The organism is Erythrobacter sp. SN021, assembly GCF_021864455.1.
This window is the reverse complement of record NZ_JAKKUW010000005.1, coordinates 168753-220828: the sequence shown is the minus strand read 5'-3', so window position 1 is coordinate 220828 and position 52076 is coordinate 168753. Positions and strand designations below refer to the sequence as shown.

At 62.9% G+C, this 52076-nt stretch carries 74 protein-coding genes (2 of these 74 cut by a window edge); 42 read left to right on the top strand and 32 right to left on the bottom strand.

The genetic code is table 11. The annotated features are described in order from the left end of the window. From thiC to L5849_RS12665, 4 genes are all read left to right on the top strand, one after another. Nucleotides 1-881 carry the 3' portion of a phosphomethylpyrimidine synthase ThiC gene (thiC, locus tag L5849_RS12680; protein WP_236925875.1) on the top strand. Its footprint begins 1021 nt before the window's first position, so the window shows 881 of its 1902 coding nt (coding positions 1022-1902); its start codon lies off the left edge, out of view; its stop codon occupies nt 879-881. A gap of 15 nt (nt 882-896) precedes the next feature. Beyond that, nucleotides 897-2315: a hypothetical protein gene (locus L5849_RS12675; protein WP_236925874.1), complete on the top strand. Its 1419-nt coding sequence runs from the start codon at nt 897-899 to the stop codon at nt 2313-2315. 49 nt (nt 2316-2364) lie between these two features. Continuing rightward, nucleotides 2365-2592 carry an AbrB/MazE/SpoVT family DNA-binding domain-containing protein gene (locus tag L5849_RS12670; RefSeq protein WP_236925872.1) on the top strand — a complete coding sequence of 76 codons (228 nt, stop codon included), beginning with the start codon at nt 2365-2367 and terminating at the stop codon, nt 2590-2592. Nucleotides 2593-2719: 127 nt separating this feature from the next. Further along, nucleotides 2720-3115, top strand: a complete 396-nt coding sequence (locus L5849_RS12665) for a type II toxin-antitoxin system death-on-curing family toxin (RefSeq protein WP_236925871.1) — start codon at nt 2720-2722, stop codon at nt 3113-3115. Here L5849_RS12665 and L5849_RS12660 read toward each other — a convergent pair. Then, complete coding sequence (locus L5849_RS12660; RefSeq protein WP_236925909.1) at nt 3112-3267, bottom strand: hypothetical protein; 156 nt, start codon at nt 3265-3267, stop codon at nt 3112-3114. The genes L5849_RS12665 and L5849_RS12660 overlap by 4 nt on opposite strands. A gap of 156 nt (nt 3268-3423) precedes the next feature. Between L5849_RS12660 and L5849_RS12655 the strand changes: the two genes are divergently transcribed. Then, entirely contained in the window at nt 3424-3603 is a 180-nt protein-coding gene (locus L5849_RS12655) for a hypothetical protein (protein ID WP_236925870.1), read from the top strand. A 5-nt stretch (nt 3604-3608) separates the two neighbouring features. Here the strand turns inward: L5849_RS12655 and L5849_RS15965 are convergent, their stop codons facing one another. Together L5849_RS15965 and L5849_RS12650 are read right to left on the bottom strand one after the other, a co-directional pair. Further along, nucleotides 3609-3740 (bottom strand): hypothetical protein, encoded by a 132-nt coding sequence (locus L5849_RS15965; RefSeq protein ID WP_255704424.1) that lies wholly within the window; start codon nt 3738-3740, stop codon nt 3609-3611. A gap of 96 nt (nt 3741-3836) precedes the next feature. Next, nucleotides 3837-4310, bottom strand: coding sequence for a YaiI/YqxD family protein (locus tag L5849_RS12650; protein ID WP_236925868.1), 474 nt, complete (start codon nt 4308-4310; stop codon nt 3837-3839). Between the two features lie 98 nt (nt 4311-4408). Here L5849_RS12650 and L5849_RS12645 point away from each other — a divergent pair, with 98 nt between their 5' ends. The 4 genes from L5849_RS12645 to L5849_RS12630 all read left to right on the top strand — a co-directional run bounded on the left by L5849_RS12645 (nt 4409) and on the right by L5849_RS12630 (nt 6455). Then, entirely contained in the window at nt 4409-4753 is a 345-nt protein-coding gene (locus L5849_RS12645; protein WP_236925867.1) for an HPF/RaiA family ribosome-associated protein, read from the top strand. A gap of 297 nt (nt 4754-5050) precedes the next feature. Then, entirely contained in the window at nt 5051-5263 is a 213-nt protein-coding gene (locus tag L5849_RS12640) for a cold-shock protein (protein WP_115415178.1), read from the top strand. Nucleotides 5264-5340: 77 nt separating this feature from the next. Then, a complete protein-coding gene (locus L5849_RS12635; RefSeq protein WP_115415177.1) occupies nt 5341-5556 on the top strand; it encodes a hypothetical protein in 216 nt (71 codons plus the stop codon). Between the two features lie 317 nt (nt 5557-5873). Then, a complete protein-coding gene (locus L5849_RS12630; RefSeq protein ID WP_115415176.1) occupies nt 5874-6455 on the top strand; it encodes a fasciclin domain-containing protein in 582 nt (193 codons plus the stop codon). A gap of 101 nt (nt 6456-6556) precedes the next feature. On the opposite strand, the gene L5849_RS12625 is transcribed toward L5849_RS12630, so the two are convergent. Then, nucleotides 6557-7129 (bottom strand): hypothetical protein, encoded by a 573-nt coding sequence (locus L5849_RS12625; RefSeq protein WP_236925865.1) that lies wholly within the window; start codon nt 7127-7129, stop codon nt 6557-6559. A 186-nt stretch (nt 7130-7315) separates the two neighbouring features. On the opposite strand from L5849_RS12625, the gene L5849_RS12620 reads away from it, so the two are divergent. From L5849_RS12620 to L5849_RS12605, 4 genes are all read left to right on the top strand, one after another. After that, nucleotides 7316-7720, top strand: coding sequence for a GFA family protein (locus tag L5849_RS12620; RefSeq protein ID WP_115415174.1), 405 nt, complete (start codon nt 7316-7318; stop codon nt 7718-7720). A gap of 13 nt (nt 7721-7733) precedes the next feature. Continuing rightward, the gene (locus L5849_RS12615; RefSeq protein WP_115415173.1) at nt 7734-8651 is read left to right on the top strand and encodes an alpha/beta hydrolase; all 918 of its coding nucleotides are present in this window, start codon (nt 7734-7736) and stop codon (nt 8649-8651) included. Continuing rightward, complete coding sequence (locus L5849_RS12610) at nt 8648-9082, top strand: COG3650 family protein (protein WP_236925864.1); 435 nt, start codon at nt 8648-8650, stop codon at nt 9080-9082. Before L5849_RS12615 ends, L5849_RS12610 begins: the two co-directional genes overlap by 4 nt. Before the next feature lie 118 nt (nt 9083-9200). Then, the gene (locus L5849_RS12605; RefSeq protein ID WP_236925863.1) at nt 9201-9644 is read left to right on the top strand and encodes a DUF3429 domain-containing protein; all 444 of its coding nucleotides are present in this window, start codon (nt 9201-9203) and stop codon (nt 9642-9644) included. On the opposite strand, the gene L5849_RS12600 is transcribed toward L5849_RS12605, so the two are convergent. Then, a complete protein-coding gene (locus tag L5849_RS12600; RefSeq protein ID WP_115415171.1) occupies nt 9641-9979 on the bottom strand; it encodes a DUF962 domain-containing protein in 339 nt (112 codons plus the stop codon). The two genes, L5849_RS12605 and L5849_RS12600, sit on opposite strands and share 4 nt — an antisense overlap. Then, the gene (locus L5849_RS12595) at nt 9976-11406 is read right to left on the bottom strand and encodes a S41 family peptidase (RefSeq protein WP_236925862.1); all 1431 of its coding nucleotides are present in this window, start codon (nt 11404-11406) and stop codon (nt 9976-9978) included. Before L5849_RS12595 ends, L5849_RS12600 begins: the two co-directional genes overlap by 4 nt. Nucleotides 11407-11626: 220 nt before the next feature. Here L5849_RS12595 and L5849_RS12590 point away from each other — a divergent pair, with 220 nt between their 5' ends. Both L5849_RS12590 and L5849_RS12585 read left to right on the top strand, forming a co-directional pair. After that, entirely contained in the window at nt 11627-12211 is a 585-nt protein-coding gene (locus L5849_RS12590; RefSeq protein WP_236925861.1) for a YbhB/YbcL family Raf kinase inhibitor-like protein, read from the top strand. A gap of 25 nt (nt 12212-12236) precedes the next feature. After that, entirely contained in the window at nt 12237-12488 is a 252-nt protein-coding gene (locus L5849_RS12585; protein ID WP_115415168.1) for an SWIB/MDM2 domain-containing protein, read from the top strand. Nucleotides 12489-12495: 7 nt separating this feature from the next. Here L5849_RS12585 and L5849_RS12580 read toward each other — a convergent pair whose 3' ends face one another. The 3 genes from L5849_RS12580 to L5849_RS12570 are packed head-to-tail and all read right to left on the bottom strand — an operon-like array spanning nt 12496 to nt 13615. Further along, a complete protein-coding gene (locus L5849_RS12580) occupies nt 12496-12894 on the bottom strand; it encodes a DoxX family protein (protein ID WP_236925860.1) in 399 nt (132 codons plus the stop codon). Beyond that, nucleotides 12891-13328, bottom strand: coding sequence for a cupin domain-containing protein (locus tag L5849_RS12575; RefSeq protein ID WP_236925858.1), 438 nt, complete (start codon nt 13326-13328; stop codon nt 12891-12893). The genes L5849_RS12580 and L5849_RS12575 overlap by 4 nt, the downstream gene beginning before the upstream one ends. Continuing rightward, the gene (locus L5849_RS12570; protein WP_236925856.1) at nt 13325-13615 is read right to left on the bottom strand and encodes a DUF427 domain-containing protein; all 291 of its coding nucleotides are present in this window, start codon (nt 13613-13615) and stop codon (nt 13325-13327) included. Before L5849_RS12570 ends, L5849_RS12575 begins: the two co-directional genes overlap by 4 nt. A 68-nt stretch (nt 13616-13683) precedes the next feature. On the opposite strand from L5849_RS12570, the gene L5849_RS12565 reads away from it, so the two are divergent. Continuing rightward, on the top strand, nt 13684-14961 hold the full coding sequence (locus L5849_RS12565) for a dipeptidase (protein WP_236925855.1): 1278 nt from the start codon (nt 13684-13686) through the stop codon (nt 14959-14961). A 3-nt stretch (nt 14962-14964) separates the two neighbouring features. Here the strand turns inward: L5849_RS12565 and L5849_RS12560 are convergent, their stop codons facing one another. The 10 genes from L5849_RS12560 to L5849_RS12515 all read right to left on the bottom strand — a co-directional run bounded on the left by L5849_RS12560 (nt 14965) and on the right by L5849_RS12515 (nt 23176). Beyond that, nucleotides 14965-15450 carry a potassium channel family protein gene (locus tag L5849_RS12560; protein ID WP_115415163.1) on the bottom strand — a complete coding sequence of 162 codons (486 nt, stop codon included), beginning with the start codon at nt 15448-15450 and terminating at the stop codon, nt 14965-14967. 112 nt (nt 15451-15562) lie between these two features. Further along, the gene (locus L5849_RS12555; protein WP_236925854.1) at nt 15563-15754 is read right to left on the bottom strand and encodes a DUF3008 family protein; all 192 of its coding nucleotides are present in this window, start codon (nt 15752-15754) and stop codon (nt 15563-15565) included. A 3-nt stretch (nt 15755-15757) separates the two neighbouring features. Beyond that, on the bottom strand, nt 15758-15985 hold the full coding sequence (locus tag L5849_RS12550) for a DUF2945 domain-containing protein (RefSeq protein WP_236925853.1): 228 nt from the start codon (nt 15983-15985) through the stop codon (nt 15758-15760). Nucleotides 15986-16007: 22 nt separating this feature from the next. Beyond that, the gene (locus L5849_RS12545) at nt 16008-16337 is read right to left on the bottom strand and encodes a hypothetical protein (protein WP_236925852.1); all 330 of its coding nucleotides are present in this window, start codon (nt 16335-16337) and stop codon (nt 16008-16010) included. Between the two features lie 80 nt (nt 16338-16417). Beyond that, nucleotides 16418-17242, bottom strand: a complete 825-nt coding sequence (gene dapD / locus L5849_RS12540) for a 2,3,4,5-tetrahydropyridine-2,6-dicarboxylate N-succinyltransferase (RefSeq protein ID WP_115417693.1) — start codon at nt 17240-17242, stop codon at nt 16418-16420. 49 nt (nt 17243-17291) lie between these two features. Beyond that, nucleotides 17292-18368 (bottom strand): phosphotransferase family protein, encoded by a 1077-nt coding sequence (locus L5849_RS12535; RefSeq protein WP_236925851.1) that lies wholly within the window; start codon nt 18366-18368, stop codon nt 17292-17294. Next, on the bottom strand, nt 18368-19456 hold the full coding sequence (locus tag L5849_RS12530; RefSeq protein ID WP_236925850.1) for a Zn-dependent alcohol dehydrogenase: 1089 nt from the start codon (nt 19454-19456) through the stop codon (nt 18368-18370). Before L5849_RS12530 ends, L5849_RS12535 begins: the two co-directional genes overlap by 1 nt. After that, entirely contained in the window at nt 19456-20790 is a 1335-nt protein-coding gene (locus L5849_RS12525) for an acyl-CoA dehydrogenase family protein (RefSeq protein WP_236925849.1), read from the bottom strand. Before L5849_RS12525 ends, L5849_RS12530 begins: the two co-directional genes overlap by 1 nt. Nucleotides 20791-20864: 74 nt before the next feature. Continuing rightward, a complete protein-coding gene (locus L5849_RS12520) occupies nt 20865-22301 on the bottom strand; it encodes an MFS transporter (protein WP_115415157.1) in 1437 nt (478 codons plus the stop codon). Continuing rightward, on the bottom strand, nt 22301-23176 hold the full coding sequence (locus L5849_RS12515; protein ID WP_236925848.1) for an SDR family NAD(P)-dependent oxidoreductase: 876 nt from the start codon (nt 23174-23176) through the stop codon (nt 22301-22303). The genes L5849_RS12520 and L5849_RS12515 overlap by 1 nt, the downstream gene beginning before the upstream one ends. Before the next feature lie 178 nt (nt 23177-23354). Between L5849_RS12515 and L5849_RS12510 the strand changes: the two genes are divergently transcribed. From L5849_RS12510 to L5849_RS12500, 3 genes are all read left to right on the top strand, one after another. After that, on the top strand, nt 23355-24539 hold the full coding sequence (locus L5849_RS12510; RefSeq protein ID WP_236925847.1) for an acyl-CoA dehydrogenase family protein: 1185 nt from the start codon (nt 23355-23357) through the stop codon (nt 24537-24539). A 3-nt stretch (nt 24540-24542) separates the two neighbouring features. Next, nucleotides 24543-25682, top strand: a complete 1140-nt coding sequence (locus tag L5849_RS12505) for an acyl-CoA dehydrogenase family protein (RefSeq protein ID WP_236925846.1) — start codon at nt 24543-24545, stop codon at nt 25680-25682. 117 nt (nt 25683-25799) lie between these two features. Continuing rightward, a complete protein-coding gene (locus L5849_RS12500) occupies nt 25800-26597 on the top strand; it encodes an SDR family NAD(P)-dependent oxidoreductase (RefSeq protein WP_236925845.1) in 798 nt (265 codons plus the stop codon). Nucleotides 26598-26619: 22 nt separating this feature from the next. Here the strand turns inward: L5849_RS12500 and L5849_RS12495 are convergent, their stop codons facing one another. From L5849_RS12495 to L5849_RS12480, 4 genes are all read right to left on the bottom strand, one after another. Continuing rightward, nucleotides 26620-27597: a GGDEF domain-containing protein gene (locus L5849_RS12495; RefSeq protein ID WP_236925844.1), complete on the bottom strand. Its 978-nt coding sequence runs from the start codon at nt 27595-27597 to the stop codon at nt 26620-26622. Nucleotides 27598-27712: 115 nt separating this feature from the next. After that, nucleotides 27713-28360, bottom strand: coding sequence for a guanylate kinase (gene gmk, locus L5849_RS12490; protein WP_115415151.1), 648 nt, complete (start codon nt 28358-28360; stop codon nt 27713-27715). 55 nt (nt 28361-28415) lie between these two features. Continuing rightward, nucleotides 28416-28865 (bottom strand): hypothetical protein, encoded by a 450-nt coding sequence (locus tag L5849_RS12485; RefSeq protein WP_236925843.1) that lies wholly within the window; start codon nt 28863-28865, stop codon nt 28416-28418. Nucleotides 28866-28900: 35 nt separating this feature from the next. After that, nucleotides 28901-29404, bottom strand: a complete 504-nt coding sequence (locus tag L5849_RS12480) for an SspB family protein (protein ID WP_115415149.1) — start codon at nt 29402-29404, stop codon at nt 28901-28903. Between the two features lie 113 nt (nt 29405-29517). On the opposite strand from L5849_RS12480, the gene hisB reads away from it, so the two are divergent. The 10 genes from hisB to L5849_RS12435 all read left to right on the top strand — a co-directional run bounded on the left by hisB (nt 29518) and on the right by L5849_RS12435 (nt 34556). Further along, complete coding sequence (hisB, locus tag L5849_RS12475) at nt 29518-30111, top strand: imidazoleglycerol-phosphate dehydratase HisB (protein WP_115415148.1); 594 nt, start codon at nt 29518-29520, stop codon at nt 30109-30111. Continuing rightward, the gene (locus tag L5849_RS15960) at nt 30104-30235 is read left to right on the top strand and encodes a hypothetical protein (RefSeq protein ID WP_255704423.1); all 132 of its coding nucleotides are present in this window, start codon (nt 30104-30106) and stop codon (nt 30233-30235) included. Before hisB ends, L5849_RS15960 begins: the two co-directional genes overlap by 8 nt. Then, entirely contained in the window at nt 30228-30854 is a 627-nt protein-coding gene (gene hisH, locus L5849_RS12470) for an imidazole glycerol phosphate synthase subunit HisH (RefSeq protein ID WP_115415147.1), read from the top strand. The genes L5849_RS15960 and hisH overlap by 8 nt, the downstream gene beginning before the upstream one ends. A 34-nt stretch (nt 30855-30888) precedes the next feature. Then, entirely contained in the window at nt 30889-31617 is a 729-nt protein-coding gene (gene hisA, locus L5849_RS12465; RefSeq protein ID WP_236925842.1) for a 1-(5-phosphoribosyl)-5-[(5-phosphoribosylamino)methylideneamino]imidazole-4-carboxamide isomerase, read from the top strand. Further along, on the top strand, nt 31614-32384 hold the full coding sequence (gene hisF / locus L5849_RS12460) for an imidazole glycerol phosphate synthase subunit HisF (protein WP_236925841.1): 771 nt from the start codon (nt 31614-31616) through the stop codon (nt 32382-32384). Before hisA ends, hisF begins: the two co-directional genes overlap by 4 nt. A 77-nt stretch (nt 32385-32461) precedes the next feature. Beyond that, nucleotides 32462-32623, top strand: a complete 162-nt coding sequence (locus L5849_RS12455; RefSeq protein WP_162814791.1) for a hypothetical protein — start codon at nt 32462-32464, stop codon at nt 32621-32623. A gap of 33 nt (nt 32624-32656) precedes the next feature. After that, nucleotides 32657-32971: a phosphoribosyl-ATP diphosphatase gene (locus L5849_RS12450; RefSeq protein WP_236925840.1), complete on the top strand. Its 315-nt coding sequence runs from the start codon at nt 32657-32659 to the stop codon at nt 32969-32971. Continuing rightward, nucleotides 32971-33354, top strand: a complete 384-nt coding sequence (locus L5849_RS12445) for a histidine triad nucleotide-binding protein (protein ID WP_236925839.1) — start codon at nt 32971-32973, stop codon at nt 33352-33354. Before L5849_RS12450 ends, L5849_RS12445 begins: the two co-directional genes overlap by 1 nt. A 211-nt stretch (nt 33355-33565) precedes the next feature. Further along, nucleotides 33566-33691 carry a type B 50S ribosomal protein L36 gene (gene ykgO / locus L5849_RS12440; protein ID WP_050599643.1) on the top strand — a complete coding sequence of 42 codons (126 nt, stop codon included), beginning with the start codon at nt 33566-33568 and terminating at the stop codon, nt 33689-33691. Between the two features lie 259 nt (nt 33692-33950). Further along, a complete protein-coding gene (locus L5849_RS12435; RefSeq protein WP_368735739.1) occupies nt 33951-34556 on the top strand; it encodes an HAD family hydrolase in 606 nt (201 codons plus the stop codon). Nucleotides 34557-34628: 72 nt separating this feature from the next. On the opposite strand, the gene L5849_RS12430 is transcribed toward L5849_RS12435, so the two are convergent. Next, nucleotides 34629-34973 (bottom strand): hypothetical protein, encoded by a 345-nt coding sequence (locus L5849_RS12430; protein WP_115415141.1) that lies wholly within the window; start codon nt 34971-34973, stop codon nt 34629-34631. A 185-nt stretch (nt 34974-35158) separates the two neighbouring features. On the opposite strand from L5849_RS12430, the gene L5849_RS12425 reads away from it, so the two are divergent. After that, nucleotides 35159-35713: a helix-turn-helix domain-containing protein gene (locus L5849_RS12425; protein WP_115415140.1), complete on the top strand. Its 555-nt coding sequence runs from the start codon at nt 35159-35161 to the stop codon at nt 35711-35713. A gap of 7 nt (nt 35714-35720) precedes the next feature. On the opposite strand, the gene L5849_RS12420 is transcribed toward L5849_RS12425, so the two are convergent. Continuing rightward, the gene (locus L5849_RS12420; RefSeq protein ID WP_236925837.1) at nt 35721-36176 is read right to left on the bottom strand and encodes a hypothetical protein; all 456 of its coding nucleotides are present in this window, start codon (nt 36174-36176) and stop codon (nt 35721-35723) included. Further along, on the bottom strand, nt 36166-36597 hold the full coding sequence (locus tag L5849_RS12415; RefSeq protein ID WP_236925836.1) for a hypothetical protein: 432 nt from the start codon (nt 36595-36597) through the stop codon (nt 36166-36168). Before L5849_RS12415 ends, L5849_RS12420 begins: the two co-directional genes overlap by 11 nt. A gap of 163 nt (nt 36598-36760) precedes the next feature. Between L5849_RS12415 and L5849_RS12410 the strand changes: the two genes are divergently transcribed. Next, nucleotides 36761-37111, top strand: a complete 351-nt coding sequence (locus tag L5849_RS12410; RefSeq protein ID WP_234041486.1) for a hypothetical protein — start codon at nt 36761-36763, stop codon at nt 37109-37111. Nucleotides 37112-37362: 251 nt separating this feature from the next. Here L5849_RS12410 and L5849_RS12405 read toward each other — a convergent pair whose 3' ends face one another. Next, nucleotides 37363-38316, bottom strand: coding sequence for a DUF4238 domain-containing protein (locus tag L5849_RS12405; protein ID WP_236925835.1), 954 nt, complete (start codon nt 38314-38316; stop codon nt 37363-37365). 202 nt (nt 38317-38518) lie between these two features. Next, nucleotides 38519-40027, bottom strand: a complete 1509-nt coding sequence (locus tag L5849_RS12400; protein WP_236925908.1) for a YifB family Mg chelatase-like AAA ATPase — start codon at nt 40025-40027, stop codon at nt 38519-38521. A 159-nt stretch (nt 40028-40186) separates the two neighbouring features. Between L5849_RS12400 and L5849_RS12395 the strand changes: the two genes are divergently transcribed. From L5849_RS12395 to yihA, 6 genes are all read left to right on the top strand, one after another. Beyond that, nucleotides 40187-41077 (top strand): alpha/beta hydrolase, encoded by an 891-nt coding sequence (locus tag L5849_RS12395; protein ID WP_115415136.1) that lies wholly within the window; start codon nt 40187-40189, stop codon nt 41075-41077. Nucleotides 41078-41217: 140 nt separating this feature from the next. Then, a complete protein-coding gene (gene rpmH, locus L5849_RS12390; protein ID WP_006833929.1) occupies nt 41218-41352 on the top strand; it encodes a 50S ribosomal protein L34 in 135 nt (44 codons plus the stop codon). Between the two features lie 87 nt (nt 41353-41439). Further along, entirely contained in the window at nt 41440-41823 is a 384-nt protein-coding gene (gene rnpA, locus L5849_RS12385; RefSeq protein ID WP_236925834.1) for a ribonuclease P protein component, read from the top strand. Next, nucleotides 41820-42029: a membrane protein insertion efficiency factor YidD gene (gene yidD / locus L5849_RS12380; protein ID WP_115415134.1), complete on the top strand. Its 210-nt coding sequence runs from the start codon at nt 41820-41822 to the stop codon at nt 42027-42029. Before rnpA ends, yidD begins: the two co-directional genes overlap by 4 nt. A gap of 67 nt (nt 42030-42096) precedes the next feature. Then, nucleotides 42097-43878: a membrane protein insertase YidC gene (gene yidC / locus L5849_RS12375; RefSeq protein WP_236925833.1), complete on the top strand. Its 1782-nt coding sequence runs from the start codon at nt 42097-42099 to the stop codon at nt 43876-43878. After that, complete coding sequence (gene yihA, locus L5849_RS12370) at nt 43875-44528, top strand: ribosome biogenesis GTP-binding protein YihA/YsxC (RefSeq protein ID WP_236925832.1); 654 nt, start codon at nt 43875-43877, stop codon at nt 44526-44528. The genes yidC and yihA overlap by 4 nt, the downstream gene beginning before the upstream one ends. Nucleotides 44529-45054: 526 nt before the next feature. On the opposite strand, the gene L5849_RS12365 is transcribed toward yihA, so the two are convergent. Continuing rightward, nucleotides 45055-45474 (bottom strand): VOC family protein, encoded by a 420-nt coding sequence (locus L5849_RS12365; RefSeq protein ID WP_236925831.1) that lies wholly within the window; start codon nt 45472-45474, stop codon nt 45055-45057. A gap of 386 nt (nt 45475-45860) precedes the next feature. Between L5849_RS12365 and L5849_RS12360 the strand changes: the two genes are divergently transcribed. Then, nucleotides 45861-46523 (top strand): glutathione S-transferase family protein, encoded by a 663-nt coding sequence (locus L5849_RS12360; protein WP_236925830.1) that lies wholly within the window; start codon nt 45861-45863, stop codon nt 46521-46523. Next, nucleotides 46490-47416, top strand: a complete 927-nt coding sequence (locus tag L5849_RS12355; RefSeq protein WP_236925829.1) for a S1/P1 nuclease — start codon at nt 46490-46492, stop codon at nt 47414-47416. Before L5849_RS12360 ends, L5849_RS12355 begins: the two co-directional genes overlap by 34 nt. Nucleotides 47417-47421: 5 nt before the next feature. Here the strand turns inward: L5849_RS12355 and L5849_RS12350 are convergent, their stop codons facing one another. Then, complete coding sequence (locus L5849_RS12350) at nt 47422-47889, bottom strand: cupin domain-containing protein (RefSeq protein ID WP_236925828.1); 468 nt, start codon at nt 47887-47889, stop codon at nt 47422-47424. 29 nt (nt 47890-47918) lie between these two features. Here L5849_RS12350 and dapE point away from each other — a divergent pair, with 29 nt between their 5' ends. The 3 genes from dapE to L5849_RS12335 all read left to right on the top strand — a co-directional run bounded on the left by dapE (nt 47919) and on the right by L5849_RS12335 (nt 50782). Then, nucleotides 47919-49055 carry a succinyl-diaminopimelate desuccinylase gene (dapE, locus tag L5849_RS12345; protein WP_236925827.1) on the top strand — a complete coding sequence of 379 codons (1137 nt, stop codon included), beginning with the start codon at nt 47919-47921 and terminating at the stop codon, nt 49053-49055. A gap of 181 nt (nt 49056-49236) precedes the next feature. Further along, on the top strand, nt 49237-50475 hold the full coding sequence (locus L5849_RS12340) for a dicarboxylate/amino acid:cation symporter (RefSeq protein ID WP_236925826.1): 1239 nt from the start codon (nt 49237-49239) through the stop codon (nt 50473-50475). Between the two features lie 16 nt (nt 50476-50491). Further along, nucleotides 50492-50782 (top strand): 1-deoxy-D-xylulose-5-phosphate synthase, encoded by a 291-nt coding sequence (locus L5849_RS12335; RefSeq protein WP_236925825.1) that lies wholly within the window; start codon nt 50492-50494, stop codon nt 50780-50782. Here the strand turns inward: L5849_RS12335 and nth are convergent. Both nth and L5849_RS12325 read right to left on the bottom strand, forming a co-directional pair. After that, nucleotides 50779-51429, bottom strand: a complete 651-nt coding sequence (gene nth / locus L5849_RS12330) for an endonuclease III (protein WP_236925824.1) — start codon at nt 51427-51429, stop codon at nt 50779-50781. The genes L5849_RS12335 and nth overlap by 4 nt on opposite strands. Then, nucleotides 51426-52076, bottom strand: partial view of a hypothetical protein gene (locus L5849_RS12325; RefSeq protein ID WP_236925823.1) — the 3' portion only. It continues 42 nt past the right edge of the window; the window shows 651 of its 693 coding nt (coding positions 43-693); its start codon lies off the right edge, out of view; it ends in the stop codon at nt 51426-51428. The genes nth and L5849_RS12325 overlap by 4 nt, the downstream gene beginning before the upstream one ends.

The window sequence follows — 52076 nt, the reverse complement described above, 5'->3', positions numbered from 1 at the left end:
TCATGGCGAAATGGTGCCTCGCGCATCACAAGGAGAGCTTCCTCTACGAACGCTTCGACGAGATCACCGAGATCATGAAGGCCTATGACATCGCCTATTCGCTGGGCGACGGCCTGCGCCCCGGCTCCATCGCCGACGCCAATGACGAAGCGCAGTTCGCCGAGCTCTACACGCTGGGCGAGCTGACCAAGCGCGCCTGGGCAGAGGACGTGCAGGTGATGATCGAAGGCCCCGGCCACGTGCCGATGCACAAGATCAAGGAGAATATGGACAAGCAGCTCGAGGCCTGCGGCGAAGCGCCGTTCTACACGCTCGGGCCGCTCGTCACCGATATCGCGCCGGGCTACGACCACATCACCAGTGGTATCGGCGCGGCGCAGATCGGCTGGTACGGCACGGCGATGCTCTGCTACGTCACACCCAAGGAACACCTCGGCCTGCCCGACCGCGACGATGTGAAAGTGGGCGTGGTGACCTACAAGCTCGCCGCCCACGCAGCCGATCTCGCCAAGGGCCACCCGGCCGCCAAGGTCCGCGACGATGCGCTGTCGAAAGCCCGCTTCGAATTCCGCTGGCGCGACCAATTCAACCTGTCGCTCGACCCCGACACGGCCGAGCAATATCACGACCAGACGCTGCCTGCGGAAGGCGCCAAGACCGCCCACTTCTGCTCCATGTGCGGCCCGAAATTCTGCTCGATGAAGATCACGCAGGAAGTGCGCGAGTTCGCGGCGAAGCAGAATTCGGACAGCTATCTGGCGACCGAGAACTTGCGTGCCGATACCTCAGCCGAAGAGGCCGAGGAAGCGCAGAAGGGCATGGAGGAGATGAGCGAGGTTTACCGCGAGAAGGGGGAGAAGCTGTACTTGCGGGAGGGGTGACTAGGACAATCTCTATTGGAACAGATAAGTGAAAGTCGCTTCAATGCCCTAGCTGGATACGCCCGGCAGCCAATGGCTCGCGTCATGGCGCGAGAAGTTGAATTCTATGAAGTAGACAGCGGTCGCATAGTCGGAATGATCATCGAAGATCGAACCGACAATGATTTTGGCGGCACGGTGTTTGCGAGAGATGCTGTCCATAGATATCGCTGCGTGCGAGTTACAGAGTTCGGGCAGACTTTAGACGCTGCCCGTGCATCACTCGCTATCGAGATGGAAGTTGCTAAGCAGGCACCGCCCGAAGAGCATTTTCAAGACGATGAACCAAATAAGCCCATCGATTTTTTCACACCCGTCTACGATCATTCCCAGTTGAGTCCGAGCTTTCGTCGGCTGATAAGCGAAGAGAATTTGTCGCCTGCACTCGGCGTAATCGAGCCTATGATGCGCTGGCACCGAGATGTAGACGGAAATTTTGTCGAGCAGTTCCAAACGGCGGGGTTCGATCAACGAATCTGGGAGCTGTATCTCTTCGCAGTTTTCAATGAGCTAGATTTCGAAATCGACACGACCGTTCACGTTCCAGACTTCATAGCCAAGAGTCTTTTTGGTTCAATGGCAGTTGAAGCGGCCACCGTCGGGCCGACTAGAACAGGTAGTGAGATAATTCCGCCTCCACCGACCGATACCGAGGAGGAGAAACAGCAATACTTGCGTCATTACATGCCCATCAAATTTGGCAGCGTTCTGTACTCCAAAATGAAGAAAAAATACTGGGAGCATGAGCGCGTGCAATCCCTGCCATTTTTGATTGCCATTCACGATTTCTCCAGTCCCCAATCGATGGTCCACACGCGTTCTGCATTGGAGAGTTATTTATTTGGCTTCGAGCATAGCTTCGAAAAATCAAACGACGGTACGCTCAGAATTCTGCCCAAAAAGATTAAAGAACATCGCTGGGGTGAAAAGGTAATTCCTTCCGGCTTCTTCGATTTACCGGATACAGAGAACGTGTCGGGGATCATCTTTAGCAACAACGGAACGGTAAGTAAATTCAATAGGATGGGCATCCTTAATGGATTCGGGTCCGGTAGGGTCGTGTCAATTCGGTCCGGCACAAAGGTAAATCATGACCCGAATACGACTTTGCCTCAAGTGTTCCGCGTCTTAGTCAACGCAGCTGGGTACGAGGAGTCCTGGGTTGAAGGGCTTTCTGTTCTTCATAATCCCAATGCCAAAATCCCCTTAAATCCTGGCTTGATTCCCGGTGCTGCGCATCTTTTTCTTAGGGCGGACGGCAACGTCGAGAGCTTTACCCCGGAGTTTTTTCCGTTCGGCTCGATCACCCAGAATTTCGCGCCTTTAGACGTCGCTGAGGTCTTGCGGGAATTTGAGAATGGTACTCATTTTGTATGGACACCGAGAGAAGATTGAGGCGAAGCTTTGGTTTGCGAACCGCAGAACTCGACGTTATAACACCCGTATGAACAAGCCGCTCAAGATCACCAAGATCGGCAATTCCGCCGGGATCGTCCTGCCCAAGGAGGTGCTGGCGCGCCTGCGCGTAGGGCTGGGGGATCAGCTGTATCTCACCGAGGGGCCGGACGGGGTCAGGCTTACCGCGCATGATCCGGACTTTGCCGAAGACATGGAACTGGCCGAGGAAATCATGCGCGAGGATCGCAACATCCTTCGCGCGCTGGCGAAATGATTGCTGTCTACCCTCCCCTCCCCGCGGGGAGGGGATCGAGGGGTGGGGGCTTGGCGGTTCAGGTGCGGTGCGACCACGCAATGCCGTACACCCACCCCCGACCCCTCCCTCAAGGGAGGGGATAAGCTTGACCAACCGCACCGAACCGCGCTGGGTGGGCGAGCCGACCGCGCTTGCGCTGCACGACCGGCAACTGGCCGAGCACGGCGGTCCTTCGGGCATTCGCGATGCGGGAATGCTCGGATCCGCATTGGCGCGCGCCGTCAACCAGAGGTCCTATGGCGAGGACGATCTCTGCGCGCTGGCGGCGGCCTATGCCTTCGGTCTCACGCGCAACCACCCCTTTGCCGACGGCAACAAGCGCACTGCCTGGGTCACCGCTAGGCTGTTCCTGCGCAAAAACGGGCTGAGCCTGTCATTCGAAGAACTGGACGCCATCCGCACGGTCGAGCGCCTTGCGGCCGACGAATTGTCCGAAGACGAACTCGCCGACTGGTTCCGCCAGCACCTCGTTTCCGCCTAGCGCACCCTCACCAGCACCCGGTCCAGCGCCTGCAGGAAGTTCGACCGTGCAGGTGGCCTTTGGCCGTCTCCGCCTGCGGCTCCGACTCCCGCCTTGCTGAACGGCGGCGGGCCTCCGCCCATTCCGTCCATTCCGGCGCGCAGGTCTTCCATGATCGCGCGGGTGGCCCGAATGCTTTGGGGGCGCTGCCGATGCTGGCGGAGTCGAAATCGCCGACGGGTTCCGACACCATCCCTCTTGACGGGCTGCGCGGTTCCACCGAGCGCGACTGCGCTAGCCAGCGCGCTCGAACGCGCCCATAGCGGCGCATGGCCGATCTCTATCGCAAGAACCTCGAATCCGAACGCCGCCAGCTGTGGGCGACCTGCCGCCTCAAGGGATTGAAGCGCGATACGCCCGAGCGCTTGCGGATTGTCGAGATCGACCGGCTGCTGGCGGAGCACAAGGCAAAGAAGCAACAGCCGCCGGTCGAGCGCGGGGAGGGCTGAGGCCCCTAGCTGTTACGCATATTCTCCAGCCCCTTGACGCTGCCGGGCTTGGTGCTGGGGTTTGAGGCGTTGGTCTTGGGTTTTTCCTGCTTGGGTTTGCGGTTCTCGCGGCTCTTCTTCTGCTGGCCCTTGGCCATGGTCTCTTCCAATCGGGGCGGAATGCCCCGGCCCCTCTATGGGCCGATTGCAGGGAATAGATAGCGAAACCGGCGGGCGCACCTGCCTGACCGGCTTCAGCCGCGTGCGATCCTCACCAGCACCCGGTCCAGCGCCTGCAGGAACTTCGACCGGTCCGCCTTGCTGAACGGCGGCGGGCCGCCTCCCACTCCGTCCATCCCGGCGCGCAGGTCTTCCATGATTGCGCGGGTGGCGATGGCGCTGCCGATGCTGGCGGCGTCGAATTCGCGGCCGTCGTGTTTCAGGACGCGCGCACCCGCCTTGAGGCAGCGTTCGGCGAGCAGTATGTCTGCGGTCACCACCACGCTGCGCGCGTCCGCATTCTCTGCAATCCAGTCGTCGGCAGCATCGAATCTGTCCGACACCAGCACGCGCCTGACCCGTTCGCTCATCGGCACGCGGAAGGGGCTGTTGCTGACCACGCGGACATGCGCCCCGTGCCGTTCGGCGACGCGGTAGATTTCGTCCTTCACCGGGCAGGCATCGGCATCGACGAGGATGGTGGGCGGCGTTGGGGCGGACAGGCTCATGAAAAGCGCTCTAACCCCGTGCGATTGTGCTGGAAAGTGCAGCACGAAGGCCCATATCGGAAAGCGGACGGGATAAAGAGAATAAGAGGAAGTCACACATGCAGATCCAGTTCAATTCCGACAGCAGCGTCATGGGCACGGAAAACGTTGCCGAACGCATCGAGGCGTCCGTGCGCGACAAGCTGGCGCGGTTCGAGGATCGGCTGACGCGGCTCGAAATTCATGTTCGCGACGAGAATGGCGCAAAGGGCGGGGCCGACGACAAGGCCTGCACCATCGAGGCGCGGCCCAGCGGCGGGCGGGCGATCGGCGTGACCGAACATGCCTCCACTGTCGATGATGCCGCGCGCAAGGCCGCCGCCACGCTCGCCCAGCGGCTCGACCGGCATTTTGGCAAGAGCGAGAAGCATAGGCACGACGCGCGTCCCGACAAGGTGATGTAGGAACCGTTCCTTGCGACTGGAGCCGAGCCCGCCATGGCGGGTTCGCCGTTTCGCGCCGCTTCATCGGGAAGCCGGTAATAGAGTTAGGTATTTCGGCAGGGGCGTGGTAGAGCATCCCTGCTGACGTCGAAATTTGCGACGGACTTCGGATTTTGACGACGCCGCTTGCCCGCTTGCCATGCATTCGGGGCCCCGGCGAAAACCAGACGACGACTTCCTTTCTTCGGACGACCTTACGCACGACCGTTCCGCATGTTGCGGCACGGCAACTCCTCGCGTTCTTGAAAGGAACGACACATGAGCAAGACCGGTACAGTCAAATTCTTCAACTCCGACAAAGGCTATGGCTTCATCCAGCCCGATGACGGTTCGGACGACAGCTTCGTCCACATCAGCGCCGTGCAGGCCGCTGGCATGACCACGCTCGATAAGGAGCAGCGGCTCAACTACGAAGTCGAAACGGGCCGCAACGGCAAGGCCAGCGCGGTGAACCTGTCGAGCGCAGACTGATCGCACGCGTCGCGCGCCGTTCCGGCTTTGGCCGGCGGCGCGCGGCATACCCTCGGAACGCTCGAAAGGGGCACGTCATGAGCCAGACCTACGATTTTTACGCTGCACGTGCTCGCGAAGCGCGCGCCGCGGCCGAGGAGGCCACGCTCGACAATGTGCGCCAACGCGAAATGCGCGCCGCCGCCACCTGGACCGAACTGGCCGATCAGGCACGGCGGGTAGCCGAAGGCCGGGCCAAGGTGGAACGCGAAAAAGCCGCCGCGCGCGATGCGCTGGCCGCACAGGGCGGCTGACCCTTTCTTTCGCCATCAAGGCCCCCAGGCCTTACCCCGCGGCACGGGTGAACCGGTTCCCCGCAGCACCGCCAATCCGCAAAACCCCGCCAGAGGGGTGATGAGGCATCGACTTTCGACGGGCTGTTCGCCCGCACCGGCCAGGCCGTGCCCTCCGCGCGCATCTTGCCACGGCTTAACGCACTTACGCGCCGCTTCGGCACAATGAGACGGATGTTCGAAACATCCATGCGCGCCCATCGTTCGTATCTACTAGAAGCACCGGCCGGATGAATCGGCTGTGGGCATGCTCACGGACTACCGAAGAAGGACCTATGATGAACAAGCTAACCCTCGCACTCGCCTCCACCGCATCGCTGGCGCTTGCCGCCTGCGCGGAAACGCCGCCGGAAAGCGATACCTATGAAGAAGCCGCCGCCGCCGATCAGATGGCCAATGCCGAAGCAATGGCGCCTGGCACGGTTGTGGAAGTCGCGCAGGGCGACGAGACCTTTTCCACCCTGGTCGGCGCGGTGACTGCCGCAGGTCTGGGCGAGACGCTGTCTGGCGAAGGGCCGTACACTGTCTTTGCGCCGACCAACGATGCCTTCGCCAAGATCCCCGAGGCGACGCTGACCGAACTGACCACCAACGATACCGAAACGCTCGGCACCATCCTAACCTACCATGTGGTGGAAGGTAATGTGGACGCTGCCACGCTGACGCAGGCCATCGCCGATGCTGGGGAGGGCGGTTATACCATCACCACCGTCAATGGCGGTACGCTGACCGCCACTGTGGTCGATGGCGATGTCGTACTGACCGATGCCGCGGGCGGTACGTCGACCGTCACCGCGACCGACGTCGCGGCTTCCAACGGCGTGATCCATGTGATCGATACGGTGCTGATGCCGCAATAGGCGGACCCCGCCAGATCGTAGGAATGCGAGGCGGTCCCGGCGACGGGGCCGCCTTTCGTTTATCGGGCTTCCCAGCATGGTTTCCGGCAATACCGGTTGGCCTATTCGCCCGATCCCGATGTAGCGGCATGCCCGAGCGCTGTTTCCTCCAAGCCGGGCTGAGGCATGGCAACGGGCGCCGCAATTGGTCCGGATGCCCGTGTGATGGCTTCGTCACGCGATTGCGGGGAAGAAACGATCACATGCGGCATCTGTCCGGTTACCACCGCGCGATCCGCAAGACCGGCGCGGGCAGGGCTCGGCTGCCACTGATCGAGCCGGTCGATCTCCGCATCGCTCAGCTCCCAACCGTAATCCGCGTCGAGCAGGGTTCGCTCCTCGGCATGGTTGCCGAAGGCCTGCCATTCATCGCGCAGACGCCCGTGGCGAGCCAGCTCCGTCACCGGAATCGTGCCTGTCGGCGTGACGAGTGGATAGTGATTGGGCGGGGGCTTGCGCGTGTCGAGGCGAAATTCGCCGATACCGGCATTGCGCGGCGCCTCGGGGATCATGCTCTCGCTCCGCGCAAGGATCGGCGTCGACCCGATCGCGCTGCCACTGAGCGCCCCCGCCGCGACGATTGCGGCGATGAGCGGGACGGCGTACCAGCGGGGATCGAGGCGGGGTAGCTTCATGGGATTGCGTCTTTCGCCCTAGTTAACGCCGATCCATGCCCTGGTGTTCCGGCAGACTGCGTTCCGGCACGCTGTCAGTACGGGCACACGGAAACGGGGGTGAGGCCGGAGAGATGAGCAGCGACTGTGCTGGACACGCGCACCTGCCGGGCTAGTCTCGCGGGCCGAATGGAGGGAAAGGAAGATATGGAGCGTTTTGAAGGCGGCTGTCTATGCGGCCAGGTCCGCTACGTGATTGAAGGCGATCCGGCGGCATCGATTGTGTGCCATTGCACCCATTGCCAGAAACAGTCGGGCAGCGCGTTTTCCACGATCATCGGGATGCCCGAAAATAAGGTTTCCATAAACGGCGAACCCGTGACCTATCGCGATAGCGGTGAAAGCGGCAAATCGGTTGAAAGGCAGTTCTGCGGCACCTGCGGTTCGCCGCTCTTCTCGAAGGTGGAGGTGTCGCCGGGGATGTTGTGGGTCAAGGCGGGGACGCTGGACGATCCGTCCGATTACCAACCGTCCGCGCATATCTGGACGCGCAGCAAGCAGTGCTGGGTCGATACGGGCGACATTCCCGCTTTCGATACGAACCCCGGCTGAGGGAGCGAGAAGAATGGCCAGTATCCGCGCACGCCTCGTCGACCTCGCTCTGCCCTTGCTCGGCATCAAGCGTTTTTTCGCCGAACCCGACAGACTCGATGAAAGGATCGCTAAACTGCGCGCGCGAAGGCCGGTCCGTCCGCGGGCCAAATGGCATAAGCGCTTCGACATTCGCGAATTCGCCAGTCGCGGCTTTCCTGTGGTCACTATAGAGCCGAGGGGCGGGGCCAGGCCCGGTGCGCCGCACCTGTTCTACCTCCATGGTGGCGGCTATGTGATGGATATCGCCGCCGTGCACTGGGACACTGTGGCGGATCTGTGCGAGCGGCTGGGGGCCTCGGCAACGGTGCCGGTCTATCCGCTCGCGCCGGAAAACAAGGCGCCCGAGGTGCTCGCAGCGATGCATTCGCTTTATCTCGAATTGGCAGCTCGCCATGGCGCGCAGAACATCACCGTGATGGGCGACAGTGCGGGTGGCGGGATGAGCCTGGCGCTGGCGCAAATGCTCAAGGCGGATGGCGGCCCGATGCCCGGCAGCCTGGTGCTCTATTCGCCCTGGCTTGATGCGACCGCCACAGCCGAAGGTCAGCGTGCGATCGAACGACGCGACCGGATGCTGGCAGTGAGCGGGCTGGAAGCCTGCGGCGCGATGTATAGCGGCGATCTGGCGCGCGACGATCCCCGTGTCAGCCCGCTGTTCGGCGACCTCGAAGGCCTGCCGCCGATAGCCATATTCTCGGGCACTTCGGACATTCTGATCGTCGACGGACGTCGGCTGGCGAAACGACTGGATGAACCGGGGATGCCCGAACATGTCTATCGCGAGTATAAGGACATGTTCCATGTCTGGATGTTGCTGCCGGTGCCCGAAGCCAAGCAGGCGCGCAGCCAGACGGTCGATTTCATCCGCGAACACAGGAGAGCGGCTTGATCAAGATTACGAGTATCCCACTCTGCGCAGCGCTGGCCCTGGCGGGGTGCAGCGGCAACGACGATCCGGGGCCCGGTTCGCTGCAGAGCTCGACCTTCGACGGTATCGCCGATACCGAAGTGGTCCATTACACCGGCACGGAACCGTTCTGGGGTGGCGCGGCCGGGGGCGGCATGGCGACCTATACGACGCCTGAAAACCCCGATGGCGCGGAGTTTCCTGTCGAACGCTTTGCGGGCAATAACGGGCTGGGCATCAGCGGCACGATGGACGGTGTAGGGTTCGACCTCACCATTACGCCGGGAGAGTGCTCCGATGCTATGAGCGACCGCAGCTATCCCTTCACCGCCACCCTGCTGATCGGCAACGAGCAGCGGCAGGGATGTGCTTGGACCGACAGCCAACCCTTCACCGAGTTGGAAATACCCTGATGGCCGACTGGACTTCGGCTCCCGGGCGCATCTTTTTCTGGCTTGCCGATATCCGCACTCCGATTGTCGGCTTCGGGGCTATCCTTGATGCCGATCGGGTGACGGAACGGTGAATAGTGTGCCTGCCTGGCCGCGTTGGCTCGGCCTGGCCGGGCTGCTGCCGCAATTGGCCTGTGTGGCGATTCTCTATCTCGGACCTGGCGAATGGCGCGGCGCGGCTCTGGGCGTCGCTTTCGCCTATGCAGCGCTTATCCTGTCGTTCCTTGGCGGGATGTGGTGGGGGATTGCCGCCGCCGCACCCGCTGCTGAGCGCCGCCGGACGCTCGGCTGGCTGTGGGTCGCGGCCGTCCTGCCCAGCCTGCTTGCCCTGGCGGCTTTCCTACCCTGGGTTTTCGAGTGGCCATGGCCCGAGCCTTCGCTGGCCATGTTGGGCGGCGCTTTGCTGGTCAGCCTCGGCGTCGATGCCAAGCTCGGCCTCCTTGCGCCGCGTTGGTGGATGGCGCTGCGCGTGCCCTTGTCGGCCGGATTGGGGCTGGCGACACTGGCCGCCGCGCTCGCCTAGGTGCGGGAAACGCCCGCTGCTTTCAGCTCGGGTCCCAGCCTGCCCGTCAGCCACAGCCACCACATGCGAAAATCGGCGCGCAGGCTCCACAGTGGATAGGTGAAGGTGGCCGGGCGGTTCTTCTCGTGCCCGAAATGCGCGATCCAGGCGAAGAAATACCCCGCCACCGGCATGGCGGCCAGCAACAGCCATCGACCCGTCAGCACCGCCGCCACGGCGAGCGCGACGACCAGCGTGGTGCCGACATAATGCAGGGCACGCGTGCCCGGGCGCGAATGTTCACGCAGATAGAACGGCCAGAATTCGGCAAAGGTCGAATAGCGATGCTGGGTCATAGCAGCCCCGGCACCTCAAGCTGAGCGGGGCTGGGCGTATCCGGCATCATCAGTTGCTGCCTGTCCGGTTCCTCGCTGCCCGATGATGTCGTGCCTGGCGCGGCACCTATGGCCGAACAACTGCGCCCGGCAAGGAAATCGAGCGCTGCGGCAACCGAGGCTTCACCCGGATCGCCCAGCGGCGTGAGGATGTCGTCCGCGGCAGCACAGGTTCGTGGCATCACGCCGGCAAGGCCGCTGTAATAGCCGCCCTGATCGTTCGCATTGACCGAACGGAAGGCAACAACCCGCAGGCGATCGTCGCAGGCCGAACGGTCGCGGGCGATCTGGCCAACCGGCTTGCCGAACGTATTCGAACCGACCAACGCGATATTGTCGCCCAGATAGGGGATGAAGGCGTTGGCCACCAACTCGCTTGCCGATGCCGTCCCCCGCGTGCCGATGACTGCAATCTTGATCGCTGCGATTGCCTGTGGTTCCGCGCCGAAGGGCCGCGTTTCGTTGAACGCGCTTTTCGAACTGCGGTATAATGTGCGGCTGAAAACCTGACCGGTCCTGTTGTCGGCCAGCAGATCGCCAAGCACTTCCGCGACCGAAACGAGCCCGCCGCCATTGTACCGGAAATCGAGGATAATTTGCGTCACGCCTTCGGCACGGAACACGCCGAAAGCGTCGCGCAATTGCTGTGCGGCATTGTCAATGATGAAGGTGCGCAGGTTGATATAACCGACCTTCGTGCCGCCGTTGTCCAGTATCTTCGCGCCGTAGCGGTCGGAAACGGGATCGAGCGAGAATTCGGCTTTGGTGATGGTGACGGTGCTTTCGCTACCGTTCGGCTGGCGGATGCGCAGCGAGCGTGTAACGCCCGCATCGTTCGGGCCTAACGCATTGACGACAGCTTGCGATCCGCCGCTCGACATCAGCGCGCTGACGCTCTGCCCCCCGATTTCCAGGATTTGTGTGCCCCGGTCGATACCCTCCGCGAATGCGGGGGCATTTTCGAAAGCCTCGGCCACGAACACCGTCTGGGCGCTTTCGTTATAAATCAGACGAATACCGAAGCCGGCGTTCGACCCGCTGTTTATCAGCGCGTTCTCTTCCCGAATCGACGTAATGTAGGTGAAGAAACGGTCTCTGTTCTGCGCACGCGCGGGTGCGACCAGAGCGTCGATATAGCCCTGCACCGAGCCGAAATTGGTTTTGGTTACCGTCTGGTCGATCAGGTCGGGGAACAGATACCATTCGTCGATCTGGCCACGCACCCAGTCCTGTCGACTGCCGAGCGAGCAGACATTGGTGCCGCCGCCCCCGCCGCCGCTGCTTCCCCCGGCGGTGGTCCCGCCTCCCGTTGAGCTTCCGCCCCCGCCGCCACATGCAGCGAGCGAGAATGCCAGAATTGCGCTGATTGCGGTGCGACCCATACCCATGCGGCTATTTCCCCTCCGAGACATCCGGCCCCAAGTGGGCACCGGCCCGCCTTCTTCATGGCGGTATTATCGGTTCCGGGCAACATGTCTGACGTGGGTCTTGCGGGCTTGTGCCGGTGAAAACGGTGCAAATTTCCCGCGTCGGGATGGTTTGTCGGGCCGAGCTATGCCTTAAAGGTTGGCTGAAAGGTGCCTGAAAAGGCGAAAAAGAGGAGTTTTCATGGCTAGCGGCGTTGCGCCCTGGGTTCAAAAGGCGGTTGGCGGAAGTCCGGTCGGGCATGGATTGACGCTTGAAAAGGTAGCGGATGAGCGCGTGATGGGACGCGGCGGCTTCACCCTGACAAGTGCTGCATTTGCCCATGGGGGTGAACTCGATCCCTCCTTCACCGCGATCGAAGAGGATTCGGTTGCTCCGCCACTCGAGTGGACGGCGCCGCCGCCTGGCACCCAGGAACTGGTGCTGATCGCCGAGGATGCGGACAAGGGGCATGTCCATTGGACCGTCTGGGGCCTTGCGCCGCAGAAGGGCAAGCTAATGGAGGGCGAGGTCCCGCCGCGTACTGGCAAGAACGCCCAGGGCAATTCCGAATGGCTGCTGCCCGACCCGCCACTGGGCGAAGAACACCGCTACGTATTTCAGCTTTTCGCGATCGATCTCCCGCTCACACTGATGCCCGGGGCGACGCATGAGGAACTCGTCCGCAATCTGGACGGACACGTGACCGCCGCCGCGGTTCTGACAGCCAGGTTCGAAGGCCATGAGGTCGAGGAACTGGATGTAGATGATCTGGGCGACGTAGAATGAAGCATAGCCAAGGAAAGGATTAGTCATGGCTGGCAAGAACAACGCACTGCAAAAGCCGGTGAACCTGTCGCCGCAGCTCGAAAACGTGGTCGGCAAGGGTCCGATGACCCGCGCCCAGGTCACTTCGAAGGTGTGGGATTACATCAAGGCCAAGGGCCTGCAGGATTCCAACGACAAGCGCATGATCAATCCCGACGACACGCTCGGCGGCGTGATCGGCAAGGAACAGATCTCCATGTTCAAGATGACGGGCGCCGTCTCGAAGCACATGAGCTGATCCGCGGTTACCGGCGGCGCAGCGGCCAGTCCGTTACGTCGCCGGTCCACAGCGCGAGCCAGACGAGAACCGGCTGCGCGATCATCCTCGGTATGTGATAGCCGAGCCCAAGCCCACCATCGGGGCGCGCCATGTCGAGCGCGAAATGATGGATGTTCGCCGGAAACACGCAGATCGCATAGAGCGCGAGGCCCACGGCACCGGCCCGGCGCAAGGACGAATTGGCCCATTGCACCAGCGCCGCCGCGCCGAGCAGTTCGGCAATGCCGGTCCAGAAAACCACCGTTTGTGGGGCGGGCACCCAGCCCGGCATGATCGCCAGGAACGGTGCCGGATTGGCGAGATGCATATACCCCGCAAAGGCATAGAAAGCACCGAGCAGCCAGCGTAGCCCGGCTCGGATCATGTGCCGGGGTGCCAGTCTGCGGCGGCCAGTTCGAAGCCGGAAAATTCGAACCCCGGCGATACGATACAGGACATGAGCGCGTAGCCTGCCTTGCCTTGCGCCGGTCGTGCTGCCTGCCACCAGTGCGGTGGAACGACATGCTGAACCGCCTGCCCGCCGATAACGTCTGACCCGAGCAGAACGGTTTCGATGGGGCCGTCATCGTCCTTCGCAAGCGTCAGTTCGAGTGGGTCTCCCGCGTGCCACAGCCAGATTTCGGCCGCATCGACCCGGTGCCAGTGCGAGCTTTGGCCATGTTCGAGGAGGAAGTGGATCGCCGTCGCGCTGGCTCTTTCGCCGCCTGCGGCGGGGGCACGCCAAGTCTCGCGGTACCATCCGCCCTCGGGGTGTGGTGCCAGACCGAGTTCCTCGATGATAGCCCCTGCCGACGTCATGCCTCCACCACTTCGACGCCTTTCCAGAACGCGATGCGATCCTTGATCTCGACCGCCGCTTCTTTCGGCTCGGGGTAATACCAGGCGGCGTCGGTGTTTATTTCGCCCCCGGCATTGATCGAGTAATAGTTCGCCGTCCCTTTCCATGGACAGTGGCTGGTTGTCTCGCTCGGCACCAGTATGCCGCGCGCGACATCGCCCGCCGGGAAATAGTGATTGCCTTCGACGACGACCGTGTCGTCGCTGCGCGCCAGCGTCTCGCCGTTCCAGCGGGCGGTGATGGTCATGAATGGGGCCTTTCCTTGCCGCTGCTCTTTGCTAGGACAGCCCGCAAGATGACAAGGGGTTCCTGAATATGCGCCAATTTCTGTTCGCCACCGCTGCCGCAACCGCTCTTGCCATCGCAGGTCCGGCGTCAGCCCAGAGCGGTGCGGAGAAAACAGCCGCCGCGGCGCTCGAAGCGGCGCCGGTGTGGGACGGCCATAACGACGTGCCGATCCAATTGCGCTCGCGTCTGGGTAACCGGATCAACGATTTCGATTTTAGCGATACGCTGGATACCGCGCGTGACGGGCACAGTGCCATGCATTCCGACCTGTTGCGGCTGCGCCAGGGCAAGGTCGGGGCGCAGTGGTGGTCGGTCTATGTCAGCGCCAGCCTGCCCGAGCCCGAAGCGGTGCAGGCGACCGTCGAGCAGATCGATGTGACCAAGCGGCTGATCGCGCGCTATCCCAACGATCTGCAACTGGCGCTGACCGCCGATGATGTCGAGCAGGCGATGGAAGCGGGCCGGATCGCCTCGCTTTTGGGCATGGAGGGCGGCCATTCGATTGGCTCGAGCCTCGCCGTGCTGCGCCAGATGTACGATATGGGCGCGCGCTACATGACGCTGACACATGGCAAGACGCTGAGCTGGGCCGACAGCGCGACCGATGTGCCCAAGCATGACGGACTCAACGCCTTCGGCAAGGACGTGGTGCGCGAGATGAACCGCATCGGCATGCTGGTCGATCTCAGCCATGTCAGCGAAGCAGCAATGCACGATGCGCTAGACGTGGCGAAGGCTCCGGTCATTTTCAGCCATTCGGGTGCGCGGGCGATCAACGGCCATCTGCGCAACGTGCCCGATGGCGTTCTCGCCCGTCTGCCTGAAAATGGCGGGCTCGTGATGGTGGTCGCGCTGCCGTGGTTCATCACCGAAGACCTACGCAACCATGCCGCCGACCGCGCGGGGGAGAAGGCGCGGCTCGAAGCGCTCTTTCCCGGCCTGCCCGACACGGTGGAGGCGCAACTGGCGAAATGGGATGCCGAAAACCGCCCGCCGGTTTCGACCATCTCCGACATGGCCGACCACATCGACCATATTCGCGACGTCGCGGAGATCGATCATATCGGGATCGGCGGCGATTACGACGGCATGCCCACCGGCCCGATCGGGATGGAAGACGTGACCGGCTATCCGGCGCTGTTCGTCGAACTGGCCCAGCGCGGATATTCGCAGGAGGATCTGGAGAAGATCGCCTCGCGCAACATGATGCGGGTGATGCGCGATGCCGAGGTCTATGCGGCGAGCGTCGGCGACATGGTTCCGTTCGAATATGCCGCGGGCGAGCCGCGCGACGCTGGCGAATAGGCGTTAGCGGAGCTTGCCGTCCTCGCCTTCGAGGCGGCCGAGTATGCGAACGAAGAAGGCGGTCGACCAGCCCAGCAATATAATGCCGACCACGCCTTCCAAAGCCGCGACCATGCGCCATTCATTATGGATGGACGCGTCGGAATAGCCGATCGTGGCGTAGCTGATGGTGGAGAAATACAGGGCTTCGCTAAAGGAGTGCAGCGCGCCGAGGTAATCGTAGAGAAACGCGAACAGCCAGATTTCGACGAAATGAAGGAAGATGATCGCGAACACCGCGATCAGCGTAAATCCCGCCCCGGTGACGGATAGGGGGCGCAGTTTTTCGAACCGCTCGGTCATCCGTTCTCCGGAAAGAATGCGCTGGATCGTGAACAGGCCCATGCCGTGAATGACGACGCATACTGCGATCATTGCTGCACCTATCAGCAATTGCTGATTGAAGGTCGCGCTGATGACCTGTGCGTTGTCGGGCAGGCTGTTGGTCATCGCTTTTCGAGCGTCAGCGGGTCCCGCTCGCGATCGTCGAACCGATCCAGCGCATCGGCGAATGGTTGTGCGTCGTCATTGCTGAAGAATTCGTCGCACATGCGGCGGGCCATCAATCCCCGTCCGCGGTTTCCGGCAGGTCGGAGCGGTCGGTGGATGCCATTTCCTCCAGCTCTTCTTCGCTCATACTGTCATGCATCTGCCGGGATGCACCCTGGAGGTCGCCGATATCGGTTTCCCCGCGCTTGGCCGACAGCGCCGCACCGGCGGCTCGCTGTTGGGCCTTGCTCTTGGCGTCGGGCATGGTTCAGTCCTGTGCTTCGAGTTCGCTACCGCGCTTGAGCACCTCGTCGCCATCATCCTGCCGGATGAGATAGGCGGGATTGTCTTCGTCTCCGCTTTTGGTGACCTCGGTACCTTGCAGGGTGCGGGTAACTTCGCGCTCGAAACGCTCCTTGATCTGGCCGCAACCGGTGCCGTCGCCCCAGTTCCATTTGACGTATTGGTTGGCCTGGAAGCTGTTGGGATTGCTCATGCGACCTCACTCCTTGAAACGGTCAATTCTCGATAACTTCGAGCCCGTCCTCAATCCTGGTCTGATCCCCGTCGGGCGCCGCGACCTGATCGTCCCCCAGATCGGTCTCGCCTTCGATCCCCACGATGCTGTCGGTGCTGTCCCCATCATCTTCCATGGAGGATATCTGCCCGCTGACCGTGCCTTCTTCCTCGACATCGCCGGTCGACAGTGCGGGGATGATCCAGACGATCGACATCAGGACAAGCGCGAGCAGCAGCCCGCCTGCCAGCACCCAGCGCACCACGCCCTCCTTCGAGCCGCCGCTCGCCTCGGTGCCGGTAACGTGGACTTCTTCGCCTTCTTTGTGCACGTGATTCTACTCCCTGAATATCTTGCGATCCCGCAGTTTCTGGGAGCTTTACGCTCGCGCGGCGTGAATGTTCCGGAAGTTCAGTCGCGCAGGAGGTCGTTGATCCCGGTCTTTTCGCGCGTTTGCGCATCCACCGTTTTGACGATCACCGCGCAGGCAAGGCCGGGGCCGCCATCCTTGCCGGGCATGGTGCCGGGCACCACCACCGAATAGGGCGGGATGTGGCCGCGAATGACTTCGCCGGTGTCGCGGTAGACGATCTTGGTCGACTGGGTGATGAAAACACCCATGGCCACAACGCTGCCTTCACCGACAATCACCCCTTCGACGATCTCGCTGCGCGCGCCGATGAAGCAGTTGTCGCCGATGATGGTCGGGTTGGCCTGCATCGGTTCGAGCACGCCGCCGATCCCGGCCCCTGCCGATATATGGCAATTCTCGCCGATCTGCGCGCAGCTGCCGATGCTGGCCCAGGTATCGACCATCGTGCCCTTGCCGACATAGGCGCCGATATTGACGAAGCTGGGCATGAGCACGCAGCCGGGCGCGATATAGGCGCCTTCGCGGGCGATTGCGCCGGGAACGACGCGAAAGCCTGCCTGGCGGAAGCGGGCATCGTCCCATCCGGCGAACTTGCTCGGCACCTTGTCGAAGGCCGGGTGGCCCGCGCTGCCGCCATCCATCACGCGGTTGTCATTGAGCCGGAAGGACAGCAGAACGGCCTTTTTGAGCCACTGATTGACCGTCCAGCCACCCTTGCCATCGGGCTCGGCCACGCGGCCCTCTCCGCTGTCGAGCAGGGCCAGCGCCGCCTCGACCGCCTCGCGCACATCGGCGCTTTGCGGCGTGATATTGGCGCGGTCATCCCACGCGGCGGTGATGCGGTTTTCGAGGTCGGTGCTCATGCTGGTCTCCGGTTCACGTTCGGAAGCGGTCGTTAGCAGGCCCGCGTCGCTAGTCCATCCCCGCCGCTTGCGCGAATTCGTAGGCGCGGTCGATCAGCGGCGCGACGCGTTCGGACATGGATTTCGCATGCGCGGAAGATGCGGTGCCGTCGATCACGCGCTTCTTGATGCCCTGCATGATCCCGGCCAGGCGGAAGAGATTGTAGGCGAAGTACCAATCCATCGGCGGGACCGGATATCCGGTTTTCGCGACGTAGCGATCAACCGCCTCTTGCTGCGACGGAATTCCCAGTGCCTCGAGATCCAGCCCCAGCAGCCCGGCGCGCCCGTCATGCGGGTTGTGCCAGTTGAGCATGAGATAGCTGAAATCGGCGATCGGATCGCCCAGGGTCGACAGTTCCCAGTCGAGCACGGCAAGGACACGGTTTGCGTCCTTCTCGAAGATCATGTTGTCAAGCCGGTAATCGCCATGCACGACGCTGCTTTCGTGCTGCGGCGGGATGGTCTGCGGCAGCCATTCGATCAGCCGCTCCATCTTCGGCATATGTTCGGTTTCGGACAGCTTATACTGTTTCGACCAGCGCGAGATCTGGCGCGCGCAATAGTCGGTCGGCTTGCCGTAATCGCCGAGGCCGATCTGGTCGGGCTTGCGCAGGTGCAGTTCGGCCATGGTGTCGATCATGGCGTTATAGATTTCGCGCCGCTCTTCGGGCGAATAATCGGGCAGCGCGCCGTTCCACAAGCTGCGCCCATCGGCGAGGCCCATGACGAAGAACTTGGCTCCGATCACCTCCGGGTCTTCGCACAGGCCATAGGTCTTCGGCACGGGAAAGCCGGTCGGCCCCAGCGCGTGCATGGCCTTGTATTCCCGGTCGACGGCATGCGCGCTCGGCAGCAGCTTGCCGAAGGGCTGGCGGCGCAGGACATAGCTGCGCGCCGGCGTGTCGATGCGATAGGTCGGGTTCGACTGGCCGCCCTTGAATTTCGAATAGGAGATCGGCCCTTCGAAACCCCCGACATTGGCCTCAAACCACGCGGTCAGCGCGTCGAGGTCCATCGCGTCGCGTTCGGTCACCGCGACGGTGCCGACCATCTCCTTGTCGAAATCGATCGCCTTCTCGCTCATCAGTCGAACACCACCAAGCTGCGCGCCGAATGGCCGCCCTTCATCTTTTCGAAGCCTTCGTTGATCTTCTCAAGCGGAATACGCTCGGCGATGATCGTGTCGAGGTCGAGCAGGCCGCGCATATAGAAGTCGACCAGGCGCGGAAGGTCCACCGGGAAATGGTTCATCCCCATAATGGCGCCCTGAAGTTTCTTGCCCGACAGCAGATCCATCGCGCCGAGGCCGACCTTGCAGTCGAGCGGCATCATGCCGAGGATCGTGGCCGTACCGCCGCGACGCAGCAGCTTCACCGCCAGATCCGCGCTGGCCTGCCGCCCGACCGCCTCGATCGCGTGGTGTACGCCGCCGCCGGAAATCTTCATGACCTGCTCCACCGCGTCATCGGCCATGGCGTCGACCGTGTGGGTCGCGCCGAGCACTTCGGCGAGCTGACGTTTCTCGGGCAGGGGGTCGATCGCGATGACCTTACCCGCCCCGGCGATCTTGGCGGCGTTGATCGTGGCCAGGCCGACACCGCCGCAACCGACCACGGCCACGGCTTCGCCCGGCACAACCGAACAGGCGTTGAAGATGGCACCCGCACCGGTCGTCACCGCGCAGCCGATGACTGCGGCGCGGTCCAGCGGCATGTCCTTGTCGATGGCGACGCAGGCATGTTCGTGGATCAGCATCTGTTCGGCAAAGGCCGACAGGTTGAGCATCTGCCCCACCGGTCCGCTGCCGTCGGCGCGCATGATGCGCGGCGCGGCATCCTGCGCACGGCGAGTGTCCGCCCCCATGCACAATGCCATGCGCCCCGTGACGCAGAATTCGCAGTGACCGCAAAAGGCGGAAAGGCAGGAGACCACGTGGTCGCCCGGCTTGACCGTCTTCACCTCGCTGCCGACCGCGCGGACCACGCCCGCCGCTTCGTGGCCGGGAATGGCCGGAAGCGGATGCGGATAGGCCCCTTCGATGAAGTGCAGGTCCGAATGGCACAGCCCGCAGGCCTTGGTGTCGATGAGGACCTCGTGCGGGGCGGGGTCGGCAAGTTCGACCTCGCCGATGGTGAGCCCGCCGACCGATTCCAGGATTGCTGCCTTGGCCATTAGCGCGCCACTCCCATATCGCCCGAGCTGAGATGATCGTCACCCGAAGTCGGTGCCGCGCCCTCGCGCAGGGCATTGGCGGTCGGCCCCTTCTCGGGCAGGTGCTTGGCGAATTCCATGCGTGCGATCGAGCGGGCGTGAACTTCGTCCGGACCATCGGCCAGCCGCAGCGTGCGCTGGTGCGCATAGGCGTTGGCGAGGCCGTAATCGTCGGACACGCCGCCGCCGCCATGCGCCTGGATGGCATCGTCGATGATCCGCAACGCCATGTTGGGCGCCTGAACCTTGATCATGGCGATTTCCTGCTTGGCCGCCTTGTTGCCGACCTTGTCCATCATGTCGGCGGCTTTCAGGCACAGCAGGCGAGTCATGTCGATATCGATGCGGGCGCGGGCGACGCGTTCTTCCCAGACCGAGTGCTTGTAGATCGGCTTGCCGAAGGCTTCGCGCTCCTGCAGCCGCTTGCACATCTTGTGCAGCGCTTCCTCGGCGACGCCGATCGTGCGCATGCAGTGGTGAATGCGGCCCGGGCCGAGGCGTCCCTGCGCGATCTCGAAGCCGCGGCCTTCGCCCAGCAGCATGTTGTCCACCGGGACGCGCACGTCCTTGAGTTCGACTTCCATATGGCCGTGCGGCGCATCGTCATAGCCGAATACGGGCAGGTGGCGCAGGATGGTCACACCGGGCGCGTCCATCGGCATCAGGATCATGGATTGCTGCGCATGGCGCCCTGCCGAAAAATCGGTCTTGCCCATGACGATGGCGACCTTGCAGCGCGGATCGCCCACGCCCGAGGACCACCATTTGCGGCCGTTGATGACGTATTCGTCACCGTCGCGTTCGATCCGCGTCTCGATATTGGTCGCGTCCGAGGATGCGGTGAAGGGCTCAGTCATGAGGAAGGCGGAACGGACCTCGCCATTCATCAGCGGGGCGAGCCATTCGTCCTTCTGCGCGCGCGTGCCATAGCGGTGGAACACTTCCATATTGCCGGTGTCCGGCGCGGAGCAGTTGAACACTTCCGAAGCGAAGCCGATGCGGCCCATTTCCTCGGCGCACAGCGCATATTCGAGATTGGTCAGGCCCGGGCCTTCGAATTCGAAACTCTCTTCGACATGGTGATGCCCGTCATTGCGCGGCGGCATGAACAGGTTCCAGATGCCTTCCTTCTTGGCCTTGGCCTTGAGGTCCTCGACCACCTGGATGACCTTCCAGCGATCTCCTTCGGCATCCTGCGCCTTGTAGGTCGGGACGGCGGGGCGGACATGCTCTTCGATGAAGTTCTTCACCCGGTCGCGCCAGTATGCTTGCCGTTCTGTCGGTTCGAAATCCATCGTCTGCTATCCTCTTCTCTCTCAATTCCGTTTGTTCGAAAATGGCAGAGCGCGCCGCTCCCGCCAAGTGGTAATCAGGGCACGATCGTGCCTCCGTCGATGTCTCCGCGCGCAGCGATGTCGAGTGCCTTCAGTCGCGCTTCGTGTTCCTCGCGTCCGATCGGGAAGCGTCCAAGCCAGTACGCTGCGACAAGGCCGAGCAAGACGATCGCTGCACCGTAGAGCCAGACGATGTTGTGGATGACCTCCAGCGGCACCTCGGCCGGCGAGGTATTGGGGGCGAGTCCCGATAGTGCGATCACCTGCCCGCCTATCAGGATTCCCCCGCCGGTCGCGCATTTCTGGACGAACCAGTTGCCTGAATAGAAGCTGCCCTCGGCACGCCTTCCTGTACGTTCCTGATACGCCTCGACGATCTCCGCGATCATGGAGGTGGCGGATATCATCACCACCACGCCCAGCGTATTCGCAACCAGCAGAAAGGCATAAAACTGGATCGCGCTGCGCCGCGTACCCGTCTCCGGCCATAGGCCTGCCAAATAGAGGCTGAAGGGAATGAGGATGACAACCAGCGACCCGATCGCGCCGATCACTGCGCTTCGCGGCTTGCCGAACCGGCGGTGCATGGGGCCTACGATGAAAAACATCACGATAACGGACAGGAACAGGACGATCGGGTAAAATTGCAGCTCAACCGTATCGAAACGCCAGACAAACACATTGATGTAATTGGTCAGCGAAAAGGTGAGGCCCTGGCTGATATAGGCCGCAAGCGCGCCGGCCGCGAAGATGAGAAAGGCGCGCTCGCTGAAGGCATCGATGATCTCGCTGAAGGCACCGCGCCAGGTGAAGGGCGGCGCGCGCGTTTCGGGATAACCGGCGACGAGCTTGTGCTGCCCCAGAGCCGAGCCGAGCACCGAAATCACCATCAGCGTCGCGCCGATCATCCCGAACCACAGATAGCCTTCGGGCTCGAGCAGCGCTTCGGCGCTGGGCATCAGCACGAAATAGGCGAGCACCATCATCAGCAATCCGCCGCACCACCCGAACAGGAATCGATATCGGAACAGCGTGGTCCGCTCGTCGTAATCGGCGGTGATTTCGGGCAACAGGCTGACGGAAGGGACCTCGCAGGCGGACAGCAGAACGCGGACCGATACGGCGATGGCCAGCAATTCCCAGAAGCTTGGTGTGCCGCCGCCCGGTGGATGCCAGAGGAAGACCCAGGCGAAAGCCAGCGGGATGGGGGCCGCGTAGAGCCACGGCAGGCGCCTGCCCCAGCGCGACCAGGTGCGGTCGGACAGATTGCCCAGCAACGGATCGACAAAGGCGTCGATCAACAGAGCCAGCGCCAGCGCGAGGCTGACCGTGCCTGCATCCATGCCCAGGGCCTGATTGTAGAAGATCAGCAGGAAAAACGAAAAGCCGGAGTCCTTCACGCCGAAGGCAACCGCGCCGAAACCGTGGATCAATTTGAGGCGCTGGGGCAGGGGGCCGGTGACGAAAGGCATCAGGCGGACTGCTGCGCCTTCTTCACTTGCTCCTCGAGCGCCATCAGCGCTTCGAAAGCGCCGCCTTCTTCCGGGTCCCAGCTATGGCGCGGCCCGATCGTGATCCCCCCATCGACGATCAGCGATGTTCCGGTGACGAAGCCTGCCGCTTCGCTTGCGAGATAGGCGGCGGCCTCGGCAATATCTCGCGGTTTGCCGCCGCGCGCCACCGGCTGCGCATTGGAGGACATCTGCGCGATCATCGCTTTCGCCTGGGTTTTCAACTCTTCGGGAATTTCGAGGCTGGCTGTGAAGATGTTGGTATTGATGAAGCCGGGCTGCACCGCATTCACGCGGATCCCGTGCTGGGCCAGGTCGGCGGCGGCGCATTTTGTCAGATGCAGCACCCCGGCCTTGGCGACCGCGTAAGTGGTCGGCGAATAGCCCGGTCCGACTGCGGCCACGCTCGATACATTGACGAAGCTCGCCCCGCCGGTCTTGGTGCTGGGCCGGTCTTTCATGTGCGGGACGGCATAGCGTATGCCGAAGGCGACCGACCGCAGCAGCAGGTCCATCGTGCGGTCCCATTCATCGGGTTCGATTTCCGATATGTCGGCGCGCGCACCGCCGGCCCCGGCATTGTTGAACACCGTGTCGATACCGCCGGTTTCCTGGGCCGCGCGGTCCATCAGCGCCTTGATCTGGGCGGGATCGCAGACGTCGCAGCGCACGAAACGCACCTCGCCTTCGGTTTCCGCAGCCAGTTTCTCGCCGCCCTCGTCATCGATGTCGCTGGCGTAAACCACCGCGCCTTCGCTGGCGAACAGCGCGGTCGCGTCGGCCCCGATACCCGATGCCGCACCAGTGACGATCACCGTCTTGCCTGAGAATCGCATCCCTACTCTCTCCCCGAATTTCTTTGCGCGCAGCTTAGGCGAGCGTGCCAATGCGTCAACGCATTCCGGCTGACGTTACGGCAATGCGGGCCATCGCGAGTGGCCTTGCGCCGATGGGCCGAATCACCCTAACGTAAGCGTCAACATACCGATGGTTTGAAAAAGAGAGGATTGGACAATGTCCGACAGCGACCTGGAAGCCTTCCGCGCGGAAACGCGCGCCTGGCTCGAAGCCAATTGCCCGCCCGAGATGCGCCAGCCGGTGCGCGACGAGGAAGACGTCTATTGGGGCGGCCGCAATGCAACCTTCAAGAGCGAGGCGCAGAAGGCCTGGTTCGAAGCCGCGCGCGACAAAGGCTACACTGTCCCCGCATGGCCCAAGGAATATGGCGGCGCCGGTCTCTCGCCCGCGCAGGCCAAGGTGCTACGCGAGGAAATGGCCGCCATCGGCGCGCGCCCGCCGCTTTCCAGCTTCGGTATCTGGATGCTCGGCCCGGCGCTGCTGCATTTCGGCACCGAAGGTCAGAAACAGCGCTTTCTCAACGAAATCGCGCGCGGTGAAATCCGCTGGTGCCAAGGCTATTCGGAACCGGGTTCGGGGTCGGATCTCGTATCCTTGCAAACCTTCGGAGAGGACAAGGGCGATCACTGGGTGGTCAACGGCCAGAAGATCTGGACCTCCTATGCCGACAAGGCCGACTGGATATTCTGTCTCGTCCGCACGGATAAGGAGGACAAGTATCGCGGCATCACCTTCATGCTTTACGACATGGCGAGCGAAGGTGTGTCGACCAAGCCGATCCTGCTGATCAGCGGCAACAGCCCGTTCTGCGAAACCTTCTTCGACGATGTCAGCGTGCCCAAGAGCTATGGCGAGGATGTTCCCGCCTATGTCGGCGAAATCAATCGCGGCTGGGATGTCGCCAAATACCTGCTCGGCCACGAGCGCGAGATGATCTCGGGCGCCGATGGCGGCAATACCGGCACGATCGGTGCCGCTCTGGCGCGCGCCAATGGCGATATCGATCCGGTGCTGCGCGCCGAGCTCGCGCAGTTCGATGTCGACGCGCTGGCCTATGGCGCGATGGGCGAGAAGTTCCTCGACGAGATCAAGGTCGGCAAGGCGCACCCCGCCCAGCCGAACATGATGAAATATGCCGGGACCGAGCTGAACAAGCGCCGCCACGAGCTGATGATGGCGGCGGGCGGCAGCCATGCGCTTGAATGGGAAAGCGAGGAAACCAGCGGCGGCAAGCCGTCGCGCGGGTGGCTGCGCACCAAGGCGAACAGCATCGAGGGCGGCACGTCCGAAGTCATGCTCAACGTCATTTCCAAACGTATCCTCGACCTGCCGGGAGCCTGATCGATGCCTCTGTATTACGACGACGACCAGACGATGCTGGCTGACACCGCAGGCCAGTTCATGGCCGAGGAAGGTTCGATCAAGAACCAGCTCCGCCACTGGCGCGACCGCCAGTGCAAGGACGGTTTCGGCCATGCCTTGTGGCAACAGTTTGCCGAAATGGGTTTTACCGGCATGCTGGTGGATGAAGACGACGGCGGGCTCGGCATGGGCCAGGTCGAAGCGAACATCGTGCTCGAGGAAATCGGGCGCAATCTCACGCCTTCGCCGTTCCTCTCCTCCTCCGTGCTGGCGGCAACTGCCCTCAAGCACGGCAGCAACGACGTGAAGGGCCGGTGGCTGCCCGATCTCATCTCGGGCGAGAAGGTTTATGGCGTGGCTATCGACGAAGGGCGCAAGCACCGCCCCGAGACGATCGCCTGCAAGGCCGAAAAATCGGGCAATGGCTTCAAGCTTTCGGGCAAGAAGGACTTCGTGGTCTATGGGGCAAGCGCCGAGATGATCGTGGTGGCCGCGCGGACCTCGGGCAGCGATAGCGACGTGGATGGCGTGACGCTGTTCGCCGTCCCGCAGGATGCCGCCGGCATGAGCCATGACAGCGTGCGCCTGGTCGACAGCTCGATGGCCAGCCATGTCACATTCGATGGTGTCGAGCTCGATGGCGATGCCGTGATCGGCGAGGTCGATGGCGGACGCGAGGTGCTCGATGCCATGCTGGTGGCGGGCCGCGTCGGCGCCGCTTCGGAAGGGGTGGGCGTGGCTCGCGGCGCGATGGACATGACCGTCGACTATCTCAAGCAGCGCAAGCAATTCGGCCGGGTGATCGGCGAATTCCAGGCATTGCAGCACCGTGCGGCCCATCTGTATTCCGAGGTCGAAATCGCGCGTGCGGTCACCATCAAGGCAGCTCAGTTGCTCGATGGCGGCAGCGAAAAGGCCGACCTCATGGCTTCGGTCGCCAAGGCCAAGGTCGCCAAGGTTGCGGGGCTCGCGGTGCGCGAAGGCGTGCAGATGCACGGCGGGATCGGCATGACCGACGAATACGATATCGGCCTATATATGAAGCGCGAGCGCGCACTGCAGGAATTCCTGGGCGACCAGTATTATCATGCAGGCCGCGTTGCCGAGATGAGCGGCTATTGACGCCAGACGATCACCACTCCCAGTCATTGCGAGCGAAGCGAAGCAATCCAGGGAGCGGCAAAATGGATTGCCGCGTCGCCTGCGGCTCCTCGCAATGACTGATTTGGGAGAATTGCAATGACACTTGAAGACCTGTTCAGCCTCAAGGGCCGTGTTGCCCTCGTCACCGGCGGCAGCCGCGGCATCGGCAAAATGATCGTCGAAGGCTTCCTCGCCGCCGGCATCGAGCGTGTCTATATCAGCGCGCGCAAGATCGACGAGATAGAGGAAACCTGCGCCGAACTGGGCGAGCGTGTGATCGGCATCCAGGGCGACCTGTCGACCCTGGACGGGATCGACGCGCTGGTGGAAGAGCTTTCGAGCCGCGAAAGCAAGCTCGACATATTGGTCAACAATGCAGGCGCCGCCTGGGGCGTGGACTATCTCGAGTTTCCCGAGGCCGGCTGGGACAAGGTCATGGACCTCAACGTCAAGACGCCGTTCTTCCTCACGCAGAAGCTACACACGCTGTTGACCGCGGCTGCCAGCGCGGAACGACCGGGCAAGGTGATCAACATCACCTCGGTCGACGGCCAGCGCATCAACCCGTGGGAGACCTACAGCTATCAGGCTTCGAAAGCGGCGCTGATCCACCTCACGCGCCGGATGGCCGCGCGGCTGGTCAACGACCATATCTATGTCACCAGCCTTGCGCCGGGGGCCTTCCCCTCGAACATGAATCGCGCCGCACGCGATTTCGAAGAGCAGTCCGCCGCGGGCATTCCGAGCAAGCGCGTGGGCGACAAGCTCGATATGGGTGGAACCGCGGTCTATCTTGCCAGCCGGGCTGGCGATTACACCATCGGGGAAACCGTCACCATCGATGGCGGCATCGTCAACGCTTTGCTCCCGAACCACTTCGCCCAGGCCGGATGAGGGGATCGGCGAAGGGCGGCCGTCAGGCCGGGAGGATGCGATTGCGACCTTCGGATTTGGCACGGTAGAGCGCCTGGTCAGCCTGTTTCAGCGTCGCGGCATTCGCATCCGCGCCGTCGGCTGCCAGCGCCACGCCTCCTGAAAAGGAGATAAGGCCCATCGGTTCATCCGTCTCGCGCAGCTTGAATTCCTTTCTGGCAAGCTCGTGTCGGGCAAGGTCGAGCAGGTTGACGCCTGCTTCGACATTGTCCGACTGCATGACGACAATGAACTCCTCGCCGCCCCAGCGTCCGATGAAATGGGGGCGGCAGATGTCTTCCAGTGTCTTCGCCACAAGCTTGAGCACGCGGTCGCCCACGCTGTGACCGTAGCGGTCGTTGACCGACTTGAACTTGTCGATATCGCATAGGGCGATAACGCGCGGCTCGCCCGCTTCGGCCAGTTCGGCCAGATAGGAGTCGATCGCGCGGCGGTTGGCAAGGCCGGTCAGTTCGTCGCGATGGGCATCGTTGCGCGCCGCCTCGAGCTCCTCGCGCAGTTCTTTCACTTCCTGCATGGCCTCGGTCAGGCGACCTTGCGCCTGCTGCGATTGTTCGATCATGCGCCCGACAATCGACAGCGTATTGGCGCTGTCGCTGGCCATGTGATCGGCCTCTTGGGTTAGTTCGCGGGCAAAGGCGCCCGTGGCATCTGCGGCGGAAGATGCCAGCTCGCCCAGCTTGATCGTCTGGTGACGCAGGTGCGCGGCGCGCTGGCCCTGCGCCTTGTCCGTCAGGCCATAAATCGCCGCGCCGCCGTGGCGGTCGAAGATCGTGTCCACTTCCTCCTGCTTGATGCGATAGCCTTCGTCGACGATTTCCTGGATGGCACGCCCGATCGGCGAGCCGCTGTCGAACAGGGCGATATAGGCGAGCGTATAATTCTGCGGGCTCGGCGGCAGGCGATGGCTTTTCAGGAAAGCCATGGTCTTGTCGCCTTTTTCGAAATCAACTGCAGCCATGGCTACCCTGCAAAACCGATCTGACAACGCGACGAATCACGCATGGATTGATGCCATGCAATGATTGACAATTCGCATCCCGCCCAAGGCGTCGCAAGACCGATCATCGCGCTGCTCAGGCCATCAGCTCGCGCACGAAAGGGATCAGGCCGGTCTGGCGCTGGCGCTTCATACGCTCAGCATCGAGGATTTCGCTTACCTGCGCAAAGCAGGCATCGACGTCCTCGTTGATCACTACATAATCATAGGCGTCCCAGTGGCTGATCTCGGCGCGCGCGCGCTCCATCCGCGCGGAGATCACTTCGCCGCTGTCGGTGCCGCGGCCGCGCAATCGGCGTTCAAGCTCGGCAATACTCGGCGGGAGAATGAACACGCGGACTACGTCCTGCTGGTCCTTCTGATAAAGTTGCTGCGTGCCCTGCCAGTCGATGTCGAACAGGAAATCCTGCCCTTCCTTTAGCGCATTGCGGATCTTGCCCTTGGGTGTGCCGTAACGGTGACCGAAAACATGCGCCCATTCGTAGAAGTCGTCTTCCGCGACCATTCTGTCGAATTCGGCATCGTCCACAAAATAGTAATGCACACCGTCGATTTCGCCATCTCGCGGTGGACGCGTGGTGACGCTGACCGACAGCTTGATCTCGTCATCGGCATCCAGCAACATGCGCGAGATTGTCGTCTTTCCCGCTCCGCTGGGCGAGGAGAGGATGAACATGAGGCCCCTGCGGGCGAGCTTGTCGTGCGAAACAGTGGAATCGGCCATGCGCGCTGTTGGCGCATGGAGCGGGGACTAATCAACCCCCGCGCCGTGTATCCCGTCAAATCTTGCCGTCGGGATCGGCCTGACGGCGCAGCGTGCGGTTGCCCTGGCGGCGCGATTTGCGCCGTGACTGGCTGCGATCGAACAGGACCTTGAGCGCCAGCCCCGTACCGACGATCAGCGCGCCGGGGACCGATTTGGTCGCTACCTTGGTCACGCCATAGGCGGCAAGTGTGTGCACCAGGCTGCGGTTCTCGACCGCGTCCTTGGCGAACTGCTGGCCGTATTGCCGACCCAGCACTGCTTTCTCGACCGCCATGCGCGACAGGCGGCCCGCGCTGCGCAACAGGATGTCGTGGATGATGAGATTGGTCGCCGGGTTGGGGCTCGGGCCGGGGACGGGCTCGTCCCGGTCCGGAAGACCGTCGGTCGCCCGTTCGAGCTTTTCACCAACCACATCGGTCAGGTGATTGGGTTTGTCTTCGTCGGTAAGGCCGAGTTTAGCCATGTCCTGCCCCGTTCCATGCCGGGAAGGCCCGGCGCCTATTTCTTGCGGCCGAAATCGACCGTGACGACATTCGAGCCGTCTTCCGCTCCTTCAACGGCTGCGTCATCGCCCTGTTCCGTGCCATCGTTTTCGGGATGTTCGGTGGGCGCGGGACCCATATCCGCCACCGTGGCCTGGAACTGCAGCCCGAAATCGACCGCCGGATCGACGAACTGCGTGATCGCGGCATAGGGAATGTCGAGTTCGGCGGGGATCTGGTTGAACGACAGGCCGACCGCGAAGCCGTCTTCGCGCACGTTCAGGTTCCAGAACTTGTTCTGCAGCACGATGGTCATCTCGTCGGGGAACCGTTCGCGCAGGCTGGTCGGGATCGAGACGCCCGGGGCGTGGGTCTTGAAAGTTATGTAGAAATGATGCGCGCCGGGCAATTCGCCGCCGCCCTGCTCGATCTCGCCGAGCACCCGGCCGACCACGGCACGCAGGGCTTCCTGGACGATGGAATCATAGGGGATCAGGCTGTCGGGCGTGTCGTCGCTCATGCGGCGTAGGTGGAGCGGCAGGCGGTCCGGGTCAAGCGGTTTAAGCGCGTCTTTACCCTGTGGATAGGCGCATTTTCTTGCACGGCGCCGCCCGCCCCTCTAGCGCGGCTGGCATGCGTACAGGCCGGATCGAACGAAATACCGCGGAAACCAGAATTCTCGTCGAGGTCGATCTCGACGGAACGGGCACATACGATGTCGCGACGGGCATCGGTTTTCTCGATCATATGGTCGAACAGTTCGCCAAGCATTCGCTGATCGACGTAACGCTGAAGGTGACGGGCGATCTGCATGTCGACCAGCATCACACCACTGAAGACAGCGCGCTGGCGCTGGGGCAGGCGCTTGGGCAGGCGCTGGGCGATAAGGGCGGTATCGCGCGCTACGGCAGCGCCTATTCGCCGATGGATGAAACGCTGGCGCGGGTAGCGCTGGATATTTCGGGGCGGCCCTATCTCGTCTGGCGCGCGGGCTTCAGCCAGGAAAAGCTGGGTGAATGGGATACCGAGCTGATCGAGCACTGGTTTCATTCGGTTGCCCAGACCTGCGGCCTGACGCTGCATGTCGAACTGCTCTACGGCGTCAACAACCACCATATCTGCGAAGCGATCTACAAGGGGTTCGCCCGCGCGATGCGCGCGGCGGTCGAGATCGATCCGCGCAAGGGCGGGGCGATCCCGAGTACGAAAGGTCAACTCGGTGGCTGATCGTGCCGAATGGGCTGCGCAGCAGTCGCAAGGCCGACCGGCCGGCCGTAGCGACGCGATCTTCGATCGCATGAGCGAGGAGGTCGCGCGCCCGGAGGGGCGTGCGGAACGCAGGAATGGCTGAGGTCATCGCGCTGGTCGATTACGGGGCCGGCAATCTTCATTCGGTGGAAAACGCCCTGCGCAAAGTCGGGGCGCATGTCACTGTCACCGCCGATCCCGATGTGATCCGCGCGGCGGACCGGATCGTGCTGCCCGGTGTCGGGTCGTTCAAGGCCTGCGCCGAGGGGCTGCACGCCGAAAAGGGCGCGGTCGAAGCGATGCACGAACGCGTCTTTGTCGGCGGGGCGCCCTTTCTCGGCATCTGCGTGGGGATGCAATTGCTCGCGACGCGCGGGCTCGAACATGGCGAGACGCCGGGCCTGGGGTGGATCGACGGCGCTGTGCGCCTGATCGAGCCGACCGACACCAGCGTCAAAGTGCCGCATATGGGCTGGAACGATGTTGCGCCCTTGCCGCATGCGCAGGGCCATGAAGTGGTGGCCGAAGGCGAGGCTTATTTCCTGCATTCCTACCATTTCAAGGTCCGCCACCATGAGGATGTGCTGGCCATGACCGATCATGGCGGCGGCCTCGTTGCTGCTGTCGGGCGCGACAATTTCCTTGGCGTGCAGTTTCACCCCGAAAAGAGCCAGGCCTACGGGCTCGATCTGCTCTCACGCTTCCTCGAGTGGACCCCGTGACCATGCGCCCGCTCCCCAGACCGGACCGAAAACTATGATCGTCTTTCCCGCCATCGATCTCAAAAACGGCGAAGTCGTGCGTCTCGCGGAAGGCGATATGGACCGCGCGACCGTTTATGGCGACGACCCGGCGGCGCAGGCGAAGGTGTTCGCCCGGGCCGGTGCGAACCATCTCCATGTGGTCGATCTCGACGGGTCCTTTGCCGGCAGCGCGCAGAACCGCGAAGCCGTCGAGGGCATCGTCGCCGCCTTTCCCGGCAAGGTCCAGCTCGGCGGCGGGATCCGTACCCCGGCCGATGTCGAGGGCTGGCTCGCAGCGGGGGTCGAACGCATCGTGATCGGCACCGCGGCGCTCAAGGACCCGCAATTCGTGAAGGCCATGGCGCGCGATCACGCCGGGCGGATCGTGGTCGCGGTCGATGCGCGCGATGGCATGGTCGCCACCGATGGCTGGGCCGAGGTTTCCGATGTCTCGATCGTCGACATGGCGCGCCGGTTCGAGGATGCGGGCGTTGCCAGCCTGCTGTTTACCGATATCGGTCGCGACGGACTGCTCAAGGGTGTCAATATCGACGCGACCGTGAGCCTGGCGCGGCAGGTGGAGATTCCGGTAATCGCCAGCGGGGGGGTCAAGAATCTCGCCGATATCGACACGCTGATGCAATTCGCGGGCGAGGGGATCGAAGGTGTGATCACCGGCCGGGCGCTTTATGACGGGCGGCTCGACCTGGCGGCGGCGCTGCGTGTGGCAGAGCACGCATGACTGTCCGCATCCGCGTCATACCCTGTCTCGACGTGGCCGACGGGCGCGTGGTCAAGGGGGTCAATTTCGTCGACCTCAAGGACGCCGGCGATCCGGTCGAGCAGGCGCAGGCCTATGACGCGGCGGGCGCGGACGAACTGTGCTTCCTCGACATTTCGGCCAGCCACGAGGGACGCGGCACCTTGCTCGACATGGTCGAGCGCACCGCCAAGGTGTGTTTCATGCCGCTGACCGTGGGCGGCGGTGTGCGCAGTGTCGAGGATGCCCGGGCATTGCTGCTGGCCGGTGCCGACAAGGTCGCCATCAATTCCGCCGCCGTCAGCAACCCCCAACTGGTCCGCGGGATCGCCGAGAAATTCGGTAGCCAGTGCGTCGTCGCCAGCATCGATGCGCGCGCCTCGACCAGCGGCGATGTGCGCGGCTGGGAAATCTACACGCATGGCGGGCGCAAGCCGACCGGGATCGACGCGGTCGAACATGCGATCCGGCTGGCCGAGCTGGGGGCGGGAGAACTGCTGGTCACTTCGATGGACGGCGACGGAACGAGACAAGGTTACGATGTCGAACTCACGCGGGCCATTGCCGATGCGGTCTCTGTTCCGGTCATTGCCAGCGGGGGTGTGGGCACGCTCGACCATCTCGTCGAGGGGGTAACGCGCGGCCACGCCAGCGCCGTGCTCGCCGCGTCGATCTTTCACTTCGGCGAGCGCACGATTGCCGAGGCCCATGCGGCTTTGCGGGCGGCAGGCCTGCCCGCCCGGGGCTGACCGCCTGGCCTGTCCCGAGGCGGGACACGGGCTCGGCGCACCGCTGCGCAACTTTTAGAAAATGGTATAAATACGCCATGACCAGCCAGTTCATATCGCTGGCCGCGCAATTCGCGGATCTCGGTGGCCCCGCCGGCATTGCCGCGCGGCTGGTCGAACCGAGCGCGCTGACGCTCGTTGCCGTCGGGCTGGCGGGCGTGCTGGTCGGCCGTTTCCTGATGGGCCGCAACTCCGATTGACGCTGAGCGCATGGGCCGTGCATAGCGCAGGCCATGGATACGCTTACCCGCCTCGAAAAGACCATAGCGCAGCGGCGCCAGGCCGACCCTTCGCAAAGCTATGTGGCGAGCCTTCATGCCAAGGGCCTGCCCCAGATCGCCCGCAAGCTGGGCGAGGAAGGGGTAGAGGCTGCGGTCGCGGCTCTGTCGGGCAGCAGCGAGGAACTGGTCGGCGAGGCGGCCGACATCCTGTTCCACCTCCTTGTCACACTGAATGCGCGCGACATTCCCTTTGCCGCGGTGCTGGCCGAACTGGACCGGCGCGACGGGGTTTCGGGAATTGCCGAGAAAGCCAGCAGGAGCCAGTGATGCCGGTCGATCCAACTCAGCCCTATGACGACGAGAACATCTTTGCCAAGATCCTGCGCGGCGAGATCCCCTCGACCAAGGTATACGAGGACGAGTGGGCCTACGCCTTCGAGGATATCAATCCGCAGGCCGAAATTCATACGCTGGTGGTGCCCAAGGGGCGCTATGTCAGCTGGGACGATTTCGCCGAAAAGGCGAGCGATGCGGAAATTGCGGGTTTCGTGCGTGCGGTGGGCAAGGTGGCCCGCGATAAGGGGCTGGTCGAGCCCGGCTATCGGATGATGGCCAATATCGGCGCCCATGGCGGGCAGGAAGTGCCGCATCTGCACGTGCACATATTTGGCGGGCAGCCGCTTGGGCCGATGATCGCACGGCGAGGCTGACAGGACTGGCGCTGCGATCCTTGGAAAAGGGCCGCACAGCAGCGTCGCGGACTGGCTTGGCACGCAATGCGCGCAGGAGTTTTCACAAGCGGCATTTGTATCGCGGGCCAACTCTCTCCTTGACCGAATCCCAGCCAGCCTTTAACGGCGCGCTTGATTTGGGCGCGTCGGAACACCATTTCCGGCGCGTATTTATTTGACGAGAGACATCATGAAGATCCGTAACAGCCTCAAGTCGCTCAAGGGCCGCCACCGCGATTGCCGCGTCATCCGCCGCCGCGGGCGCACCTATGTCATCAACAAGACCAATCGCCGCTTCAAGGCCCGCCAGGGCTAAACGGCGCGCCGCCCGGCGAGGGTGGCAAACGTCTTGCAGACAAGGCCCGGCCCCGACGAGGGGTGCGGGCTTTTCTGTTTTGTGCGCCTTCGACATCCGTCGAAGGCTTGCGGCCGTGCTATCCCACTCCCCCTCCCGGCCACCCAAACAGTATAGTGCCGTGGGTGGCCGGGAGGGAGAGTGGGACGGCACAGCAAAGATCGGGACGGATGTCCCGACCGCACACGGCAAAGACTCAATAACTCAGGACACCCTCCCCATGCAGGCTCAGGCTGTCGTCTTCGATGTCGGGCGCGTCCTCTACCAATGGCGTCTCGGGCATTTGTTCGAAAAGATCGTCGCCGACCCGGCGCGGCTTGCCACCGTGCTGGACGAGGTCGTGACCGAGGAATGGCATTTCGAACACGATCGCGGCACGCCGCTTGCCCAAATGGTGCCCGAGCGGATCGCCCTCTATCCGGATTACGAAGCGGAAATCCGGGCCTATGCCGCGCGGTTCAACGAATCCATTCCGGGGCCGGTGCCGGGTAGCCTTGCGCTGGTCGAACGACTCGACCAGCGGGGTGTGCCGTTGTTCGCGATTACCAATTTCGGGGCGGAATTCTGGGCCGGTTTCCGTCCGACCGCGCCGATCTTCGACCGGTTTCGCGATATCGTGGTGTCGGGCGAGGAGAAGCTTGCCAAGCCCGACCCCGCGATCTTCGCACTGGCGGAGGAACGCTTCGGTCTGCCGGGCACGGAGATGCTGTTCATCGACGACAACCGCGCCAATGTCGAAGCCGCCGCGGCGTGCGGCTGGCAGGTCCATCATTTCGTCGATGCGCCGAGGCTCGAACGCGATCTGGCGGCGCGTGGACTGATATAAAAAGGCCCCGGCGATCGCTCGCCGGGACCCTCAAGTCGGCCACCCTCTGGAGGGGGCGGGGATGGAGACGGTTCAGCCGTTACATTTCGCCAGCTTGTCGGCGTCGAGCGCCTCGTTCCGGACGGTGAATGCAGCGATTTCGCCATGTTCGCGCTGGAGTTCGCGGCAGACGCGAAGCGGACGCGAATTGGCTTTCTGCGCGACGCAGGTCGTGCCCTGGCAATTCCACGCGACGCCGGCGGCGACAGTGGTGGTGCGCTGGGCAACCGGCTGGGCCAGTTCGGCGGTGTAGAAAGGTGCGCTCGAACGCGCCTGGACGGCGGTAGGGGCGATAGTGGCGCCCAGAGCCAGCGAAGTGTAGGCGAAGGCGGCGGCAAGGGCGCCGAATTTCGCCTTCCGGGGGGACATGGAGGTCATGGGGGGTCCTTACCTGGTTGCAATTTTTTCAAGGGGGGTTGAGGTTCTTGCAATTGAGTTTCAAAAAGCAACCCGTTGCGAATAGCTACTTATGATCGCCGATTGTGCAGTGCAACCATTTTTTCGAAAAATTTGGCAAAACCGGTTTTTGCGCTAGATAGGTTGTCTGAAGAGGACTGATTTTTATGGGTGACATCCGCGAACCGCTCCGTGAACTGACCGAATGCGGCCTGCCGCAGGCTCTCGAAGTCATGGGGGAGCGATGGTCCTTCATGATCCTGCGCGCCAGCTTCAACGGGCTCCACCACTTCGAGGAATTCCTCAGCGAGCTTGGGATTGCGCGCAATATCCTCTCGAATCGTCTCGCGAAGCTGGTCGAGCACGGCATTCTGCGCCGCGATCCCTGCGCGGACGACAAGCGCAAGATCGAATACCGGCTGACCGACAAGGGGCTGGATCTGCTGCCCGCCATGGTCGCGTTGCGTCAGTGGGGCCAGAAATACGGTGCGGAAGTGGTCGAGAATCCCGTCCTTGTCGACGAGCGCGATCGGCTCCCCATCGGCCCCACGTCGATCCTGAGCCACGACGGTCGCATTCTCGGCCCGACAGATCTGCATCTGGTCGAGCGCGCCAAACTCGGTATCCGCGCTGATGGTAGTAGGGCGGAAATCGGCGCCATGCTCGATCGTGGCGCCGTGGTCGACATAGCCATCGCGCGCAAGGCGCAGAGCGCCGCCTGAAGCCGGTTCAGTTTCCGAATCGCAGCCGTGCCGCTGCGCCCGGCTCGATCTCGTAGAAAATCCTGATCCGCACCCATTCACCGACCATCGGCCGTCCCGCACGTTGTGGCGGGCGCACCTTGAACTGCCAGGCGGCCGCCTGCACCGCCTTGCCGATCCTCGAGCCTTGGGGCGATTCGCCGACAACCACGCAGTCCTCGACCCGAAAATCGGCCACGGTTCGGCAATCGATCAACCCCCAGCCAGGTCCTCGCGCGGTCGATAGATAGCCTGCCAGCTCGTCGTCATAGGGGCGCCGATACCAGCGTGCGGCATAGAGCGGCTCGCCGTTCGGGCCGCTCCCGGAAACTCGCGGGGTGTCACCAGGCGAAGGGGTAAAGGCGGGACCGTAGCTCTGCGGCTTGGCGTCTGCGCGGGGCGAGGTGGCCTGCGGCAGGCTTTCGAGCGAGAAATCACTGCGCAAGATCGGGCGCGGCGCCGGGGGCCGGTGGCGTGTGCGGTCGGTCCGCTACCGGTTCCGGGCTGGACTGCAAATCGGGCTGGCTCTGCACGGCTTCGCTCGGGCGGGGGGCGTCTGCCGCCGGTTCCTCCGCCTCATCCTCCTCGGTGTTCGGGGCGGTGAAGGCGACCAGCGAGTCGCGCATCTCGGCCACTTCGCGCTTTACCGACCCCAGCGACAGCAGTGCCAGAACGAGCAGTAATTCGAATGCTAGGGTAAGCGCAATCGCAGGCAGTCGCTCGCGCAGATCGGGGCGCAAATCGGCATATCGTCGGCGTAGCGAAGCGATCGGATTGGCGGGCACGGCCCGGATTGGACGATACATTCGCGCTCGTGCCTTGGCGTTCACCGGCAGCCGCCGGTCTTCGATGCTTGCCCCACGCATCGCGGCATGGGCGATTTGTGGTCTCCTGACAAGCGGCCCCGAGGCTACAATGCGACAGAACGGCTCCGTGCCATCGTGACGTCATCGTTAAAACGATCTCAACATGTCGTTGGCAGAACGCGCAGCAGCCGCGAATCCATGTAGCAGAGCCGGACCTGCCCCTGTGATAGAAATCGAAGTCCAGAACGAGACGCACCAGAATGTGCATCGTATCAAGGCGATGGCGGTGCCGCGCATCGGCGAGGGCATCCGGCTTCGCGAGCCGACCGGCCAGTGGGCTTCCTACGATATTCTGGATGTGTGGTATCAGCAGGCCGAATATGGCGAGGTCTGGGTGCCCTATGTCCATGTGCGCATGACACCCGACGAGATGAGAACCGCCGAAATGGCCAGTGCCAGTCCGCTGGTCGACAAGGGCCAGCAGGTTCCGATCGAGGATTTCCTGAAGAAGTTCGAGGGCGAGCACGAACACGAAACCGTCAAGCTCAATCTCGACCTGAGCGAGGCGGACTGAGCATCGGTGGATCGCTGGAGACTGTGCGCGGGCGGCGGTCACGGATTTGATGCGGACCCCCACAGAAGCGCACGGAAGGGTCCCCTAGCAGCGCCGCTGTCTGCCTGTAGTCCGTCCCCACTTGTCGAATCGCCTCCGACAGCTCTGACTGTCCGCTAACGAAGCCAATCTCGGTCATAGCGGTGTATTGAGCTATGGCTAAAAGCAGTCCTTCAGCGTGATCAGAGATCAACGATCAACCGCAGCGCCGCTCACTGTAAGCGACCATCCATCAGATCGTGAAACCAATCAGGCGTAGCTTCGTCCCGTACGCCGGGAACATGATAGCAAAGCCAGTCCGCAAAATTTCGGTCATCAGCAAACCTTAGGTGCTCGCCTCTCTCGAATTCCGGCAAAATCGATGGCCGCTCCGACCTATAGAAAACCGCATCTTTCGCATAAATCTGCACAACCCTGTTGAGCTCGTCCGCTTCTTGCCGATTGACCACCAACGTGCAGAGGTTTGGATCAACCATATATGATCCAGGCTTTTGAATCAGGATCGTTAGGCTAGGCGTAAATGGGACAATAGCTCGTGGTCGGAGCATATGCTGTGCCGGTGGTGTGACATTCGTAAAAAACCCATCGCCAAATATGAACTCACGCTCGGGCGAGAAAATAGCAACGGCCTTCCCCGATCCACCGAACGCCTTGATCAAGTTTTCTAGGCCATTCCGCATATTTCCCATCATGACCCGGCGAACACTTCTCTCATGTCCCGGCATGCCGTGGTGAATGGAATAAGCCCCGGCAATCTGTCGAAACTGAGGGCTTCGAACGATTAGAGAGAACGCGCAAACAAGCAACTCGTCGAAGTCCGCTTGTAAGGCTGGAGTGGCGACAAACCGTCTGGTGAGCGAAGTCTCAAAAGGCGGGCCACACCGATCAAGGTCATTGAGCCAGTTCAAGACCCGATGGAACCTTCCGTCTGCTTGATCGAAGTCTTTTTCGAAAGAGCTGTCCCAGACTGATTCTTCGCCCGGCAGGTCACTCATGCGAATAGTGTGTCCGTCTTTAATCGCTCCGAATTTTCTCGGGGATGACTTGATTGATGTTCCGTCGGGGCGAAGCCAAGTTACGCCACCTTCCTCATCGACCCAGTAGCTTGATAGCGTTTCCGGCCACCAATGATGTTTCGCAGATTTGATGCTCACTAGTTTAGACATAACCCAGCCGTTGGCATTGGCGCTAGTGCTCTAGGTGGATGGCCGGGCTCAGCGGCAACTCTAGCTCTGCTTCTCAACCAAAGCACGGGAGAGCTGACAGTTTGCAACTGGCCAAGAAGTCATAGCAAGGCGAATGTCCGCAGTTAAGGGTATGTAACCTGAAACCAGACTGTCCGCTTTCCACCCAATATCAGCCCTAGGGTTAAGCGCGCGGCGGTTGCCGTCTATAACTCAAGGCCTCCGCAATGTGAATCCGACCTACCTTTTCCGCCCCCGCCAGGTCTGCGATCGTCCGCGCGACGCGGAGCATGCGGGTATAGCTGCGCGCCGACAGCCGCATGGCGGTGGCGGCCTGCATCAGCAGCGCACGACCGGCCTCGTCCGGCCCGGCGAATTCTTCCAGCGCGTCGCCGTCCAGCCCGGCATTGGTCCGCGCGCCGGTCGTCTCGGCGCGGGCGGTCTGGCGCTGGCGGGCGGCCATGACGCGCGCGGCGACCTGATCGCTGCCCTCGGCGGGCGGGGGCAGGGCAAGGTCGGCGGCGCTGACCGGATCGACTTCGACATGGAGGTCGATCCGGTCGAGCATGGGGCCGGAAACCTTGCCCTGATAATCGGCGGCGCAGCGCGGCGCGCGGCTGCAGGCGAGCGCCGGATCGCCCAGATGGCCGCACCGGCACGGATTCATCGCGGCCACCAGTTGAACATCGGCGGGAAAGGTGACGTGCGCATTGGCGCGCGCGACATCGACCTTGCCCGTTTCGAGCGGCTGGCGCAGCGAATCGAGCACCGCGCGCTGGAATTCGGGCAATTCGTCGAGAAACAGCACGCCCAGATGCGCCAGGCTGACTTCGCCCGGCTTCACCCGTAGCCCCCCGCCGGTCAGCGCTGCCATGCTGGCCGAATGGTGCGGCGCGCGAAACGGGCGGGTGCTGCTGATCCGGCCTTCCTCCAGCGTCCCGGCAACCGATTGCACCATCGAAACCTCCAGCGCCTCGGCAGGCGAAAGCGGCGGGAGGATGCCGGGCAGACAGCTCGCCAGCAGCGATTTGCCCGCGCCCGGCGGACCGATCATCAACAGATTGTGCCCGCCCGCGGCCGCGATTTCGAGCGCGCGTTTGGCGGTTTCCTGCCCTTTGACCTGTTTGAGATCGGCGCCGCCCGGCTCGCTTTCGACCACGCCGGGCTTCGGATCGGGCAGGTGCTGCGTGCCCTTGAGATGGTTCAGCAGGCTGGCCAGATCGGGCGCGGCGCAGACCGGCACCTCGCTGGCCCAGCGCGCTTCGCTCCCCTGTGCCCTGGGGCAGATCAGCCCGACTTCCGCCTTGCTCGCATGGATCGCCGCGAGCAGCACGCCGGGCGAGGGCACGATCCGCGCATCGAGCGCCAGTTCGCCCACGGCGATCCAGTCCCCCAATTGCTCGGCATCGGTCACGCCCATCGCCGCGAGCAGCGCCAGCGCGATCGGCAAGTCGTAATGCGAACCTTCCTTGGGCAGATCGGCCGGCGAAAGGTTGATCGTGATCCGCTTGGGCGGCAGCGCGAGGCCCATGCTGGCCAGCGCGGCGCGCACGCGCTCCTTGCTTTCGCCCACCGCCTTGTCCGCCAGACCGACGATGTTGAACTTGGGCAGGCCGGGCGCAACCGAGCACTGCACTTCCACGCCGCGCGCTTCCAGGCCCAGATAGGCCACCGTTTTGACCAGAGCGACCAGCGTTAACCCCCACACCGTGTTCGTACGTAACCGATGACGTGAAACCCCCGGATTGTCGAGGGTTAACCACGTCCACCATGGCCCAAAGGAATATGGTCAACAGCAGGTTAACCATACCTCTTGAGCGGCTGGAAAGCGGGCGAGCGGCAAAAATTTGCCATGTTCCGAATAGCCGCAATCCTGCTTTCCGCCTTCGCCACGCTCTTTGCAGCGCCGGTATCCGCGCAATCGCTGGCCTTGGTCAGCCTGCCGGTCGTCTATGTATCGAGCCCGGTGGTCCAATCGACCCATCAGGGCAAGGCAATCGCTCCGGCGGCACAGGTCCGCCCCATGGTGCAGCCGCGTGCGGAACGGCAGAACCTTGCCGCCGTTCGTCCTCAGACATACCAGCCTGCCGCGTTGCCGGCGTGGAAGGCGCCGGCCTTCATCGACCGCCGCTTGCGCAATTACAATCGCGGGCTTGCGCAATACGGCCCGTTCCGCGTCATCGACGACCGCCGCGTGGCGCTGGTGGGCGAAACCGATGCCCGCACGCCGGGCTTTTTCCGGGCGATGATGCGCGACTTCCCCGGGCTCGAACAGCTCGATATGGTCGAATGTCCGGGTACGCGCGATGATCGTGCCAATCTCAAGGTCGGCCGGATGATCCGCGAAGCAGGCCTGGTCACGCATGTTCCGGCGATCGGTTCGGTCCGTTCGGGTGCGGTCGAGCTGTTCTTCGCCGGTGTCGAGCGCGATATTGCGCGCGGTGCCGAATTCGCGGTGCATAGCTGGATGGATGTCCACGGCCGCGAGGCGGACGATTTCGCGATGGATGCGCCGGAGAATCGCCAATATCTCGACTATTACCGGGAAATGGGCATGAGTTCCGACCAGGCCCGCGCCTTTTACGAATTCACCAATTCGGTGCCGCACCGCCGGGCGTTGTGGCTGGATGCGAGCGACATGCGCCGCTGGACGGGACGGGTGCAACAGGCCAAGAGCCCCGCGCAACGCAAACCTGCCCGGCCCGCCCCGACGCTGGCCTATGCCAATGTCACCTTTTCCTGACGCAGGGTTGGACTTGACCTCGGGGCCGGTTTCGCTTAGGCGCGCGGCCCTGTAGGCGGTCGCTTGAACAAGCGGCCCTTTTTGTTGGTGCGAATCGTTCGGGCCGGCAGCCAACCAAATTCTTTTGTAAGGACGATCCGATGAAGCGGACATTCCAGCCCTCGAACCTCGTGCGCGCCCGTCGCCACGGTTTCTTTGCGCGCAAGGCTACCCCGGGTGGCCGCAAGGTCCTGCGTGCGCGTCGCGCTCGTGGCCGCAAGAACCTCTGCGCGTGATGTGAAACGCCGCGCTTTCGAGCGCGGCGATTGTCACGACCAGCCAGCGGGCTCCCCTCCGGGAGCCCGTTCGCGTATCTGACGTCCATGCATCCGAATCTTTCCGTCATCCGCAAGCGCAGCGATTTTCTCGCGGCGAATCGCGGACTGCGGGTGGCGCGGCCCGGCTTCGTCTTGCTCACCCGGCCCAATGACGGGCAGGGCAAGCGCTATGGCATCACCGTGACCAAGAAGATCGGCAACGCCGTTGTGCGCAACCGGATGAAGCGGCGCTTTCGCGAGCTGCTGTGGGCTGCGCTGCCCGAACAGGGGCTGCCCGATCACGATCATATCCTGATCGGGCGCGAAGGCGGGGTGGAACGCGATTACGCCGCCCTTGGCGAAGAGCTTGCCGTCGCGCTCGCTCGCGCTGCACAAGGCAAGGGCGACCGCGCGCGCGCGCCTCGTCGCCGGCGGAGCAGGCGCGCATGAAGTATCCGCTGATCTGGATTGCCCGGTTGTGGCAGCTCGGCCCCAGCCGCATCCTGCCGCCCACCTGCCGCTATCACCCTTCATGCAGCCAATATGCGATCGAGGCCCTGGGGAAATACGGCGCGATCAAGGGTGGATGGATGGCATTGAAGCGTATATTGCGCTGCAATCCCTGGGGGGGGCACGGCCACGATCCGGTGCCTTAGCGCTGTCTTGACAAGCTAAGACACCTCCCCACATTCATATTTCGACCGGACAAAGACGGGACCGACCTTGGACAACCAGCGTAACCTGATCCTCGCCATTGCGCTCTCCTTCCTGCTGCTGCTGGGATGGACTTCGGCGATGGACTATCTCTATCCGCAGCCCGAACAGGCTCTGGTCGAAGACCGGGCGGATACACCGACCGAGCAGGCGAGCCAGGCCGCGGCCACCAAGCATTCGCGCACTGGCGGGCTTGTCGATCCGGCGATGCGGGCGCAGGAAGTGGCCGACCTCAAGGTCGCGCTCGCCAGCCCCGATCGTGTGCGGATCGATGCCCCGCGCGTGGCCGGCTCGATCAACCTGCGCGGCGGTGTAATCGATGACGTCGTGCTCAAGGGCTACAACGAGACCACCAAGAACGACAGCGAGCCGGTTCGCGTCTTCTCTCCGAATGGTACGCCCGCGCAGCAATTCGCCCAGTTCGGCTGGGTCGGCTCGAACCTCAAAGTGCCCGGGCCGCAGACGCTGTGGCAGACCGATGGCAAGGTGCTGACCGCAAAGACGCCGATCACGCTCACGCATGACAATGGCGAAGGCCTGATCTTCTCCATCCGCTATTCGATCGACGACCAATATATGGTCACCGCCGAACAGTCGGTGGCGAATACCGGCGGAAATCCCGTGGTCGTGCAGCCCTTCGGCCTGGTCAATCGCACCAGCCGCACGGCCAGCGAGGATTTGTGGATCGCCCATTCCGGCCCGATCGGGGTGTTTGGCGACACCGCCGAATACGATATCGATTACGAGGATATCGACGAAGACCAGCGCGTATCGCCCGAGGGGCGCACGAGCTGGGTCGGCTTTACCGACATTTACTGGCTCGCCGCTTTGGTCCCGCAGGACGACACTGCGCCCGAGACGACATTCCGCGCGATGGGCAACGAGACCTATCGCGCCGACATGATCTATGATGCGACCACCGTCCCGGCAGGCAGCGCACTTACCGTCTCGTCGCGCCTCTATGCGGGCGCGAAGGAAAGCGTGGTGCTGGACAGCTATGAAGATGCGGGCCTGCAGAAATTCGGCCTCGCGATCGACTGGGGCTGGTTCCGCTGGTTCGAAAAGCCGATGCTGTGGCTGCTGCGCATGATCTACGATGCGGTGGGCAATTTCGGCATAGCCATCATCGGCCTGACCTTCATCGTGCGCGGGCTGATGTTCCCGATCGCGCAGAAGGGCTTTGCCAGCATGGCCGAAATGAAGGCGATCCAGCCGAAAATGAAGGCCATCCAGGAAAAGTACAAGGACGACAAGCAGAAGCAGCAACAGGAAATCATGGCGCTGTACAAGAAGGAGAAGGTGAACCCGGTCGCGGGCTGCCTGCCGATGCTGCTCCAGATCCCGGTGTTCTTCGCGCTCTACAAGGTGCTCTATCTCGCGATCGAGATGCGCCACCGCCAGTTCCTGTGGATCGAGGACCTCTCCGCGCCCGATCCGGCAAATCTCGCCAATGCGCTGTCGCTGGTGGGGATCGAGGTGCCGCAGTTCCTGATGATTATCTTCGGCCTCGGCGTGCTGGCCGTGCTGCTCGGCTTTACCATGTGGCTGACTTTCAAGCTGAACCCCAGCCAGATGGATCCGATGCAGCAGAAGATTTTCGACATCATGCCGTGGATCCTGATGTTCGTGATGGCACCGTTTGCCGCCGGGCTGTTGCTGTACTGGGTGACCTCCAACATCTTGACGGTCGCGCAGCAGAAATACCTTTACTCCAAGCACCCGCAACTGAGGGCCGCGATCGAGGAGGAAAAGGCCAAGAAGGCTGCCGAGGCGGCCAAGGCGGGATCGTGACCGAACAGGAAGCCGCCGAACGGGCCGCACTCGAACAGCGGGCGAACAAGCTGTTCTCGGGCCGGGTGGATTTCCTCCTCTCGGCCCCGCAATTGAAGTTCCTGCCCGAACCGACCGTGCCCGAAATCGCTTTTTGCGGACGGTCGAATGTCGGCAAGAGCTCGCTGCTGAATGCGCTCACCGGACGCAAGGCGATTGCGCGCGCCTCGGTGACACCGGGCCGGACGCAGGAACTCAATTTCTTCGAGATCGGCGATCCGACGCTGTTCCGCCTCGTCGACATGCCCGGCTACGGCTTCGCCAAGGCGCCGGTGAAAGTGGTCGAGAAGTGGAAGGCGCTGGTGAAGACCTATCTGCGCGGCCGCCCGGTACTCGCCCGCACGCTGGTTCTGGTCGACGGGCGCCACGGCCCCAAGGATGTCGACCGCGAGATGATGAAGATGCTCGACGAGGCGGCCGTGGGCTACCGCGTGGTCCTGACCAAGGCCGACAAGATGAAGGCCAGCGAACTCGCCAAGGTGATCGAGGCCACCGAAGCCGAAGCCCGCAAACACGTCGCCGCCTATCCCGAGGTGCACGTCACCAGCGCGGAAAAGGGTATGGGCATCGGCGAGCTGCGGGCTGCGGTGCTGGGGGATGCGGGGGTTTAGAAGCAATTAGAGGGATCCTCTGCGCCCAAATAGGGGAATTAACTCGTCCGACCAGGCATCTTCTAGGATCAGGATTAGCGTCTTTTCCGTTTTTTGTTGATACTCTCGAACCTCAATCCTCACTGGTCCCAAATCGTTTGCCCAGCGGTTCATGTGCAGTGCGTAAGTGGCTTTGTGACCGAAGCCGAAGTGCTCTTTCATTCGCTTTACAAGGTTCTCGCTTGAGCCAACGTAAGCGCATCGGGATTCTCGAGCTTGAGGCTTCGGTAAAAGCCGAGAATAGGAACGACCATCTCTGGCTTCATTTCTTGCTTCTGCGAAGGCGTTGTAGATCGCGTCGCACTCGGCATTTGGGAAGCTTATCGAGTATAGGGCCAATGATGATCCAGAAAAAATCGAGGTGAAATCCTCTTCTTTTTCTGGTCTCGCGAAATCCTCCGAGTAAATTCTGATTGGTTCAAGATGCGCAACCTTGCCGGCTAGCTTGCGAAGCTTAATTGAGGCTCTTACTTCCAGTCCGTCGTGCCTATTTAGCATATAGCATCTCCAAGTTCTCAAACGCCTTCATCTCCAGCGCGTTGCCGCTGGGGTCGCGGAAGAACATCGTTGCCTGTTCGCCGGGCTGGCCCTTGAAGCGGATTGTCGGTGCGATCGCGAAGTCCACCCCTGCCGCCGTCAGCCGATCGGCCAGCGCCTGCCAGTCCGCCATCGTCAGGACGATGCCGAAATGCGGCACCGGGACGCCGTGACCGTCGACATGGTTGCTGGCCCGGTCTCCTGCCTGACCCTTGGCCAGATGCGCGACGATCTGGTGGCCGTAAAAGTCGAAATCGATCCATTCGTTGGAAGAGCGCCCCTCCGCGCAGCCCATCGTCTCGCCGTAGAAGCGGCGGGCGGCGGCGAGGTCGTCGACGGGAAAGGCGAGGTGGAAGGGTCTGAGCGTCATGTGAACTCCATCGCCCCGCAAGAGGCGGGGCCTTAGATGAGGCCTGCTTGCTGGCACACCAGGGGCCGATTGCCAAACGTTCGAAGTGTCGGGCGCCGGGCGGGTCTTCCGCCTTTGCGGGGGACGAGGATGGCAGGTTTCGCTTTCCTACAGGGCTGCCAGCGGGGAAGAGGATATCCGGCGGCCATTCACCGATCCGCAGGCCGGAGCGGCAACGGAAAAGCCGCCCGATGTGTCACCCTGTCCGGAAATATCACTGATAAATCAACGACTTGACATGTAGGATTTGCCGGACAGGGGTGTCACCTACTGTCACCCTGCCTGTTCAGCCTCGACACTGCCAAGCTGAACCTTTACCGCCGCGCCACGCAAGGTGGGATACACGCATGAAACTGATCGTCGGCAATAAGAACTATTCGAGCTGGAGCCTGCGCGGCTGGCTGGCGGCCAAGCAGTCGGGCCTGTCCTTCGAGGAAATCACCGTCCCCATGTTCGGCGAAATGTGGGACGCCATGAAATCGGGTGATGGCGGCACGCAGCCCTCGAGCGGCAAGGTCCCGATCCTGTGGGACGACGAAGCAGTGGTGTGGGACAGCCTCGCCATCCTCGAATATCTCGCCGACAAGGTGGGGCGCGATCGCTTCTGGCCCAAGGACGATGTCGCGCGCGGCATGGCACGATCCATGGTCGCGGAAATGCACTCCTCTTATGCCGCCCTGCGCAGCGAATGCCCGATGAATGTACGCAAACGCTTCGACAGGTTCGAGCCGAGCGAGGCGTGCAAGGCGGACATATTGCGCATTCTCGGCCTGTGGGCGGAAGCGCGCAGCCGCTTCGGCAATGGCGGGCCGTTCCTGTTCGGCACGTTCGGTGCGGCGGATGTCTATTTCGCCCCGGTAGTGTCACGGTTCATCAGCTACCAGATCCCGGTCCCCGGTTTCGCTGCCGCCTATATGCAGGCCGTGTGGGAGCATGAGTGGATGGAAGCCTGGATCACCGCATCGGAAAGCGAAGAATGGGTCATCGAACAATACGAAACCATTGCCTGAGCGCACTCGCGGCGCTGGCCGCGCTGATGGTTCCGGTTCAGGCGCAGGCCTGGGGCTTTTTTGCGCATACGGTGACCGCCGATATCGCGTTGGAGAACGTGCACCCGGAGACGCGCGCCGAGATCGCGCGATTGCTCGAGGCGGCCCCGCTACTGGGCACACCCGATTGCGCTCTCGACAGCCTTGCCGACGCTTCGGTCTGGGCCGATTGCGTGCGCCGCGATCGCGACCGCTGGGGCTATACCGCGCAGTGGCACTACAAGACCGCGCCGATCTGCGAGGAGTATTCCGCCTTCGCCAATTGCCCTGGCGGGGCCTGCGTCAACGGTCAGATCGAGCGCGCGATGACCGTGCTTTCGCGGCGCAACCTGCCCGACAATGTGCGGCTCGAGGCGCTGGCGTGGCTGGTCCATTTCACCGGCGACATCCACATGCCGCTGCATTCGGGCGACAAGGACGATCGCGGCGGCAACGACCGCGAGACCGATTACGGCATCGTACCCTCGCTCAACCTGCACTGGATCTGGGACGGCCCCATGGCCGAACGCGCGATAACCTCCGCGCAGTCGGCGATGGTGCGCCGCTACGACAGGGCCGAACGCGCCGCGCTGGCGGGCGGCACCCCCGCCGACTGGGGACGCGAAAGCTGGCAGCTCGCGCGCGAGCTGGTCTACCCCACCGCCTTCGATACGGACGATCCGTGCGCGGGGGACCTGCCCGGCAAGACCGCGCTGACGCAGGAAGACATCGTGGCGCAACTGCCCGCGCTGCGCCGCCGCGTGCAGCAGGCCGGACTGCGCATGGCCGATTTGCTCGACCAGGCGCTGGGTTCCGCCCCGGCATCGGAGCGCGGCGTTCGCCCTTTCCGCGCCCCACCGCGCGGAGGCGACTAGCGATCTCAGGGGATACGCTTGGTCGGGTAACGCGTGCTATCCTTGCGCGCGTAACCGTCGGGATCGAAGACCATGTCGATATCGGGATATTCGCCCGAATCGCGGTCCTTGTCGCCCGCGCTGACCGCCACGAAGATGCAGTCCGCGTCCGACCGGTTGTGAAGCCGGTGGCCGTTCTCGACCCCCGCCGCCCAGGCGAGCACATCGCCGGGACGGACAAGGCTCTCGCCCTCGTTCTCGATCAGTACTGCCTCGCCTGCGATCATCACCAGCAGCTCGTCTTCGAGGCGGTGCCAGTGTCGCTGCGAGGAATAGGCGCCCGGCTTGAGCACGACATGGCTCGCCCCCATCCGCGTCAGGCCGGCAGCGGGTGCAAGACGGCGATACCAGCGGCCCGTGACATCGGCGTCGAAGGGTGCGGGATACCCCGTGGCATTGGTTTGGGGGATGGCATCGAGATCGAGCTTGGGCATTGTCGTGCACTCCTGCTAGCGGGACAAGGATGACCGAAGTTCTCGACCTCGCCAAGCGGCTGATCGCCGCGCCCAGCGTTACCCCGGCAACAGGCCCGGTATTCGATGCGATGGAGGCGATGCTCGCTCCGCTTGGCTTTGAGGTGAAGCGGTTCAAACGCGGTGAGGGCGAGGAAGGTTCGCCCGAGGCCCCGGTAGAGAATCTCTTCGCGATCCGCTGCGGTCCCCCCGGTTCGAAGCATTTCGCCTTTGCCGGCCACCTCGATGTCGTCCCTCCGGGCAGCGGCTGGGCGAGCGAGCCCTTCGAGCCGGAACAGCGCGGCGAACTGCTTTACGGACGCGGCGCGGTCGACATGAAGGGATCGATCGCCTGCATGGTCGATGCGGTGGCGAAGGTACCTGCCGATGCCGGGACGATCAGCTTCATCGTCACCGGCGACGAGGAAGGCCCCGCGCTGCACGGCACGCGCGCGCTGATCGATTTCATGCGCGAACACGGCCACCAGCCCGATTTGTGCCTGGTCGGCGAACCGACCTCGGTGAACCGGCTCGGCGACATGATGAAGATCGGGCGGCGCGGCTCGGTCAATATCTGGCTCGAGGTTGAGGGCACGCAGGGCCATGTCGCCTATCCGCACCTGGCGGAAAATCCGATCCCCAAGCTGGTCGCCATGCTGGCCGAACTGGACGCATTGGTGCTCGACGAGGGGACCGACTGGTTCCAGCCTTCCAACCTCGAGATCACCGATCTGGAAGTGGGCAACATGGCGCACAACGTCATCCCCGCGAAGGCCGAGGCGCGGATATCGATCCGCTTCAACGACCGGCATTCGGGCGTGTCGTTGTCGGAGAAGGTGGGCGCGATCGCAGAGAAGCATGGGGGCGTCGCCAAGCCGATCATTTCGGGTGAGCCTTTCCTCACCCCGCCGGGCGAATTCTCCGACATCATCGCCGCGGCCGTAAAGGCCGAGACGGGGATCGATCCCGAGCCCTCGACCACCGGCGGCACCTCCGATGCGCGCTTCCTGCGCGCCGTCTGCCCGGTGATCGAATTCGGCCTGTGCAACGCAACCATGCATAAGCGCGACGAGGCGGTGGCTGTGGAAGACCTCGAAGTGTTGAGCCGCATCTATGCGCGCGTGGCCCGTGCCGCCCTCGCCCTATAATTCCACGTCACCCCGGACTTGATCCGGGGTCGTGCTGACTTGCGACTTGGACCCGAATACAAAAAGATGCGGGACCCCGGCTCGGGGGGCGGGGTGACGGCTGTGGGGGAGGCTGAGTTGGAGCTTTCCTTCAACCGCCTCATTGCGTAGCCCTGTCCGCAACGATGGGAGAGGACACCGCATGCTGAAGACCTGGTTCGAAATTCCGCTGTGGCAGCGCGTGCTGACCGCGCTCATCCTCGGTGTGCTCACCGGCTGGGCCTGGGGGCCGGAAGCGGAGAGCATCAAGTGGATCGGCGATTTCTTCATCAAGTCGATCAAGATGCTGGTCGTGCCGCTGATCTTCTTCAGCCTGGTCGCGGGCGTTGCCGCCATTGGCGATCTGCGCAAGCTCGGCGCGGTCGGGGGCAGGGCGATGCTGCTCTTCATCGTTACCGGGCAAATCGCGGTATGGCTAGGGCTGGGGCTCGGCACTTTCGTCGCGCCGGGTGCGGGGGTCGATACCAGCGCGATCCAGAAGGGCGCGACCCCCGAACCCCAGGAGACCACCGCGGTCGACATGATCCTGTCCATCGTGCCCGAAAGCCCGGTGCAGGTGATGGCGGATGTGGCAGTGCTCCCGCTGATCGTTTTCTCGCTCCTCATCGGGATCGGCATATTGATGGCGGGCAAGGACGGCGAGCCGGTTCAGAAGGTGTTCGATAGCGGCGCGGTCATCATGCAGAAAGTCACCATGCTGGTGATGGAGCTGACCCCCTTCGGCGTCTTCGCGCTGATGGCCTGGGTGGCGGGGACGCTGGGCATGGATGCGCTGGTCAGCCTCGCCAAGCTGGTCGGCCTCAATTACCTCGGCTGCCTGCTGATCATCGTGCTGATCTATGGCAGCATGATAAAGTTCCTGGCGCGCCTGCCGGTGCGCGATTTCTTCCGCGGCATCGTGGATGCGATGGCGGTGAGCTATTCGACCGCCAGCTCCAATGCGACGCTGCCGGTGACGTTGCGCTGCGCGGAACGCAATCTCGGCGTCTCGAACTCGGTGGCGAGCTTCGTCATCGCGCTGGGGGCGACGATCAACATGAACGGCACGGCGATGTATCTCGGCCTTGCCACGCTGTTCGGCGCGCAGATCTTCGGGGTCGACCTGTCGATGGGCGACTATTTCCTCATATCGATCCTTGCCACACTGGGCGCGGTCGGCGCGGCCGGCATTCCGGGCGCGGGCCTCATCATGATGGCGCTGGTGTTCGGCGCGGTCGGCGTGCCGCTCGAAACGATCGCCTTTGTTGCCGGTGTGGACCGGATCATGGACATGATGCGCACCACCACCAATGTCAGCGGCGATGCTGCGGTGGCGACGACGGTGGCGGTGATGACGGGCGAGATCGACCGGCGCGAGATGGTCTCGGCGGACGATGTCTAAGGCCAAGACACGCATTATGTATATCGAGGACAAGTCTGTGGGCTTGAATGGACCGGCTCGCATCGGGCGCGTCACGTTCTCGAAATCAGGACGGTCCGTCCATTACGATGGTAGGACGTTTTTGAAGGTCGGCAGCGGCTACAAATACAACCACGTCGCCGAGGACAACGGTGACCATTTCTGGATTTCCGGCCCTCGCAAGGACGGGGCTGATCGGCTTTATCCGCAAAGCTCGGCTCCCATCGAAATCGATGAGGACGTCGCCCACGAGTATTGGCGCGATATCAGGGGCTGCGAAAAGCCTTAGCGCCTATTGGGCTTCTCCAGCACCTTTTTCCGGTAGCTGCACAGATCCACCACCGGGCATCGCCAGCATTCGGGCGTCCGCGCCTTGCAGACATAGCGGCCGTGCAAGATCAGCCAGTGATGCGCGCCGAGGCGGAAGGGCTGGGGGACGCGCTTTTCGAGTTTCGCCTCGACAGCTTCCGGCGTCTTGCCCTTGGCGAGGCCGGTGCGGTTGCCCACGCGCAGGATGTGCGTGTCGACCGCGAAGGTTTCCTGCCCGAACCAGCAATTGAGCACGACATTGGCGGTCTTGCGGCCCACGCCGGGCAGGCGGACCAGATCCTCGCGCGTATCGGGTACCTCACCGCCATACTCGTCGACCAGCAGCTGCGAGAGCGCGATGACGTTCTTCGCCTTGGAATTGAACAGGCCGATCGTCTTGATGTGCTCCCTGAGCCCCTCTTCGCCCAGCTCCAGCATTTCCTGCGGCGTCTCGACCTCGCGGAACAGCGCGCGCGTGGCCTTGTTCACGCCGACATCGGTCGCCTGCGCAGACAGCGCCACTGCCACCACAAGCTGATAGCAATTGCCATATTCCAGCTCGGTCTCGGGCGAGGGATTGTCCTCCGCCAGCCGCCGGAAAAACTCGAAAATCTGGTCTTTGGTCACTGCGTCTCGGGATCTGCCACGGGGGGAGTAGTATCGGTCTCGACCTCTGTCCCATCCAGCGGAACCGGGTCATCGATTGTGGAGTTTTCGGCTTTATCGATTAACCCATTCCTGCGTTTCTCTTCTTTCTCTTCCTCTTCTTCGGCAGCCGTCAATTCCTGAGCGGCCTGTTTTGCCAGGGTCGCGACAGCTTTTTCGACCGAGGCCGCATCTTCATACCGGCCGATATCCATGAACGCTTCGGGAAGTCCGTAGGTTATGGCATGGTCGGCAGTTCGGTCGGTCGCCAGTTTGCGCAGGATGTCGGTACGTACTCGTGTGCGCTCCGCCTCCATCAGATTGATGAGTGCGGGCAAGGTCTGCTCATAGAAGAGATCCTTGTTCAACGCGCCCTGCGCGCCCTGGAAAAAGGTCGAACTGGTCGAGAACGCCGTTGCCAGATTGCCCGACGACACGGAAGCCAGGGCGCTGGTATACAGGCCGAACAGCGAGGCGAGGGCATTGCCCGACTTGTTCTGGCTGGTGAGCCCGATCACGAAATTGCGATATTTCGCATCGATCGCCGCCAGATAGGTGAACAGCACCTCGTCGCGAAACGGCCGCTTGCGATCCTTGGACAGCGATGCGTATTTCTTAATCGCCTTGTC

Coding starts and splice junctions, on each gene's coding strand:
- L5849_RS12670 (WP_236925872.1), top strand. CDS start 2,365: ATGAACAAGCCGCTCAAGATCACCAAGATCGGCAATTCCGCCGGGATC.
- L5849_RS12660 (WP_236925909.1), bottom strand. CDS start 3,267: ATGGAAGACCTGCGCGCCGGAATGGACGGAATGGGCGGAGGCCCGCCG.
- L5849_RS12655 (WP_236925870.1), top strand. CDS start 3,424: ATGGCCGATCTCTATCGCAAGAACCTCGAATCCGAACGCCGCCAGCTG.
- L5849_RS15965 (WP_255704424.1), bottom strand. CDS start 3,740: ATGGCCAAGGGCCAGCAGAAGAAGAGCCGCGAGAACCGCAAACCCAAG.
- L5849_RS12650 (WP_236925868.1), bottom strand. CDS start 4,310: ATGAGCCTGTCCGCCCCAACGCCGCCCACCATCCTCGTCGATGCCGAT.
- L5849_RS12645 (WP_236925867.1), top strand. CDS start 4,409: ATGCAGATCCAGTTCAATTCCGACAGCAGCGTCATGGGCACGGAAAAC.
- L5849_RS12640 (WP_115415178.1), top strand. CDS start 5,051: ATGAGCAAGACCGGTACAGTCAAATTCTTCAACTCCGACAAAGGCTAT.
- L5849_RS12635 (WP_115415177.1), top strand. CDS start 5,341: ATGAGCCAGACCTACGATTTTTACGCTGCACGTGCTCGCGAAGCGCGC.
- L5849_RS12630 (WP_115415176.1), top strand. CDS start 5,874: ATGAACAAGCTAACCCTCGCACTCGCCTCCACCGCATCGCTGGCGCTT.
- L5849_RS12625 (WP_236925865.1), bottom strand. CDS start 7,129: ATGAAGCTACCCCGCCTCGATCCCCGCTGGTACGCCGTCCCGCTCATC.
- L5849_RS12620 (WP_115415174.1), top strand. CDS start 7,316: ATGGAGCGTTTTGAAGGCGGCTGTCTATGCGGCCAGGTCCGCTACGTG.
- L5849_RS12615 (WP_115415173.1), top strand. CDS start 7,734: ATGGCCAGTATCCGCGCACGCCTCGTCGACCTCGCTCTGCCCTTGCTC.
- L5849_RS12600 (WP_115415171.1), bottom strand. CDS start 9,979: ATGACCCAGCATCGCTATTCGACCTTTGCCGAATTCTGGCCGTTCTAT.
- L5849_RS12595 (WP_236925862.1), bottom strand. CDS start 11,406: ATGGGTATGGGTCGCACCGCAATCAGCGCAATTCTGGCATTCTCGCTC.
- L5849_RS12590 (WP_236925861.1), top strand. CDS start 11,627: ATGGCTAGCGGCGTTGCGCCCTGGGTTCAAAAGGCGGTTGGCGGAAGT.
- L5849_RS12585 (WP_115415168.1), top strand. CDS start 12,237: ATGGCTGGCAAGAACAACGCACTGCAAAAGCCGGTGAACCTGTCGCCG.
- L5849_RS12580 (WP_236925860.1), bottom strand. CDS start 12,894: ATGATCCGAGCCGGGCTACGCTGGCTGCTCGGTGCTTTCTATGCCTTT.
- L5849_RS12575 (WP_236925858.1), bottom strand. CDS start 13,328: ATGACGTCGGCAGGGGCTATCATCGAGGAACTCGGTCTGGCACCACAC.
- L5849_RS12570 (WP_236925856.1), bottom strand. CDS start 13,615: ATGACCATCACCGCCCGCTGGAACGGCGAGACGCTGGCGCGCAGCGAC.
- L5849_RS12565 (WP_236925855.1), top strand. CDS start 13,684: ATGCGCCAATTTCTGTTCGCCACCGCTGCCGCAACCGCTCTTGCCATC.
- L5849_RS12560 (WP_115415163.1), bottom strand. CDS start 15,450: ATGACCAACAGCCTGCCCGACAACGCACAGGTCATCAGCGCGACCTTC.
- L5849_RS12555 (WP_236925854.1), bottom strand. CDS start 15,754: ATGCCCGACGCCAAGAGCAAGGCCCAACAGCGAGCCGCCGGTGCGGCG.
- L5849_RS12550 (WP_236925853.1), bottom strand. CDS start 15,985: ATGAGCAATCCCAACAGCTTCCAGGCCAACCAATACGTCAAATGGAAC.
- dapD (WP_115417693.1), bottom strand. CDS start 17,242: ATGAGCACCGACCTCGAAAACCGCATCACCGCCGCGTGGGATGACCGC.
- L5849_RS12535 (WP_236925851.1), bottom strand. CDS start 18,368: ATGAGCGAGAAGGCGATCGATTTCGACAAGGAGATGGTCGGCACCGTC.
- L5849_RS12530 (WP_236925850.1), bottom strand. CDS start 19,456: ATGGCCAAGGCAGCAATCCTGGAATCGGTCGGCGGGCTCACCATCGGC.
- L5849_RS12525 (WP_236925849.1), bottom strand. CDS start 20,790: ATGGATTTCGAACCGACAGAACGGCAAGCATACTGGCGCGACCGGGTG.
- L5849_RS12520 (WP_115415157.1), bottom strand. CDS start 22,301: ATGCCTTTCGTCACCGGCCCCCTGCCCCAGCGCCTCAAATTGATCCAC.
- L5849_RS12515 (WP_236925848.1), bottom strand. CDS start 23,176: ATGCGATTCTCAGGCAAGACGGTGATCGTCACTGGTGCGGCATCGGGT.
- L5849_RS12510 (WP_236925847.1), top strand. CDS start 23,355: ATGTCCGACAGCGACCTGGAAGCCTTCCGCGCGGAAACGCGCGCCTGG.
- L5849_RS12505 (WP_236925846.1), top strand. CDS start 24,543: ATGCCTCTGTATTACGACGACGACCAGACGATGCTGGCTGACACCGCA.
- L5849_RS12500 (WP_236925845.1), top strand. CDS start 25,800: ATGACACTTGAAGACCTGTTCAGCCTCAAGGGCCGTGTTGCCCTCGTC.
- L5849_RS12495 (WP_236925844.1), bottom strand. CDS start 27,597: ATGGCTGCAGTTGATTTCGAAAAAGGCGACAAGACCATGGCTTTCCTG.
- gmk (WP_115415151.1), bottom strand. CDS start 28,360: ATGGCCGATTCCACTGTTTCGCACGACAAGCTCGCCCGCAGGGGCCTC.
- L5849_RS12485 (WP_236925843.1), bottom strand. CDS start 28,865: ATGGCTAAACTCGGCCTTACCGACGAAGACAAACCCAATCACCTGACC.
- L5849_RS12480 (WP_115415149.1), bottom strand. CDS start 29,404: ATGAGCGACGACACGCCCGACAGCCTGATCCCCTATGATTCCATCGTC.
- hisB (WP_115415148.1), top strand. CDS start 29,518: ATGCGTACAGGCCGGATCGAACGAAATACCGCGGAAACCAGAATTCTC.
- hisH (WP_115415147.1), top strand. CDS start 30,228: ATGGCTGAGGTCATCGCGCTGGTCGATTACGGGGCCGGCAATCTTCAT.
- hisA (WP_236925842.1), top strand. CDS start 30,889: ATGATCGTCTTTCCCGCCATCGATCTCAAAAACGGCGAAGTCGTGCGT.
- hisF (WP_236925841.1), top strand. CDS start 31,614: ATGACTGTCCGCATCCGCGTCATACCCTGTCTCGACGTGGCCGACGGG.
- L5849_RS12455 (WP_162814791.1), top strand. CDS start 32,462: ATGACCAGCCAGTTCATATCGCTGGCCGCGCAATTCGCGGATCTCGGT.
- L5849_RS12450 (WP_236925840.1), top strand. CDS start 32,657: ATGGATACGCTTACCCGCCTCGAAAAGACCATAGCGCAGCGGCGCCAG.
- L5849_RS12445 (WP_236925839.1), top strand. CDS start 32,971: ATGCCGGTCGATCCAACTCAGCCCTATGACGACGAGAACATCTTTGCC.
- ykgO (WP_050599643.1), top strand. CDS start 33,566: ATGAAGATCCGTAACAGCCTCAAGTCGCTCAAGGGCCGCCACCGCGAT.
- L5849_RS12435 (WP_368735739.1), top strand. CDS start 33,951: ATGCAGGCTCAGGCTGTCGTCTTCGATGTCGGGCGCGTCCTCTACCAA.
- L5849_RS12430 (WP_115415141.1), bottom strand. CDS start 34,973: ATGACCTCCATGTCCCCCCGGAAGGCGAAATTCGGCGCCCTTGCCGCC.
- L5849_RS12425 (WP_115415140.1), top strand. CDS start 35,159: ATGGGTGACATCCGCGAACCGCTCCGTGAACTGACCGAATGCGGCCTG.
- L5849_RS12415 (WP_236925836.1), bottom strand. CDS start 36,597: ATGCGTGGGGCAAGCATCGAAGACCGGCGGCTGCCGGTGAACGCCAAG.
- L5849_RS12405 (WP_236925835.1), bottom strand. CDS start 38,316: ATGTCTAAACTAGTGAGCATCAAATCTGCGAAACATCATTGGTGGCCG.
- L5849_RS12395 (WP_115415136.1), top strand. CDS start 40,187: ATGTTCCGAATAGCCGCAATCCTGCTTTCCGCCTTCGCCACGCTCTTT.
- rpmH (WP_006833929.1), top strand. CDS start 41,218: ATGAAGCGGACATTCCAGCCCTCGAACCTCGTGCGCGCCCGTCGCCAC.
- rnpA (WP_236925834.1), top strand. CDS start 41,440: ATGCATCCGAATCTTTCCGTCATCCGCAAGCGCAGCGATTTTCTCGCG.
- yidD (WP_115415134.1), top strand. CDS start 41,820: ATGAAGTATCCGCTGATCTGGATTGCCCGGTTGTGGCAGCTCGGCCCC.
- L5849_RS12365 (WP_236925831.1), bottom strand. CDS start 45,474: ATGACGCTCAGACCCTTCCACCTCGCCTTTCCCGTCGACGACCTCGCC.
- L5849_RS12360 (WP_236925830.1), top strand. CDS start 45,861: ATGAAACTGATCGTCGGCAATAAGAACTATTCGAGCTGGAGCCTGCGC.
- L5849_RS12355 (WP_236925829.1), top strand. CDS start 46,490: ATGGGTCATCGAACAATACGAAACCATTGCCTGAGCGCACTCGCGGCG.
- L5849_RS12350 (WP_236925828.1), bottom strand. CDS start 47,889: ATGCCCAAGCTCGATCTCGATGCCATCCCCCAAACCAATGCCACGGGG.
- dapE (WP_236925827.1), top strand. CDS start 47,919: ATGACCGAAGTTCTCGACCTCGCCAAGCGGCTGATCGCCGCGCCCAGC.
- L5849_RS12340 (WP_236925826.1), top strand. CDS start 49,237: ATGCTGAAGACCTGGTTCGAAATTCCGCTGTGGCAGCGCGTGCTGACC.
- L5849_RS12335 (WP_236925825.1), top strand. CDS start 50,492: ATGTATATCGAGGACAAGTCTGTGGGCTTGAATGGACCGGCTCGCATC.